This window comes from Promicromonospora sp. NPDC057488, assembly GCF_042802395.1.
GTDB lineage: Bacteria > Actinomycetota > Actinomycetes > Actinomycetales > Cellulomonadaceae > Promicromonospora.
In genome coordinates this window covers 1-44965 of record NZ_JBHVEG010000034.1, presented here as the reverse complement: position 1 = coordinate 44965, position 44965 = coordinate 1, and the positions used below count along the sequence as shown (strand labels likewise).

General features: G+C 73.5%; 36 protein-coding genes. 13 read left to right on the top strand and 23 right to left on the bottom strand.

All coding sequences use genetic code 11. From position 1 onward, the window contains the following. Positions 1–36: 36 nt before the first annotated feature. Genes ACFU5G_RS09835 through pdhA form a run of 3 tightly spaced genes read right to left on the bottom strand, consistent with a single transcriptional unit; the run spans position 37 to position 3704 of the window. Complete coding sequence (locus ACFU5G_RS09835; protein ID WP_377243142.1) at positions 37–1476, bottom strand: dihydrolipoamide acetyltransferase family protein; 1440 nt, start codon at positions 1474–1476, stop codon at positions 37–39. An 18-nt stretch (positions 1477–1494) separates the two neighbouring features. Continuing rightward, on the bottom strand, positions 1495–2529 hold the full coding sequence (locus ACFU5G_RS09830) for an alpha-ketoacid dehydrogenase subunit beta (protein ID WP_377243140.1): 1035 nt from the start codon (positions 2527–2529) through the stop codon (positions 1495–1497). Between the two features lie 5 nt (positions 2530–2534). Then, a complete protein-coding gene (gene pdhA / locus ACFU5G_RS09825; protein WP_377243138.1) occupies positions 2535–3704 on the bottom strand; it encodes a pyruvate dehydrogenase (acetyl-transferring) E1 component subunit alpha in 1170 nt (389 codons plus the stop codon). Between the two features lie 304 nt (positions 3705–4008). On the opposite strand from pdhA, the gene ACFU5G_RS09820 reads away from it, so the two are divergent. Further along, the gene (locus ACFU5G_RS09820) at positions 4009–5019 is read left to right on the top strand and encodes an acetylxylan esterase (protein ID WP_377243136.1); all 1011 of its coding nucleotides are present in this window, start codon (positions 4009–4011) and stop codon (positions 5017–5019) included. Positions 5020–5025: 6 nt separating this feature from the next. Here the strand turns inward: ACFU5G_RS09820 and ACFU5G_RS09815 are convergent, their stop codons facing one another. Continuing rightward, positions 5026–6564, bottom strand: a complete 1539-nt coding sequence (locus tag ACFU5G_RS09815) for an MFS transporter (RefSeq protein ID WP_377243134.1) — start codon at positions 6562–6564, stop codon at positions 5026–5028. Between the two features lie 102 nt (positions 6565–6666). Here ACFU5G_RS09815 and ACFU5G_RS09810 point away from each other — a divergent pair, with 102 nt between their 5' ends. Then, a complete protein-coding gene (locus ACFU5G_RS09810; RefSeq protein ID WP_377243132.1) occupies positions 6667–7566 on the top strand; it encodes a helix-turn-helix transcriptional regulator in 900 nt (299 codons plus the stop codon). A gap of 33 nt (positions 7567–7599) precedes the next feature. Here ACFU5G_RS09810 and hisC read toward each other — a convergent pair whose 3' ends face one another. Further along, positions 7600–8688, bottom strand: a complete 1089-nt coding sequence (gene hisC / locus ACFU5G_RS09805) for a histidinol-phosphate transaminase (RefSeq protein ID WP_377243130.1) — start codon at positions 8686–8688, stop codon at positions 7600–7602. A gap of 14 nt (positions 8689–8702) precedes the next feature. Here hisC and ACFU5G_RS09800 point away from each other — a divergent pair, with 14 nt between their 5' ends. Then, a complete protein-coding gene (locus ACFU5G_RS09800) occupies positions 8703–9110 on the top strand; it encodes a phage holin family protein (protein ID WP_036969726.1) in 408 nt (135 codons plus the stop codon). An 11-nt stretch (positions 9111–9121) separates the two neighbouring features. Here the strand turns inward: ACFU5G_RS09800 and ACFU5G_RS09795 are convergent, their stop codons facing one another. The 7 genes from ACFU5G_RS09795 to ACFU5G_RS09765 form a co-directional block, all read right to left on the bottom strand. Further along, complete coding sequence (locus ACFU5G_RS09795; protein ID WP_377243128.1) at positions 9122–10630, bottom strand: hypothetical protein; 1509 nt, start codon at positions 10628–10630, stop codon at positions 9122–9124. Then, positions 10627–10881, bottom strand: a complete 255-nt coding sequence (locus tag ACFU5G_RS09790; protein ID WP_377243126.1) for a hypothetical protein — start codon at positions 10879–10881, stop codon at positions 10627–10629. The genes ACFU5G_RS09795 and ACFU5G_RS09790 overlap by 4 nt, the downstream gene beginning before the upstream one ends. Positions 10882–11107: 226 nt before the next feature. Continuing rightward, on the bottom strand, positions 11108–11911 hold the full coding sequence (locus ACFU5G_RS09785) for an ABC transporter ATP-binding protein (RefSeq protein ID WP_377243124.1): 804 nt from the start codon (positions 11909–11911) through the stop codon (positions 11108–11110). 61 nt (positions 11912–11972) lie between these two features. Further along, entirely contained in the window at positions 11973–12800 is an 828-nt protein-coding gene (locus tag ACFU5G_RS09780) for an ABC transporter permease (RefSeq protein WP_377243122.1), read from the bottom strand. Next, entirely contained in the window at positions 12797–13768 is a 972-nt protein-coding gene (locus ACFU5G_RS09775) for an ABC transporter substrate-binding protein (RefSeq protein ID WP_377243120.1), read from the bottom strand. Before ACFU5G_RS09775 ends, ACFU5G_RS09780 begins: the two co-directional genes overlap by 4 nt. 32 nt (positions 13769–13800) lie before the next feature. Further along, positions 13801–15552 carry an allophanate hydrolase gene (gene atzF, locus ACFU5G_RS09770; protein ID WP_377243118.1) on the bottom strand — a complete coding sequence of 584 codons (1752 nt, stop codon included), beginning with the start codon at positions 15550–15552 and terminating at the stop codon, positions 13801–13803. Between the two features lie 58 nt (positions 15553–15610). Continuing rightward, entirely contained in the window at positions 15611–16333 is a 723-nt protein-coding gene (locus ACFU5G_RS09765; RefSeq protein ID WP_377243116.1) for a GntR family transcriptional regulator, read from the bottom strand. 150 nt (positions 16334–16483) lie between these two features. On the opposite strand from ACFU5G_RS09765, the gene purB reads away from it, so the two are divergent. Then, positions 16484–17965 (top strand): adenylosuccinate lyase, encoded by a 1482-nt coding sequence (gene purB / locus ACFU5G_RS09760; RefSeq protein WP_377243114.1) that lies wholly within the window; start codon positions 16484–16486, stop codon positions 17963–17965. Here the strand turns inward: purB and ACFU5G_RS09755 are convergent, their stop codons facing one another. Further along, on the bottom strand, positions 17966–19540 hold the full coding sequence (locus tag ACFU5G_RS09755; RefSeq protein ID WP_377243112.1) for an AbgT family transporter: 1575 nt from the start codon (positions 19538–19540) through the stop codon (positions 17966–17968). 88 nt (positions 19541–19628) lie between these two features. On the opposite strand from ACFU5G_RS09755, the gene ACFU5G_RS09750 reads away from it, so the two are divergent. The 3 genes from ACFU5G_RS09750 to ACFU5G_RS09740 all read left to right on the top strand — a co-directional run bounded on the left by ACFU5G_RS09750 (position 19629) and on the right by ACFU5G_RS09740 (position 23058). Beyond that, a complete protein-coding gene (locus ACFU5G_RS09750) occupies positions 19629–20984 on the top strand; it encodes a M20 family metallopeptidase (RefSeq protein WP_377243110.1) in 1356 nt (451 codons plus the stop codon). Positions 20985–21235: 251 nt separating this feature from the next. Then, the gene (locus ACFU5G_RS09745) at positions 21236–22612 is read left to right on the top strand and encodes an acetamidase/formamidase family protein (protein ID WP_377243108.1); all 1377 of its coding nucleotides are present in this window, start codon (positions 21236–21238) and stop codon (positions 22610–22612) included. Between the two features lie 71 nt (positions 22613–22683). After that, on the top strand, positions 22684–23058 hold the full coding sequence (locus tag ACFU5G_RS09740; RefSeq protein ID WP_377243106.1) for a hypothetical protein: 375 nt from the start codon (positions 22684–22686) through the stop codon (positions 23056–23058). Between the two features lie 80 nt (positions 23059–23138). Here the strand turns inward: ACFU5G_RS09740 and ACFU5G_RS09735 are convergent, their stop codons facing one another. Both ACFU5G_RS09735 and ACFU5G_RS09730 read right to left on the bottom strand, forming a co-directional pair. Next, entirely contained in the window at positions 23139–25463 is a 2325-nt protein-coding gene (locus ACFU5G_RS09735; protein ID WP_377243104.1) for a YhgE/Pip family protein, read from the bottom strand. Then, positions 25460–28288: an MMPL family transporter gene (locus ACFU5G_RS09730; protein WP_377243102.1), complete on the bottom strand. Its 2829-nt coding sequence runs from the start codon at positions 28286–28288 to the stop codon at positions 25460–25462. Before ACFU5G_RS09730 ends, ACFU5G_RS09735 begins: the two co-directional genes overlap by 4 nt. A 125-nt stretch (positions 28289–28413) precedes the next feature. Here ACFU5G_RS09730 and ACFU5G_RS09725 point away from each other — a divergent pair, with 125 nt between their 5' ends. Further along, a complete protein-coding gene (locus ACFU5G_RS09725; protein WP_377243100.1) occupies positions 28414–29109 on the top strand; it encodes a TetR/AcrR family transcriptional regulator in 696 nt (231 codons plus the stop codon). Between the two features lie 9 nt (positions 29110–29118). On the opposite strand, the gene ACFU5G_RS09720 is transcribed toward ACFU5G_RS09725, so the two are convergent. Together ACFU5G_RS09720 and pgm are read right to left on the bottom strand one after the other, a co-directional pair. Continuing rightward, a complete protein-coding gene (locus ACFU5G_RS09720; RefSeq protein ID WP_377243098.1) occupies positions 29119–30129 on the bottom strand; it encodes a glycoside hydrolase family 6 protein in 1011 nt (336 codons plus the stop codon). Positions 30130–30299: 170 nt separating this feature from the next. Further along, positions 30300–31985 carry a phosphoglucomutase (alpha-D-glucose-1,6-bisphosphate-dependent) gene (gene pgm / locus ACFU5G_RS09715; protein WP_377243096.1) on the bottom strand — a complete coding sequence of 562 codons (1686 nt, stop codon included), beginning with the start codon at positions 31983–31985 and terminating at the stop codon, positions 30300–30302. 87 nt (positions 31986–32072) lie between these two features. Here pgm and ACFU5G_RS09710 point away from each other — a divergent pair, with 87 nt between their 5' ends. Then, positions 32073–32408, top strand: a complete 336-nt coding sequence (locus tag ACFU5G_RS09710) for a rhodanese-like domain-containing protein (RefSeq protein WP_377243094.1) — start codon at positions 32073–32075, stop codon at positions 32406–32408. A 3-nt stretch (positions 32409–32411) separates the two neighbouring features. Here ACFU5G_RS09710 and ACFU5G_RS09705 read toward each other — a convergent pair whose 3' ends face one another. Together ACFU5G_RS09705 and ACFU5G_RS09700 are read right to left on the bottom strand one after the other, a co-directional pair. Next, on the bottom strand, positions 32412–34112 hold the full coding sequence (locus tag ACFU5G_RS09705; RefSeq protein ID WP_377243092.1) for a family 10 glycosylhydrolase: 1701 nt from the start codon (positions 34110–34112) through the stop codon (positions 32412–32414). 201 nt (positions 34113–34313) lie between these two features. Then, entirely contained in the window at positions 34314–34625 is a 312-nt protein-coding gene (locus ACFU5G_RS09700; RefSeq protein WP_377243090.1) for a GNAT family N-acetyltransferase, read from the bottom strand. Between the two features lie 119 nt (positions 34626–34744). Between ACFU5G_RS09700 and ACFU5G_RS09695 the strand changes: the two genes are divergently transcribed. The 3 genes from ACFU5G_RS09695 (at position 34745) to ACFU5G_RS09685 (ending at position 38113) form a co-directional block, all read left to right on the top strand. After that, the gene (locus tag ACFU5G_RS09695) at positions 34745–35962 is read left to right on the top strand and encodes an MFS transporter (RefSeq protein ID WP_377243088.1); all 1218 of its coding nucleotides are present in this window, start codon (positions 34745–34747) and stop codon (positions 35960–35962) included. 116 nt (positions 35963–36078) lie between these two features. Continuing rightward, a complete protein-coding gene (locus ACFU5G_RS09690) occupies positions 36079–36543 on the top strand; it encodes an NfeD family protein (protein WP_377243086.1) in 465 nt (154 codons plus the stop codon). A gap of 94 nt (positions 36544–36637) precedes the next feature. Beyond that, positions 36638–38113: a flotillin family protein gene (locus ACFU5G_RS09685; RefSeq protein WP_377243084.1), complete on the top strand. Its 1476-nt coding sequence runs from the start codon at positions 36638–36640 to the stop codon at positions 38111–38113. Between the two features lie 95 nt (positions 38114–38208). Here ACFU5G_RS09685 and ACFU5G_RS09680 read toward each other — a convergent pair whose 3' ends face one another. The 4 genes from ACFU5G_RS09680 to ACFU5G_RS09665 all read right to left on the bottom strand — a co-directional run bounded on the left by ACFU5G_RS09680 (position 38209) and on the right by ACFU5G_RS09665 (position 44091). Further along, positions 38209–39516 (bottom strand): MFS transporter, encoded by a 1308-nt coding sequence (locus tag ACFU5G_RS09680; protein WP_377243082.1) that lies wholly within the window; start codon positions 39514–39516, stop codon positions 38209–38211. 348 nt (positions 39517–39864) lie between these two features. Then, positions 39865–41121, bottom strand: a complete 1257-nt coding sequence (locus tag ACFU5G_RS09675) for a hypothetical protein (RefSeq protein ID WP_377243080.1) — start codon at positions 41119–41121, stop codon at positions 39865–39867. Positions 41122–41202: 81 nt separating this feature from the next. After that, entirely contained in the window at positions 41203–42720 is a 1518-nt protein-coding gene (locus tag ACFU5G_RS09670) for a hypothetical protein (RefSeq protein WP_377243078.1), read from the bottom strand. Between the two features lie 225 nt (positions 42721–42945). Further along, positions 42946–44091, bottom strand: coding sequence for a VIT1/CCC1 family protein (locus tag ACFU5G_RS09665; protein WP_377243144.1), 1146 nt, complete (start codon positions 44089–44091; stop codon positions 42946–42948). A gap of 205 nt (positions 44092–44296) precedes the next feature. Here ACFU5G_RS09665 and ACFU5G_RS09660 point away from each other — a divergent pair, with 205 nt between their 5' ends. Next, entirely contained in the window at positions 44297–44911 is a 615-nt protein-coding gene (locus ACFU5G_RS09660; protein WP_377243076.1) for a ribonuclease H, read from the top strand. Positions 44912–44965 lie beyond the last annotated feature (54 nt).

Sequence of the window (44965 nt, the reverse complement as noted above, 5' to 3'; positions counted from 1 at the left end):
GGGGGTCTGACACGTTCTACGGGGCCTTGCCCGGGATCAGCTCCAGACGAGGCCGCGCGCCGGCTCCTCGAGCACGCGCGCGACGTCGGACAGGAACCGCGCACCCAGCTCGCCGTCGGCCAGCCGGTGGTCGAAGCTGAAGCTCAGGGTGGTGACCCAGCGCGGCTTCACCTTGCCCTTGTGCACCCACGGCTGCTTGCGGATCGCGCCGAAGGCGAGGATGCCCGACTCCCCCGGGTTGAGGATCGGCGTACCCGTGTCGATCCCGAAGACACCCAGGTTGGTGATGGTGATGGTGCCGTCGGACATGTCGGTGACCGACGTGCGCCCGGCCCGCGCGGTCGCCGTCAGCCCCGCGAGCGCCTTGGCGATGCCGAGCAGGTCGAGCGTGTGCGCGTCCTTGATGTTCGGCACCACGAGCCCCCGCGGGGTGGCCGCGGCGATGCCCAGGTTCACGTAGTGCTTGTAGACGATCTCCTGGGCCGCGTCGTCCCACGAGGCGTTGATCTGCGGGTGCCGCTTCACGGCGAGCAGCACCGCCTTGGCCGCCACCAGCAGGGGCGTCACCTTGACGTCCGTGAAGTCGCGGTCCTCCCTGAGCGCGGCCACGAGCTTCATCGTCTTGGTGACGTCGACGGTGTGCAGCACCGTCACGTGCGGCGCGGTGAAGGCGCTGGCCACCATGGCCTCGGCCGTGCGCTTGCGCACGGACCGCACCGGCACGCGCGTCTGGCGCCCGTCCGGCGAGACGACGCCCTTGGCGAGCCACGGCTCGTCGTCCGGGTAGCTGGTCAGCTTCTGCACCGACGACCGCTCGGCGTGGGCCACCACGTCCTCGCGCGTCACGATGCCGCCGGGACCCGACGCGTGCACCCCGGCGAGGTCCACCCCCAGGTCCTTGGCGAGCTTGCGGACGGGCGGCTTGGCCAGCACGCGGGCGCGTGCTGCCGTCGTCGTCCCGGTGTCCGACGGCGGGGCCGCCACAGGGGCAGGCGCCGGTGCGAGCGGGGCCACCACCGGGGCGGGGGCCGGAGCCGGGGCGGGCGGGGCGGTCACGGCCGCGGCCGGGGCGGCCCCAGCCGCCTGGTGCCGGCGACGACGTCCGCTCGCCTTGGCCTCGGCGGTGCCGTAGCCGACGAGCACCGACCCGGAGGTCTCGTCCGCGGCGGCGGGTGCCTCCGGTGCGGCCGCGGTGCCGTTCGACGCCGGGGCGGGCGCACCGGCGCCGTCGGACACCGTGATCTCGATGATCGGGGTGCCGACGTCGACGGTGGTGCCCGACTCGACGAGGAGCGCGGAGACGGTCCCGTTCCAGGGCGACGGCAGGTCGACGAGCGACTTGGCCGTCTCGATCTCGACGATCGTCTGGTTGATCTCGACGGTGTCGCCGACGGCGACCTGCCACTCGACGATCTCGGCCTCGGTGAGGCCCTCACCGACGTCAGGGAGCGGGAACCGCTGGATGTTCGAACTCACTCTCGGTTCACTCCTGGGTCAGTGCGCGAAGGCACGGTCGACGGCGTCGAGCACACGGTCCACGCTCGGCAGGTACTCGTGCTCGTGCTTGGCCACGGGGTACGGGGTGTGGAAGCCGCCCACGCGGAGCACGGGTGCCTCCAGCGCGTAGAAGCACTCCTCCGTGACCCGCGCCGCGATCTCGGCGCCGGCGCCGAAGAACACGGGCGCCTCGTGGATGACCACGCAGCGGCCCGTCTTGCGGACGCTGGCGACCACGGCCGCGGTGTCGATCGGCGAGATGGCGCGCAGGTCGATCACCTCGGCGGACCGGCCCTCCTCCGCGAGGGCGTCGGCGGTCTTGAGCGCCGTCACCGTCGACGGGCCGTACGCGACGAGCGTGACGTCGGTGCCCTGGCGGACCACCTGGGCGGCGTTGAGCGTGTCGGTGCCGACGGGCGCGCCCAGGTCGACCGGCCCCTTGCCCCAGTAGCGGCTCTTCGGCTCGAAGTAGATCACGGGGTCCGGGGAGGCGATGGCCTCCTGGATCATCGTGTAGGCGTCCTGCGGGGTGCTCGGCGAGACCACGCGCAGACCCGCGGTGTGCGCGAACAGCGCCTCCGGGCTCTCGCCGTGGTGCTCGACGCCGCCGATGCCGCCGCCGTACGGGATCCGGATGACGACGGGCATCTGCACCGCACCGCGCGTGCGGTTGTGGATCTTGGAGAGCTGCGTGGTGATCTGGTTGAACGCCGGGAAGACGAACCCGTCGAACTGGATCTCGCAGACCGGCCGGTAGCCGCGCATGGCCAGGCCGATGGCGGTGCCGACGATGCCGGACTCCGCCAGGGGCGTGTCCACCACGCGCTGCTCGCCGAACTCGGCCTGCAGGCCGTCGGTCACGCGGAAGACGCCGCCCAGGGGGCCGATGTCCTCACCCATGAGCATGACCTTGTCGTCGCGCCGCATCGCGGCGCGCAGGCCCTCGTTGATCGCCTTGCCCAGCGACAGCGTCTGGATGCCCGACGGCGCCTCCGTGGCGCCACCTGATGTGGTCTGCGTTCGTTCCGCCATGGTTGTCATCGTGCGCCTCCCTGGGCCGACTCCGCGATCGCGTACTGGGGGGCCGGCGGGTCACCGGCGTCGTAGGCCTCGTACCAGGCCCGTTCTGCGGCGACGACGCCGTGCGGCGTGGCGTACACGTCGTCGAAGGTGCTGGAGACGGCCGGGCCGCCGTCGAGGGCGCGGACACCGGTGCGCAGCTTCGCGCCCAGCTCGTCCCCCGCGGCCTTGATCTCGGCCTCGAAGTCGTCGTCGAGCCCGCCCTCGGCGCGCAGCAGGGCGGCGAGGCGGTCGATCGGGTCGCGACGCCGCCACTCCTCCTCCTGGTCGCTGGTGCGGTAGCGCGTCGGGTCGTCCGACGTGGTGTGCGCGCCCATGCGGTAGGTGAACGCCTCGATGAAGCTCGGGCCCTCGCCGTTGCGGGCCCGCTCGAGCGCCTCCTGGGTGGCGGCGTACACCGCGAGCACGTCGTTGCCGTCGACCCGCAGGCTGGGCATGCCGAACGCCTCGCCGCGCCGGTACAGCGGCGTCTTCGTCTGCCGGGTGGTGGGCTCGGAGATGGCCCACTGGTTGTTCTGCAGGAAGAACACGACCGGGGCCTCGTTCACCGCCGCGTAGACCATGGCCTCGTTGACGTCGCCCTGCGAGGTGGCGCCGTCACCGAAGTAGGTGATCACGGCGGTGCCGTCGTGCTTGTCGTGCGGGGTGGCGTCCCGCTGGACGCCCATGGCGTAGCCGACGGCGTGCAGCGCGTGGGCGCCGATCACGATCGTGTAGACGGCCGTGTTGTGCTCGGTCGGGTTCCAGCCACCGTGGTCCGAACCGCGGAAGAACCGCAGCCGGTCGACAGGGTCCAGCCCGCGGACGTGCAGCACGCCGTGCTCCCGGTAGGACGGGAAGACGTAGTCCTGCGTCCGCAGCGCGTAGGCGCTGCCGACCTGCGCGGCCTCCTGGCCACGAGCAGGCGCGAACAGGGCGAGCTCGCCCTGCCGCTGGAGCGAGGTCGCCTCGTCGTCGAAACGACGAGTCAGGACCATGTCGCGGTACATGCCACGGAGGTCTTCCGTGGTCAGGGCGGCGGCGCGGTCGCGATAGCCCTTGGTGCCGCGTGTCGTGACGCGGCGCCCTTGGGGATCGAGTAGCTGCAACGTCGGGATCGCCTCGTTGGAGCCGTTGGTGGTAGTCACACTTTCCTCCTTCACCTGCGGGCGGCGAGCGCCCGCTGATGCGGAGACGCCCGGCCCGTTCCGGGGACCTTTCCATCCTGGCACGGGTCCAGCCGGAAATTTGGCCGATCCGCAACCTACGCTCTCGTAGCCTACGCAAGCGTAGGCTACGGCTCCGTAGGTTGGTCTGCCGCGATGTCCCCCAATCTCTCCGGGGAGCGTTTGTCGAAACCCACCAAGGGTGCGACCGGGTCTCGGGGACGGGGCCAGCACACCCTCCGCGCGGCGTCCGCGTCTCGCCGGGCACCGACCCGATACTGGTCCGATGCCCCTGCCCGAGCCCTACGCCGGCTGGTTTCCCGACGCCCCGATCGACGGCACCTACGGGTACGACCGGGAGTCCCTGCTCGCCGTGCCACCGGTCCCGGCCCCCGCCGGCTTCGCCGAGCTGTGGACCGGCTGGTTCGCGGCATCCCGCGCGGTACGCACCGAGCCGCGGCTGACGTCGCTCGGCCGCGACGGCGCGCACGACCTCTACGAGGTGGAGCACGCGGGCGCGGGCGGGCTGCGGCTGCGCGGCTGGCTGGCCCTGCCGTCGGACGGCGCCGCCCGGGTCGGCGTCGTGCACAGCCACGGGTACGGCGGCCGGGACGCGCCGGACTTCGCCCGGGTGCCCGACGACGCCGCCGTCGTCTTCCCCGTGGCACGCGGTCTCGGCGCGCTCAACGTCGGTGTGGGCGCCCCGGACAACGCGGCCGAGCACGTGGTGCACGGCATCGAGTCGGTGCAGACCTACTCCCTGGGCCGCTGCGCCGTCGACCTGTGGCACGCGGCCGACGCCCTCGTCGAGATCGCCGGGGACCTGCCGCTCTACTACGTGGGCGCGAGCTTCGGCGGGATCGGGGCGCTGGCCGTGCCCTGGGACCGCCGGTTCGTGGGTGCGACCTTCGTGGTGCCGAGCTTCGGGCAGTACGACGTGCGGCTCGGCCTGGAGTGCACCGGCAGCGGGGAGGCCGTGCGCCGGTACGTCGCCGAGCACCCGGAGGCGCGGGACGTGCTGCGCTACTTCGACACGTCGACGGCGGCCGGGTACCTGCGCGTCCCCGTGCGCTGCGAGTGCGCCCTGTGGGACGCGGCGGTGCCGCCGCCCGGGCAGTTCGCCGTGGCGAATGCCGTGGCGGCGGCCGCCGCGGCCCGGGCGGGCGGTTCCGCGTGCCCCGCGCTGGAGCTGGAGACCCTGCCGGCGGGGCACGCCGACTATCCCGGCGACCAGGACGTCGACGCCCGGGCCGCCGCGGCGACCCGGGCCCACATCGCGCGCTGCCTGGCGGGCTGACCCGGGTCAGCCCGCGGCGCTGTGGTGCGCGACGCGGTGCGCCAGCAGGGCGAACACTACGGCGCAGCCGGCCTGGACGGTCAGGGCGGCGACGAGGCCGACGGTCAGGCCCGACCCCGTCCCGGTGGCGTCCGCCGCGGCCGTCCCGCCGGCGGCTCCGCCCGCCAGGCCGGCCACGGCGTGGAAGAGGCCGCCCAGCAGCGCGACGCCCAGCCCGATCCCGAGCTGCTGCAGCGTGGTCAGCAGCCCGCCCGCGACGCCGGCCGCCCAGACCGGGGTGCGCGAGAGCACCGTCTGCAGCGCCGGCCCGTACATGAACGCCTGCGCGGCACCGAGCCCGACGAGCAGCGGCTGCAGCGCCAGCGGCGCGCTCCCGCCGTCGTCGAGCCCGATGACGAGGGCGATGGCGAGCAGTGCCGCTCCCTGCACGGAGGCGGCGTAGACCATGATCCGCGGCCCCACCCGGCGCAGGACTCCCGGCAGCAGCAGCGCGGCGATGAAGAACCCGCCGCCGAAGCCGAGCGTCAGCATCGCGACGTCCCAGCCGTCGGCGCCCCAGGCGGTCTGCGAGTACTCCGAGACCTCGTAGAGGAACGCGCCGTAGGAGACGAAGAACAGCAGGGTCATGGTCAGGCCGATCCGCACCACCGGGACCCGCAGCACGCTCGGCGGCGCCACGGGCAGCCCGCCCCGTCGCTCCGTGGCGCGCTGCGCGAGGCCGAAGGCCGTGAGGGTGACCGCGGCGACGGCCAGGAGGACGAGCGACCAGGCCGGCCACCCCGCCGTCGGGCCGAGGGTCAGGGGTACGACCAGGGCCACCAGCCCGCCCCCGAGCAGGGCCGCGCCCCGCAGGTCGAGCCCGAGCGGCGCCGGCGAGCGGGACTCCGGGACGGCGCGCAGGCCGGGCAGCGCCAGCAGGGCGATGAGACCGGTGATCACCTGGACCGCGCGCCAGGCCAGGTGCCCCGGCAGCACGACGGTCGTCGCGCCCGCCACGACCTGGCCGGCGATCGAGGCGATCGCGCCGGCCGCCGTGAACAGGATGATCCCGCGGGTGCGGAGCCGGTCGGGCGCCGTGGCCTGGATGCTCGTGAGCACCTGGGGCGTGAACAGCCCGGCGGCCAGGCCCAGGGCCGCGCGCAGGGCCACGAGGGAGACCACGTCCTGGGCCAGCCCGGTCAGGACGGCCAGCGCCCCGAAGGCGATCAGCCCGGTCCGGAGCAGCCGCCGGCGGCCGTAGCGGTCACCCAGCCGTCCGGAGACCACCAGACCGGCGGCGAAGGTGGTGGTGTAGGCGGACAGCACGAGCGCCCCACCGGACGGGCCGGCACCCAGGTCCGCCACGATCGCGGGGACCAGCAGGTTCACCGCGCCGAACGTGAAGTTCACGGGCAGGAAGGCGAGCAGCAGGACGGCGAGGCCGCCCGCGGTCAGGGCCGACGCCGGTGCCGGTGCCGGTGCCGCGGCGGGGAGCGGGCGGGCCGGGACTCCCGGGTGAGCCGGCAGCGCGGCGGGTTCGACCGCCGTGCGGAGGGATGTCGTCATACCCCCGACCGTGCGCCGTTCGACATCCTGGTACCAGGAGCCTGTTCATACGGGTACTGACACCACCTGGTTGCCCGCGGCCCGCGGGGTGACACTGGTTCGGTGACGAGTACCGCACCGGACCACAAGGCGCTCGGGGCCTTCCTGCGGGAGCGCCGCGGCCGCGTGACCCCGGCCGACGTCGGGCTGCCGCAGGCCGGCCGGCGCCGGACCCCTGGGCTGCGCCGCGAGGAGGTGGCGCAGCTCGCCGGGGTGGGCGTCACCTGGTACACGTGGCTCGAGCAGGGGCGGGCGCCCAACCCGTCGGACCAGGTGCTCGACGCCGTCGCGCGGACGCTCCGCCTGCGTCCCGAGGAGCGGCGACACCTCATGATCCTGGCCGGCCGGGCGGCAGACACCGGGGCCGACGCGCCGAACCCGCTCATGGAGGTACGCCCGGAGCACATCGCGCTGCTGGAGCGGCTGCTGCCCTTTCCCGCCGCCATCCAGACCGCGACGTACGACCTCGTCGCGGCCAACCGCACCTACCGGTTCCTGTTCGGCGACCTCGACTCGGTCGATCCCGCCGACCGGAACTGCGCCTGGCTCCTGTTCATGAACGACGAGTGGCGCGACAGCCTGGTGGAACCCGAGGTGGTGCTCCGCGATCTCGCCGGACGGCTGCGCGCCCGGGAGGCCGAGTTCCGGCAGCACCCGAGGTGGAGCGGGCTGCTGGGCGGCCTGCGCGAGCACTCGCCCGAGTTTGTGCGGTACTGGGACGAGCACGAGGTGCGGGGCGACCGGGCCGGACAGCTGCGCCGCTACCTGTCCTCCCGGGTGGGCAGGGTCGACACGGTCTTCCAGAGCCTGTGGCTGGACCGCGACCGGGGCGAGCGCATCGTCGCGCTCACCCCGGCCGACGCCGACTCGGCCCGCCGGCTGGAGCGGCTCGACTCCCTGGTGGGCGCCGCGCCCGCCTGGACCGCCCGGGACCGCGTGCTGGCGGACGCGCTGATCGGCTGAGCCGGGTCAGCGCCGTCCGTCAGGGTCCGTCCGTCAGCGCCAGGTCGCCGCGATCCGGAGGAACGCGTCGTTCGCCTCGGTCTCGCCGATGCTCACGCGGAGCCCGTCGCCCGCGAAGGGCCGCACCAGGACGCCGGCGGCGCTCGCCTCGGCGGCCCGCTGCGCCGTCGGCTCGCCCAGCCCGAACCAGACGAAGTTCGCCTGCGTGTCCGGGAGGTCCCAGCCCTGCTCCCGCAGGGACCCGGTGACGCGCGTGCGCTCGGTGACCAGCGCGTCGACGCGCTCCAGCAGCTCGCTCTGCGCGGCGGGCGCGAGCGAGGCCAGCGCGGCGACCTGCGCCAGGTGCGAGACGCCGAACGGCGTGGAGACCGCGCGGATGCCCGCGGCGAGCCGGGGCTCGGCGACGGCGTAGCCCACCCGGAGGCCCGCCAGCCCGTAGGCCTTGGACAGGGTGCGCAGCAGCACCACGTTCGGGTGCCGGCGCAGCAGGTCGACGCCGTCGGGCACCTCGGGGTCGCGCACGAACTCCAGGTAGGCCTCGTCCACGACGACCAGCACGTCCCGGGGCACGGCCGCGAGGAACGTCTCCAGCTCGGCGGCGTGCACCGCGGGGCCGGTCGGGTTGTTCGGCGTGCAGACCAGCACCACGCGGGTCGCGGGCGTGACGGCCGCCGCCATCGCGGGCAGGTCGAGCCGGCCCGTGCCCTCCGCGACCGGGACCATGACGGCCTTGCCGCCCGCGACCGCCACGGCGATCGGGTACGCCTCGAAGGAGCGCCACGGGAACACGACCTCGTCCCCGTGCTCCACGACGGCCTGCAGCACGTGCGCGAGCACGGCGACCGAGCCGTTGCCGACCACGACGTTCTCCGGGGCCACTCCGGTGTGGGCCGCGAGCGCCTCGACGAGCTCGCCGGCGTACATGTCGGGGTAGCGGTTCACCTCGGTCGCGCCGCGCGCGATCGCGTCCAGCACGGACGGCAGCGGCGGATACGGGTTCTCGTTGGACGAGAGCTTCCAGGCCCGGGCACCGGCGGCGACGCGGGCGCCGGGAACGTAGGCGGGGAGGGCCGACACGGCCGCGCGGAGCGGTACGAATGCTTCTTCCACGAGGGTCAGCATGCCACGATGACCGGATGAAGCTCGTGGCCAGCATCCTCATCACCGCACTCGCGATCGGGCTGTCGGCCCTGATCCTCGGCTCCCACATGGACGTCGTGAGCGACGGCACCACGCTCGGCACGATTCTCGCCGTGATCGTGGTCGCCGTCGTCTACGGCCTGGTCCACATGATCGTGAAGCCGATCGTCCAGCTCATCTCGCTCCCGCTCTACATCCTGACCCTCGGCCTGGTGTCGGTGCTGATCAACGCGCTGATGCTGTGGATCACCACGCTCATCACGAACCAGTCGTGGTTCTCGGACACCCCCAACTGGGGCCTGGAGGTGAACGGCGGCTTCTGGTGGTACGTGCTGGCGGCGATCGTGATCTCCGTGGTGCAGACCATCCTGCTGGCGCTGCTGCCCAAGCGGATCTCGGACTGATCCGTCCCGGGTCACGACCCGGTCCGTTCCGCGCGGTAGAACACGGTGCTCGCGGCCGGCCCGTCCAGACGTGCGCCGATCCGGTCGGCCGTGCCGGTCACCCGTGGGTCGCCGGACGCGACGGCGAGGTCCAGGGTCCGGACATGCGTTGAGACAGCGTGCGCCTGCGGCAGGCTGCCCGACGCCGCCCGGTCGACCGCGGCTGCCGAGTCCCGCAGCGACCGCACGACCGTGACGCGGTCCCGTGTGCGGGGGTTCTCCGCGGCGGTCCGGCCGTCGGTCTGCGAGACCAGCTCCTCCGGGGTCTCCAGGTGCAGCACCGGGACGCCGGGCGGGGTGGTCAGCAGCCCGGTCGGCGCACCGGCGGTGACCAGCCCGCCCACCCGGTAGCGCTCGGCGAAGGCCGCCCGCGACACCAGTGCGGTGGCCGCGATGCCGCCGAGGCTGTGGCCCACGAGGGTGACGGGCTCGTCGGGCCCGACGCCGGAGTCGGCGAGCGCCCGCTCGATCGCCACGGTGGCGCCGTCGGCCTCGCCCGCCATCAGCTCGAGGTCGGTGCGCCCGTCCCAGGGGTGGTCGGCGGGCAGGGCCGACTGCGTGCCGGGGACCAGCACCGTCCAGGACACCGCGCCGTCCGGCCCCGTCACCCGCTGGACCGCGATCGTGGCCTCGGGGGCTCCGCCGGCGCCCGGGTAGAGGTCGTCGATCCGTGCCAGCGCCTCCTGCACCGACGCCGCCCCGCGGCCGGACCACGCCGGCAGCGCGCCAGCCGCGAAGTCCTCGGGACCGAGCCGCGTGAGCCGGATCCCGGCGTCAGCGTTGCCGAGCGCGGGGACCTCGCGGGCCACGTGCGCGAGCGCACCGGCCCCGCCGGCCACGCCCTGGCGGCCCTGGACCAGCCCGGGTCGGGTCAGCGCGACGCCGCCGCCCAGTCCGGCGAACACCTCGTCCGAGTACGGCGCCAGGCCGCGCGTCGCCTCGGCCCCGGCCCACCGGGCCACGGGTGCGGGAAGGCCACCGGCGAACGCTCCCCCGGCCAGCCGGCCCGCGACCTCCCCGCCACCGACGAGACCGAGGCCCGCGAGGCCCGCCCAGCCCAGGACACCGGCCGCCGCCCCGATGCCGAACGTCCCCGCCGTGACCAGCCCGCCGAGCAGGCGTCGTGCGGTGGACTCCGCCTCCTCGTAGAGGCCGGCCGCGCGCAGCAGCCGCCAGCCGAGCAGGTCGCACAGGTCGGCCCGCTCGCCGAGGCCGCGCGCCGCGGCTCGCGCCGCCTCGTCCAGCGCGAGCGCCGCGGGAGCGAGCGTCCCGGAGGTAGGTCCCGCCACCCAGCTCCCGGCCGGCACGCCCACGAGGTCCCGGTTCGCTCCCAGGCAGTGCAGAGCCGCCGCCCGCAGGTCGTCCGCGGCGCGGGCCAGCACCGTGGCAACCCGCCGCACGGAGTCCGACTCGACCGCAGAGGTGCCGCGCCCGCCGAACACCGTGACGGTGTCCAGGGGCCACCGCATCTCCCCGGTCATCGCGGCCATCCGCCGCGGGCCAGCAGCAGGGCCTCGTCGAGCAGGGCCCGGTCGTGCGCCAGGGCGCGCCCCACGTCGTCGAGCGCCATCCGGTACAGCTCTGCCGCTCGCGCGGACCACTCGACCTCGGCGGCGGCCCGCACCCCGGCGGACGCGCGGTCCACCAGGTCCGCGGCCCGGGCGAGCCCTGGCAGCGCGCTCTCCAGGGCCGGCCCGCCGCCCGGCGCGCACGACGGATCCCTGCCGCTCACGGCCGAACCCCGCTCAGACGTGCCCCGTTCAGACGCTCTCTCTCCATCGGCGCTCGCACTCCCTCGGCCTCCCGGTCATGTCCTCCGGAGACGTTAGGCCGGGCAGCCGGTCCGGCGTCGGGCAACCAGACCCGCCTGTGCACGAACACCCGAAACGGCCTCGTGTGGTCGCGCTCGCGCCCCCGGGACGCCGTCGGGAGGGTCGGTCCACCCGCCGGGCGAGCCCTTACGAACGCACGGCGTGTCCCGCGTGGACCAGCCCGTCCACGTGCCGCTCGATCGCGTTGAACTCGGGCGACGAGGCGTCCCGGTCCGGCGGCAGGTCGACGTCCACGATCTCGCGCACGTGGCCCGGCATGCCGTGCGCCGTCCCGCCCGCCATGACCATCACGCGGTCGCCCAGGTAGACGGCCTCCTCGATGCTGTGCGTCACGAACAGCACCGTGATGCCGGCCGCCCGCTGGATGCGCTGCAGCTCGTGCTGCATCTCCACGCGGGTGAGCGCGTCGAGGGCGCCGAACGGCTCGTCCATCAGCAGCACCGAGGGCTTGTTCGCGAGCACCCGGGCGATCGCCACGCGCTGCTGCATGCCGCCGGAGAGCTGGTGCGGGAAGGAGCCCGACACCCTCGTGAGGCCCACGGCCTCCAGCGCCTGTTCGGTGCGCTCCGCGACGACCGGGCGCTGCAGCCGGGCCTGGCGGGGGCCGTAGGCGATGTTCTCGGCGACCGTGAGCCAGGGGAACAGGCCGTAGTCCTGGAACACGACGCCGCGGTCGGGACCTGGGCCGGAGACCGGCTCCGTCGCGACCGACAGCGTGCCGGAGGTGACCTCCTCGAATCCCGCCACCATGCGCAGGACGGTCGACTTGCCGCAGCCCGACGCGCCCACGATGCACAGCACCTCCCCCGCGGCGACCGTGACGTCCACCCCCTCCACGGCGGCGGTGGCGGTGCCCGGGTACTGCTTGCCGAGGCCCTTCATGACGATGTCCGCCGGGAGGTTCTCCCGGATGCGGCCGATCTTCACCATGCTCGTCCCTCCGTCGGTCCGGTCGTCAGTTCAGTGGTTGCGCGAGCCATGGTCCGGACCGTCATCTCAGGATCGGACGGCGGCCGAAGAGCACGCGGAAGAGCAGCCCGAGCAGGCGGTCCGCGGCGAAGCCGGCCAGGCCGATCACGATCATCCCGACGATGATCAGGTCGGTGCGCGACTGCTCCCGGGCCTGCGTGATCATGGCGCCGAGGCCGGTGTCGATGCCCACGGTCTCGCCGACGACGAGGATCACCCAGGCCAGGCCCATGGCGATCCGCATGCCCCCGACGATGCTCGGCGTCGCCGCGGGGATGACCACCTTGTACAGCGCCTGCGCGGGCGGCGTGCCGAGCATCGAGGCCGCCTCCAGGAGCCGCCCCGAGACCTGCCGGACGCCGCTGATCGTGTTGAGCAGGATCGGGAACACCGCGGCCAGGAACACCAGGAAGACGGTCGAGCGGTCCCCGAACCCGATGATCAGCAGGGTGAGCGGCGCCCACGCCGTGACCGGGATCGGCCGCACGAGGTTGACCGTCGGGTCGAGCATCCGGAAGACCAGCCGGGACCGGCCCATCAGCACGCCCAGCGGCACCGCCACGACGACGGCCAGCAGGAATCCCTGCAGCACCCGCGCCGCCGACGCGCCCAGGTGCGTCCACAGCGTGCCGCTGAACGAGTCGTCGTAGACGCCGCCGACGGCGAGGTCCACGAGCCGCAGGCCGACGTCCGCCGGCTCGGGCAGGAACGTCATCTGGATGCCGAACGGCAGCACCCACGCCCCCTGGACGCCCGCGTGCCACAGCAGCAGGCCGAGCACGGGCACCGGCAGCGCGAGCAGCCAGGAGCCCCACGCGACGCGGACGCAGGGCCGCGCCGGGGCGCTCACGGCACGTCCACGGCGTCGACGAACGTGGTGTCGGTCAGCGCCCCGGCGTCCGCGGCGTCCGACACCTGGTCGAAGGCGACCATCTCGTCGTTCATGGCCTGCAGCGTCGCCTCGTAGTCGGCGTCGATCTCCCAGCGCGGCCAGGTGTTCTCGATCGCCGTCTCGACGACGGGGCGGTCGACGGCGAACTCCTCGACCATGCGGTCCGCCCACTCGTCGGTGTGCTCCGCCAGGTACTCCGTGGCCTGCGCGTGGGTGTCGACCACCTCCTGCACCAGGTCGGGGTCCTCCTCGGCCAGGGAGGCCTTGGTGGCCAGCACGATGTTGGTGCGTCCGATGCCGGTCTCGTAGGGCGAGGTCAGCTCGTGCGCGTCCTCCTGCATCGCGATCGAGGGCCCCACCTCGGCCGAGATGAACGCGTCGATCTGGCCCGACCCGTAGGCGCCCGCCATCTCGGCGAACGGGAGGTTGACCAGCTCGACGTCCTCCGCCGGGTCGATCCCCAGGGACTCCAGGGTCTCCTTGAGCAGGATCTCCTGGGTGGCGCCCATGGGGTACCCGACCTTGGCGCCCACCAGGTCGTCGGGGGTCTCGATCTCGGGCGAGGCGACGATCCGGGTGCCGCCGTCGGCGGACGACGCGACGATTGTCACGTCCTGCTGCTGGGAGACGCCGGTGATGACCGACGCGGCGCCGGTGACACCGAAGTCGACCGAGCCGGAGACGATCGCGTTCTTGATGTCCGACGAGGTGTCGAACAGGACGATCTCGAACTCGACGCCCTCGGGGGCGAAGTCCTCGTAGAAGTAGGGCGTGAACAGGTGCGGCTGCCCGCGCAGCGTCCCGATCGTCACCGTGCCGTCCGCCGCGCCGTCGGCGGCGGCCGTGGAGCAGGCGGTCAGGCCGAGGGCCAGGGCGGCGGCTCCGACGGCGGCGAGGACGGGCTTGGTCAGGGTCGTCAGGGTCATCAGGGTCTCCTCGTGGGGTTGGTCGCGTGGGGTCAGGCAGGGGTGACGGCGCGGGTCCGGTAGGCGCGCCACCCGCCCAGGTGGGTGATGTCGGGTTCGGTGCCGCCCGGCGCCCCGGTGAAGCCGACGACGGTCGAGCCGTCGGACAGTTCGACCGGGCCGAGGGCCAGCGGTGCGGCGATCGAGGTCAGCAGCCGCGAGAGGGCGGCCGGCGAGAGCCGCCACAGCTCGCCCGGGACAGCGGCGCCCGGCTCACCGCGGACGACGGCGGGGCGGTCGACGGCGCCCTCGACCAGCAGCATGCGGAAGTCCGGGGCCGTGGCGACGTCCCGCAGGTACCGGGCGCCGAGCGCGTCGAGCTGCGCGTTCAGCGGCTCCCCGCGCAGGTGCGCGCCGAACACCGCGACGTCGACCCCCGGGGCGCCCAGCAGCGGCGCCGCCTCGCCCTCGCCCACGAAGCGCGCGGCGAGGTCGGCGGCCACCTGGTCGTGGAAGGCCGGCACCACGAACGAGACGCCGAACAGCCCCTCGCCCTCGACCCGGCCCGCGGGGACGGCAACGGCGGCCAGGTCCATGAGGTTCACGAAGTTGGTGAAGGTGCCGACCGTCGAGTTCACGCCGATCGGGTCGGCGGCGACCTCGACGAAGGTCGGGTGGATCGGGGCCGTCGGGACGAGGAGGGCGTCGGTGCCGCGCAGGAGCCGGCGGCCCTCGCGGGTGAGCCCGGCGAGCCGCTGCTGGTCGGCGACCACCCGCGTGCCGGCGACGTCGAGCGCCGCGGCGGCGATGGCCGCGACCGACGGGTCGGCGCTGTCCGGGTGGGCGGCGAGGAACTCCCCGTAGGACCAGGCGCGCTCCGCGACCAGTCCGCCGTCGTAGAGCAGGCGGCCCGCGGCCAGGAACGGGGTGAGGTCGACGCGCCGCACCGTGGCGCCGTCGCGCTCCACCCGCTCGACGGCGGCATCGAAGGCGGCCCTCACGGCCGGCGAGAGCGTGGTCAGGTCCTCGTCGCGCGGGACCGCCACGACCGGGTGCGCCGGTGCGCCCTGCGGCGCGTCGGCGGGCCAGGGGCGCGCGTCCGGGGTGTCAGACGCACAGATCCCTCCGGTGACCTGTGCGTCTGACACGTGATCGGTGGGTGGGGTGGCGCAGACGGCGAGGACGCGGGCCGCGAGGGCGACGTCGGCGGCGAAGACGGACACGGTGTCGTAGGACGGGCACGCCGGGACCACGCCGTCGGAGGGCAGGAGCCCGACCGTGGGCTTCAGCCCGACGACGCCGTTGAACGCCGCCGGGACGCGCCCCGACCCCGCCGTGTCGGTGCCGAGCGCGAAGTCGACCAGGCCGAGGCCGACCGCGGCGCCCGAACCGGAGCTCGACCCGCCCGCGACGCGGTCCGGCTCGACGGCGCTCGCGACCGGCCCGTAGGGGCTGCGCGTGCCGACCAGGCCGGTGGCGAACTGGTCCAGGTTGGTCTTGCCGACCACCACCGCACCCGCGGCCCGCAGGCGCTCGACCACCGGAGCACTCGCCGCCGGTACGAACGCGAACTCCGGGTGCGCCGCCGTGGTCGGCAGGCCCGCCACGTCGATGTTGTCCTTCACCGCGAACACGAGACCCGCGAGCGGGAGGTCCGCGCCGGCCGCCGTGCGGGCGGCGACGTCGCCGGCGTCGGCCAGGGCGTCGTCCTCGGCACGCAGGTGGATCCAGACGTGGCCGGGCTCGGCGGACCGGATCCGGGCGTAGGCGGCCTGGACCGCGTCCAGCGGGCTCGTTCGGGGCATGCGGGGTCTCCTCCGGGTCGGGAGCGGGATGGGGGTGCGGCGGGGTGACGGGACGACGTCAGGGGGCGAGCTGCATGAGGTGCATGGCCCGGGCCGCCCGCGCGCGGACGATCGACTGGGACTGCCCCACGTGCGTGCGCAGCGCGTCGCGGGCCTGCCGCAGGCTGCCGGACAGGACCAGCTCGCCGATCGCGATGTGCTCGCTGATCGTGGCGTTGACCCGGTCCTGGGTGAGGTAGTCGTGCATGCGCACCGGCCGGATCCGGCGGTTGACCCGCTGCAGCGCCCCGACCAGCTCGGCGTTGCCCGCGGCGCCCAGCAGCACGGTGTGGAACTGCTCGTCGGCGGTGACGAACCCGGCGTCGGGCAGGATCCCGGCGTCGGACCGCTCCTGCCACACGACGAGCTCGGCCTCGATCGCGCCCGTGTCGTGGCGGATCGTCGGGTCGTCGATGGCCCGGTCCAGCCCGCACGTCTCCAGCAGCACGCGCAGCTCGTAGAGGTCGGTGAACTCGGTGACGGTGGGGGTGTAGCGGAAGAGCCCGCCGTCCCGCTTCACCAGGAGCCCGTCGGCCTCCAGCCGCGCCAGCGCGTCCCGCACCGGGGTGCGGGACACCCCGAACCGCTCGGCGACGTTCTCCTCGGTGTAGCGGGTGAACGGCGACACCGCCGTGGAGAGCAGCTCTCCACGCAGCGCCTCGTACACCCGAACGCGCGCCGTCAGGCGGCGACCGCCCTGCGTCCCGGGCTCCTGCAGCACCGGATCCTGCGTTGTATCCATGGTTGGACATCGTTCTGGATCCCCTGTGACAGCCGTGTTGCGTGGACGGCCTGGCTGTTTCCGGAGGATCACCCCCGGTGAAATGTGCGTGTCGTCCGCCTTTCAGGGCCTGTGGACAACCAACCCGGAGCGGGACGTGCCCGTGGGAGAATGGAGCACGTGCCTGAGACCACCACGCCCAGCCCAGCCGCCCGCGTCACGCTCGCGGAGGTGAGCCCCGCCATCGCGCTCGGCCCCCTGGACGGCCGGTACCGCAAGGCCGTCGCACCGCTCGTGGACCACCTGAGCGAGGCCGCGCTGAACCGCGAGCGCATCCACGTCGAGGTGGAGTGGCTGATCACGCTGTGCAACGGCGCGGAGGGCGTCGCCGCGCCCGTCGTCCCCGGTGCGCCCACCCTGACGCAGGGCGAGATCGAGTACCTGCGCGCGATCCCCGCGACGTTCGGCGCGGTCGAGATCGCCGAGCTGGCCGAGATCGAGCGCGAGACCGTGCACGACGTGAAGGCGGTCGAGTACTTCATCAAGCGCCGCATCGCGGCCGCCCCGGAGGCGCTCGGCGAGACCAGCCTCCCCGCCGCGAGCGAGCTGGTGCACTTCGCCTGCACCAGCGAGGACATCAACAACCTGTCGTACGCCCTGATGGTGCGGGGCGCGGTGCGTGAGGTCTGGCTGCCGGCCGCGACCGCCGTCGTCGACCAGCTCGCGGACATGGCGCGCGAGCACGCCGCGGCGCCGCTGCTGTCGCGGACGCACGGCCAGCCCGCGACGCCGTCCACGCTGGGCAAGGAGCTCGCCGTGCTGGCGCACCGCCTGCGCCGTCAGCTCCGCCGCGTCGACGGCGCCGAGTTCCTGGGCAAGCTGAACGGCGCCACAGGCACCTACGGCGCGCACACGGTCGCCGTCCCGTCGGCCGACTGGCCCGCCGTCTCGAAGGCGTTCGTCGAGGGTCTCGGGCTGGACTGGAACCCGCTGACCACGCAGATCGAGTCGCACGACTGGCAGGCCGAGGTCTACGCCGACGTCGCCCGGTTCAACCGGATCCTGCACAACCTCGCGACGGACGTGTGGACGTACATCTCGCTCGGGTTCTTCACGCAGATCCCGGTTGAGGGTGCCACGGGCTCGTCCACGATGCCGCACAAGGTGAACCCGATCCGGTTCGAGAACGCCGAGGCCAATCTCGAGATCTCCTGCTCGCTGCTGGACACGCTCTCGGCCACGCTCGTGACGAGCCGCCTGCAGCGCGACCTCACCGACTCCACGACGCAGCGCAACATCGGCCCGGCGTTCGGGCACAGCCTGCTCGCGATCGACAACGTGGCGCGCGGCCTGGACCGCCTGGCCGTGAACGAGACCCTCCTGCGCGAGGACCTCGACGCCAACTGGGAGGTGCTGGGCGAGCCCGTCCAGTCCGCCATGCGCGCGGCCTCGGTCGCGGGCGTGCCCGGCATGGAGAACCCGTACGAGCGCCTCAAGGACCTCACGCGTGGCCAGCGGGTCGACGGCGCGCGCATGCGCGAGTTCGTGGCGGGCCTGGGCCTGCCCGACGATGTCGCCGCACGCCTCGCCGCCCTGACCCCCGCGACGTACACGGGCCTGGCGGAGCAGCTGGTGAAGGACTACCTGGACTAGTCAGTCCAGGAAGATCCCGTTGCCCGGCCCGATCGGCAGGTCGAGGAAGAAGAACACGGACAGGATCGCCGCCCACACCAGCCAGAAGGCCACGGTGAACGGCAGCAGCCGCGCGATCACGGTGCCCAGGCCGGCCTTCGGCTCCCAGCGCCGCAGGAACGTGAGCAGCACGATCATGTACGGGTTCAGGGGCGTGATGATCTGCGTCGCGGAGTCGCCCACCCGGAACGCGGCCTGCACGAAACCGGGCTCGTAGCCGATGAGCGCGAACATCGGCACGAACACGGCCGCCATGATGGTCCAGAGCGACGAGCCCGAGATGATGAACAGGTTCAGCACGGAGGCGAGCGCCAGGAAGCCGATGATCGCGCCGTAGCCGGTCAGGCCGCTCGACTCCAGGCCCTCGGCGCCCGCCACGGCGATCCACTGGCCCACGCCGGACCAGTTGAACAGCGCGATGAACTGGCCCAGCACGAACGCGAGGACCAGGAATCCTGCCATGTCCTTGACGGACTGCTCCAGCAGCCGCGGCACGTCCTTCATCGAGGTCACCGACCGGGTCACGACGCCGTAGACCACGCCGGGCACCATGAACAGCACGAAGATGACGAAGGTGATCGAGCCGAGCAGCGGTGACTCGGGCAGGAACCCGCCGTCCTCGTTGCGCCAGGGGGAACCGGGCAGCACGAACGCGGCGGTGAGCACCGCGGCGACCAGCAGCAGGGAGCCGGTCGCGAACGCCAGACCACGCCGCTCGGTCGCCGTCAGGTCGGCGGTGACGGCCGGTTCGTCGTCGGGCACCACCGTGCCGGCGAGGCCCGCCTCCTCGACGGGGACGCCCTGGCGGACCAGGCGCGGCTCGAGGACCCGGTCGATGAGGAACCCGGCGAGCACGGAGAGCACGACCGCCGCGACCACGTTGAAGTACCAGTTGGACAGCGGGTTCACGGGGTCGCCGGGGTTCGGCAGGATCTCGGTGACCGCCGTGGTGATGCCGGCGAACAGCGCGTCCAGGCTGGTCACGGCGATGTTCGTGGAGTAGCCGGCGCCGGCCGCCGCGAACCCGCCGAGCAGACCCGCCACGGGATGGCGGCCCGCCGCCCGGAACACGAGAGCGGCGAGCGGCGGGATGACGATGAACGCGCTGTCGGACATGACGGAACCCATCACGCCCACGAACCCCACGGCGTACGGCAGCGCCCAGCGGGGCGCCGAGCCGAAGACGGCGCGGACGCCCGCGGCGAGCAGGCCCGTCTTCTCCGCCACGCCGACGGCGAGCCAGATGGTCAGCACCGTGAGCAGGGGCGGGAAGCCGATGTAGTTGGCGCCGATGTTCTGGGTGAACCACGTCATGCCCTCGGGCGTGAACAGGCCCTGGATCTCCGTGACCTCCTCGGCGCCCGGTACCTGCACGGTCACGCCGGCGAGCGCCATGAACGTGGAGACGAGCGCGATCACCAGGAACAGGATCAGGAAGAGCGTGAACGGTTCGGGCAGCCGGTTGCCGAGCCGTTCGACGGCACCCAGGAACCTGTCCGTGCGGGACGGTCGGACGGGCGAAGCAGCGTTGCTCACAGCGGTCTCCCTCGGGTCTGCGGTGGTCAGGCAGCCTAGGGCCGTAATGTAAAGGGTGATTTTTCGGTCGTGTAACGCTTTCCATACGATGGACCGCATGAGCCGCCCCACCCCGCCCAGCACCGCCTATCTGGACCACCTGGTCGCCGAGACCGCGGGACGGCGGGCCGCCCTGGCGGGTGCCGCACCCGCCAGGCCGGAGGCCGACCGCGGTGCGCCCGCCGAGCTGGCCGCTGTCGTCGAACGGGTGGCGGAAGAGCTCGAGCCGGACCTCGCGGAGATCGTCCGGCGGCTGCACGAGCACCCCGAGCCGGCGTTCGAGGAGCACCGCAGCGCCGCGACCCTGGTGGAGGTGCTGGCGCGGCACGGCGTCGAGGCGGAGCTGGGCGCGCACGGGGTGCCGACGGCGTTCCGGGCCGAGGTCGGCGACGCCGGCGGCCCCACGATCGCGATCTGCGCGGAGTACGACGCGCTGCCCGGCATCGGCCACGCCTGCGGCCACAACGTCATCGCGGCGTCCGGCGTCGGCGCGTTTCTCGCGCTGCACCACGTGCTGACCTCGGGCGATGCCGCCGTCCCGGCCGGGCGCGTCGTGCTGCTCGGCACGCCCGCCGAGGAGGGGCACTCCGGCAAGGAGGTGCTGGCGCGCAACGGCGCGCTGGAGGGGATCGACGCCGCGATCATGGTGCACCCGTACGGGCTCGACGTCGCCGACCAGGTCTGGCTCGGCCGGCGCCTGCTGACCTGGACGTTCACGGGGCGCCCCGCGCACGCCTCGGCCCAGCCGTACATGGGCCGGAACGCGCTCGACGCCGCCACGCTCGCATACCAGGGCATCGGCCTGCTGCGGCAGCAGATGCCGCCGGTGGACCGGGTGCACGCGACGATCGCCGAGGGTGGCACCCGGCCGAGCATCATCACCGAGCGGGCGGTGGTGCACCTGTACGCGCGGTCCAAGTACCCGGACACCCTGCGCGACCTCTCGCGCCGCCTCGACGACATCGCCCGCGGCGCGGCCCTGATGACCGGCACCGAGGTCGAGATCACCTGGGACGACGGCGCCCACCCGAGCCTCCCGGTGCGCACGAACGAGGCGCTGACCGGCCGCTGGGTCGCGGCCCAGCGGCGCCGCGGACGCGACCCGCTGCCGGCAGGCGTGCTCTCGGAGACGCTCGCGGCGTCCACCGACTTCGGCAACGTCTCGTTCCGCATCCCCGGCATCCACCCGCTCGTACAGGTCTCCGCGCCCGACGTCGCGCTGCATACTGCCGAGTTCGCGGCCGCCGCGGCGACGCCCGCGGCGGTCTCGGCCGCCGTGGACAGCGCCGCCGGCCTCGCGGCGACGGCCCTGGACTACCTGTCCGACGCCGGGCTGCGCGCCGCCGTGCACGAGGAGTTCGCCGCGCAGGGCGGCCCGGTCGACGTGGTGCGCTACTTCGACTGACGCTCGGTCTCCGGCGCGCGGCCGGGGTGCTCTGTCGCGGCCGGGTCCAGCCTGGCCGCGCCGGCCACCGATCTGCCGACCATGCAGTTGCTGCCAGTCTCGGACTCTCGCTGGCAGCAGCTGCATGGTCGATCGCCGGGCGCAGCGCGTAGCGCCTCGTAACGACCGGCACATCCGGGCGAAATCTCCGCTTCCTACCGTCGGGACCGCGCGGTGCCCGACCGCGCCCCAGACCGAAGGAGCGTGGACCCGTGACACTTCGCGGACACCGAGACGGACGAACCGCAGCCGAGACCCTGGTCGCGGCGCTGGGCCGACGGCGGTTCCTGCAGGCAGCGCTGGGCGTGGGGGCGGGTTCGGCGCTGGCCGCCGGATCGGCGGTGCCGGCCGCAGGCGCGACGCTGTCGACGGGCCGGGGCGCGGGCGCCGGTCAGGGCTCGGGGCGGTACTCCGGGGTCCTGCAGCCCGGCCGGGGCCGCATCCGCGGCGACGTCTACCTGGGCTCGGACGTCGACGACGTCCTGTGGGGCTACGTCCCGTCGGTGCACGCCGACGCCGTGACCCGGATGCGCTCCGGGCAGACCGTCACCATCGACGCCGTGTCCCACGAGGGCATCCTCGAGGACCAGGGTCGCGACCCGGTCGCGTACTTCGCCGAGCACGGCGTCCACCGCCGCGAGGTGCTGGAGGACGCCGCCGCGATCGCCGCCGGGTACTCCCGGGCGCCGCGCAACTTCGACGTCGACGGGCCGCACATCGTGACCGGACCGGTCTTCGTCGAGGGGGCCGAGCCGGGCGACGTGCTGAAGATCGAGACGCTGGAGGCGACGCCGCGCGTGCCGTACGGCGTGGTCTCGTCGCGGCACGGCAAGGGGGCGCTCGCCCGGACGGCCGCGGGTGCCCCGGCGGGGATCACGCTCGACGAGGTGATGCCGCCCGTAGCGACCGACGGCCGCGGCTCCGGCATCCCGACCGAGTACGGGAACGTGTCCGTGTTCGCCCAGGTGCGCGGCGACCAGGCCACCATGGGTTCGGGCCGCGGACGGGTGCGGTTCCCGCTCAAGACCTTCTTCGGGATGATGGGCGTCGCCTACGCCGAGACGACGGGACTGACCGCGCCCGAGGCCAACTCGATCCCCCCGACGCTCGGCGGCGGCAACATCGACATCAGCCACCTGGGTGCCGGCTCCACGTTCTACCTGCCGGTCAGCGCGGAGGGCGCGCTCTTCTACGTCGGCGACCCGCACATGGCGATGGGCGACGGCGAGGTGGCACTCACCGCGATGGAGGGCTCACTGCGCGGCACGTTCCGGCTCACCGTCTGCAAGTCGGGCTCCGGCGACGCGCCCTCGGTCGCGTACTCCTACCCGTTCGCCGAGACGCGGGACGCGTGGATCCCGATCGGGCTGTCCGACCCGGACGGCGCGGTTGACGGCCAGCTCAGCGACCTCGACGTCGCGATGCGCCGGGCCGTCGTGAACGCGCTCGACTTCCTGGAGCACGACCACGGCCTGGACCGGGCGGTCGCCTACGCCTACCTCTCGGCGGCGGCCGACTTCGCGGTCTCGCAGGTCGTCGACCGGACGGTCGGCGTGCACGGGCTGATCCGGAAGTCCGACCTGGGCTGAGGTCGCCGCCGCGGCCGCCGGGCCAGGAAAACAGCGGGCGCCGGCTCGGCGCCCGACCCTAGGGTCGGGCCATGACGATGCCGGAGACAGCCCCCGTCGACACCTGGCTCGCGGTCACGCGGGAGGACGGCGAGACCGTCGGTTACCTCGAGCCGGTGACCGACGACTACGCCGAGGTGATCCCGCGCAACCGCCTCGGCCACGCCGTCGGGGACGCGCAGGACTACCACTCGGCCGAGGAGCTGGTGCTCGATCGGGGCCTGCGCGAGCTCGCGGAGCACTGGCTGCTCGACGGCGCGGAGGTCGAGCTGGCGATCAGCGAGCTCTCGCCCGCCGGCATCGTGCTGCGCGACGCGTTCCTGGCCAAGGCCCTGGTCCCGCTGGAGCCGACGCACGTGCCCTGGCCGGACACGGCCGGCCGGCTGCGCAGGGTCGAGAACGACTGAGTGCGGGACGTGCGCCCTTCCAGATGGCTGGAAGGGCGCACATCCCGCACTCGGCGGAGGGGTCAGGCGCGGCGGAGGCGTCAGGCGGTGCGGAGGAGGTCCGCCGCCCGGACGGTGCGCTCGCGCGCCACCATCAGCGCCGTGATCGTGATCCCGGCGACGGCCCACAGGACCACCGCGGCGGTCGCCATCGCGACACCGCCCGTGCCGGGCTCGACGAGCCGCACGAGGCCGGCCAGGCTCGGGCCGACCGGCAGGAACCCAGCCAGGCCCTCCAGCACGCTCGGCGCAGTGGACACCACGCCCGTGGCGATGACGAGCACCGCGACCAGCAGGCTGATGCCCCGCCCGACGTGCCCGAGCGCCGCCGCGAGCGCCTGGTTGACCGCGACGAACGCGACCGAGACGAGCGCGCCGAAGCCCATGGTGGCGAGCCACCCGCCGACGTCCAGGCCCTCGATGCCGGCCAGGATCGCGCCGGTCGCGAGGCCCGTGCCCAGGCCGATCGCGGCCGGGACCGCGAACGTACCGAGCGTGAGGCGCAGCGCGCCGCGGGTCGAGCCGCGGGCGCGCAGCGGCACCGGCGGGAACACGATCATCAGCGCGAGCGCGCCGAGCCAGAGCGCCAGCACGGCGAACATCGGGCCGGTGGCGCCGGTGTTGAGGTCGGTGACCTCACCGTCGGTCGCGACCGGGTCGGCCACGACGGAGGCCAGGGACTTGCGCTCCTGCTCCGTGTACGAGGGGATCTCCTCGGTCGCCTGGCCCAGTCCGTCGGACAGGTCCTGCGCACCGCCGGCCAGCTCGCCGACGCCGTCGGCCAGGCCGCCCACGCCGGTCGCGAGCTGGCTCGTGCCCGAACCGAGCTCGGTGACGCCGCCGGCCAGGCCGTCCACGCCCGTGGCGAGCTGGCTGGAGCCCGCGGCGAGCTGGTTGGCACCGGTCGCGAGCTGGTTGGCGCCGGACGAGATGCCGCCGGCGCCGGTCGAGAGCTCACGCGCACCGGCGGACAGCTGGCTCACGCCACCGGCCGCCTGGTCGGCGCCGGTCGAGAGCTCGTCCAGGCCACCGGCGAGCTGGTGCGTGCCGTCGGCCAGGGCCGAGGCTCCGCCCGAGAGCTGCCCGGCGCCGGACGCGAGCTCCGCGCCGCCGTCGGCCAGGCCGGAGATACCCGCGGACAGCTCGTAGAGGCCGGTCGGCTTCTGGCTCTTGCTACCGGGAGTACCGGCGAGGCCTGCCATGCCGGCGGCGAGCTGGTCGAGGCTCTCCTGGTCCGCGCAGATCGCGAGGAACCCGGGGTTGACAGTGCCCAGCTCGCACGACTGCTTGATGCCGTCGACCAGCTGCTGCACGCCACCGGAGAGCTCGGTCGCGCCCACCGGGAGCGACTCCGTCTTCTGGGCCGTCTCCGCGAGGCCGCCCGCGAGGCCCTCTGCCCCGGTGGCGACACCCTTTGCACCGGTCGCGAGGTCGTCCGCGCCCGACGCCAGATCGGACGCGCCGGCCGCCGACTGGCCGGCACCGGCCGCGAGCTGGTTCACACCCGCCGCGGCCTGGTCCGCACCGGCCGCCCACTGGTCCGCACCCGAGGCCCACTGACCGGCACCGCCGGCCAGGCTGGACACCCCGGCGCCGACCCCGGACACACCGTCCGACGTCTGGTGGGCGCCCTCGGCGAGCTGCTGCGCGCCCTTGCCCGCCTCGGTCGCGCCGTCGGCCAGCTCACCGGCACCGTCGGCCAGCTGCTCCGCGCCCTTGCCGGCCTCGGTCGCACCGTCGGCGAGCTGAGAGGCGCCGTCAGCGGCCTTGCCCAGCTCCTCCGAGAGGGTGGAGAAGCCCACGAGCACGTTGTCCACGTAGGTCTCGGTCAGGGTGCTGCCGAGCACGCCGGTGGCGGTCTGCGCCACCACCTGCGCGAGGGCGTCGTCCAGCACGCGGCCGTCGGGGGCGGTGGCGACGTCGATGGTCGCCTGCTCCGCCTTGTCCGGGTCGTCGCCGCTGAACGAGGTCGCGGCCGCCGAGAAGTCCTCGGGGATGGTGATGACCGCGGCGTAGGTGCCGTCGGCCAGGCCGGCGGCTGCGGTCTCCTCGTCGGAGATCTCCCAGTCGTAGCTCGCGTCGGAGGCCGGGATCGCCGCCGCCTCACCGGCCGCGGCGTCGGCGGTCTCGCCACCGCTCACGAGGCCGGCGGCGAGCTGGCGGCCGAGCGGCACGGTCTGGCCCTGGACCTCGACCGGTTCGTCGAGGTTCACGATCGCGGCCTTGACCGTGTCGAGCCGGTCCTGCGGGTTCCACAGGGCCGAGATGAGCAGGCCCAGGATCATCAGGGGAAGGAGCGCCACGGCCACGGCACGCCACGGGTTCCGGAAGGGCTCGGGCCGGAGCCACCTCGTCGCGGTCGTCATGCCCGCACCTCCTGCTCGGTCACGTCTGTGTTCTGGTCAAGGTGGGCACCGGCCGGAGCCCTGTCGCCGGGGCTCACGTCGAGCTCCGGCGTGCCCGCCTGGGCGAGGTCGGTCGCGGCGAAGCCGGTCGAGCCGAGCAGCACGGCGACCCCCGCGGCCTGGGCGTGGGCGACGGCCTGTGCCAGCTCCGCACGCGCGGCCAGGTCGCCGACGGTCTCCGTGGCGTCCACGACGAGCACCTTCGGCTTGTCACCCAGCGCCCGGCGGACCGCCGCGGCGGGGTGCCCGCCCTCGGCCGCCGAGTCGACCACGGCGACCCGGTGCCGCACGGACGAGGCCCGCTCGGGCAGCACGAGGCCGGCGGTCTTGGCCACGCCGCCGGTCACCTTGATCCGGCCGGCGACGGCCAGGAGGAAGGCGCTGACCGGAGCGGTCGCGTCGCCGCGGACGAGCAGCGTGCCACCGGCAGGCACCCGGACGTTCACCGGGCCGACGATCGTGCCGGCCGGGCCGTGCACCTCCATGTCCCCGGCCGCGACCGCGTCCGTGGCGCCCGGCTCGGGCCAGTCGGCCAGCGACAGCTCGCGGGTCAGGCCCTCGCCCTCGACGTCGAACGAGGGCAGCACCTTGTCGAGCCACTTGGGCATGTACCAGGCCTTCTCGCCCAGCAGCGCGAGCACCGCCGGGACGAAGACCATGCGCACCACGAACGCGTCCACCGCCACGCCCACGGCGAGGCCGAGCGCGATGGGCTTGAGGTTCATGTCGCCGTGCGGCACGAACGCCACGAAGACCGCGATCATGATGATCGCCGCGGCCGTGACGACCTTGGCCGAGCCCTGGAACCCCGTGGTGATCGCGTGCTTGGCGCTGCCGCCGTGCACGTAGTCCTCGCGCATGCGGGACACGAGGAACACCTCGTAGTCCATCGCGAGGCCGAACAGGATGCCCATGAGCACGATCGGCATGAAGCTGATCACCGGCCCGGTCCGCGTCACGTTCAGCGCCTCGGCGAGGACGCCGTGCTCGAACACGAGCGAGACCACACCGAATGCCGCGCCGACCGAGAAGAGGTAGCCGATCGTCGCCTTGATCGGCACCGCGATGGAGCGGAACACCATCGTGAGCAGGATCAGGGAGAGCCCCACGACCACGAGGGCGAACGGCAGCAGCGCGTTGCCGAGCTTGTCCGACACGTCGATGCCGACGGCGGTGAAGCCGGTGACGGACAGGTCCACGCCGTACTCGTCGAGGAAGTGGCCGTGCAGCGAGCGGATCTCGCGCACCAGGGCCTCGGTCTCGGCCGAGGTCGGGCCGCCCTCGGGTACCACCTGGATGATGCCGGTGTCCGCGGTCTCGTTCGGCGTCGCGAGCGGCACGTCGGCGACGCCCGGCAGGTCGGCGATCTCGTCGCCGATCTGGTCCATGAGCGCCACGGGGTCGGTGCTGGTCACGATCGAGCCGGTGACGATGAGCGGGCCGTTGAAGCCGTCGCCGAAGTTCTCGGAGACCAGGTCGTACGTGACGCGCGCCGGATCCTCCTTGGCCATCACGCCGGCGTCCGGCAGGGCGAGGCGGAGGTCCAGGGCGGGGTAGCTCAGCGCCGCCATCGCGGCGATGACGAGCACGACGGTCAGCGCCGGGATCTTGGTGACCGCGCGCACCCAGCCGGTGAAGAACCGGTTGGGCTTCTGCTCGGGGAGTGCCACGGCCGCGGCGCGCGGGCGGGTCGCCTCGGGGTCGCCGTCCGCCTCGGCCGCAGCCGCAGCGGCGGCCATGGCGCGCCGCTCCTTGCGCGACGGCTTGGGCCGCAGCCGCTCCCCCGCGAAGCCGAGCAGCGCGGGCAGCAGGGTGAGCGAGACCAGCACGGTGACGCCCACCGTGACCGCCGCCGCGACGCCCATGATCGTGAGGAACGGGATGCCCGCCACCCCGAGGCCGACCAGGGCGATCATCACGGTGAGGCCCGCGAACACGACGGCGGAGCCCGCAGTGGCGGTCGCCCGCGCGATCGACTCGTGCACGCCGAGGCCCTTGCCGAGCTGCTCGCGGTGCCGGGAGACGATGAACAGGGCGTAGTCGATGCCGACCGCCAGGCCCAGCATCACCGCCAGCATGGGCGTGGTCGAGTTGATCGGGCCGAGCACGGTGGCGGCGAACAGCAGCCCCATCGAGGCGCCGACACCGAGCAGCGCGTTCAGCAGCGGGAGCCCCGCGGCCACGAGGGAGCCGAGGGTCAGGACGAGCACCACGAGCGCGACCAGCAGGCCGATGCCCTCGGTCAGCGTCATCTCGGGGAACTTGGAGGAGAAGAGCTGGCCGCCGAGGTGCGCCTCGGCGCCGGCCGGAAGGGCCTGCGCCAGCGCGTCCGTCTCGACGCCCAGCGCGTCCTTGGTCTCGTCGGTGATGGAACCCTGGTCGCCGTCGAGCTGGATCGTCAGGAGGGTGGCGCGCTCGTCGTCGGAGACCGAGGCGGGCATCAGGTCGTCGTAGGGCGAGGTGACGACCTCGACCTGCGAGACGTCCTCGAGGTCCGCGACGCCGTCCTCGATGGCCGTGCGCATCGCGTCGTCGTTGATGGTCCCGCCCTCGGGCGCGACCACGATCACCTGCGCCGAAGCGCCGCTGACCTGCGGGAATGTTGCTGCCAGGCGGTCAAGCGCCTCCTGGGACTCGGTGCCCGGGATGGACACCTGGTTGTCGAGACCTTGTTGCAGCAGGCCGGCCGCACCGCCCACGAGGACGAGTGCCACGACCCAGGCGGCTACGACGAGCCTGCGGGCGCGGACGGCCCAGCGGCCGAGCGAGTAGAGGACGGAGGACACGCACACTCCTGGACGAGGCGGGGACCGATGACGGGACGTTCGATGCACCACTGTATCCGATACACGAGTGCATCCGATACACCAATGTATTGATAGACTGGCCACCCGCCACCTGAGGAGTTGCTGTGAGTACCGAGCCCGCCAGTGACGTCGGCTCGGGGTCGTCCGTCGAGCGCGCGTTCGCCACGGCCCTGACCCCCCGACGTGAACGGACGCGCGAGCGTCTGCTCGACGCCGCCTTCACCGTCTTCGCGCAGCACGGCATCCACGGCGCGTCCATCGAGGCCGTGTGCGAGGCCGCCGGGTTCACCCGCGGCGCGTTCTACTCGAACTTCAGCAGCAAGGAGGAGCTGTTCCTCGCGCTCTCCGAGCGGGCGATGCGCCGCGAGCTCGTCGCGCTGGAGTCGGTCACCAAGAACATGGAGCCGGACGTCGTCCACTGCGGCGCCGTGAACCCCGACGCCATCGGCAGGATCCTCTCGGTGCTGGTCCCGGACGCCGGGGACGCCCGGCAGGGCACGCTGATGCGTGCCGAGCTGGAGCTGCTGGCCATGCGCGACCCCGCCGTCGGGCGGCCGTTCCTCGCGCAGGAAGAGACGCTGCGCACCGAGCTCGGTGCCGCGATCGCGCGGATCCTCGCGGACTTCGGCCTGCGGTTCACGGTGGACCAGCGCACCGCGGTCGACCTGCTGCTCAGCGCCTACGAGTCGTCGGCCCGCGCCGCCGCCGTGGCGAGCCACACGCAGCAGGACGACGACGCCGCGACCGGCGCCGCCGTCCTGAGCCAGCTCGTCAACCTCCTGGTCACGGCCGCCGACTGAGCCGCTGAGCTACCAGCTCGCGTTGGCCGCCAGCTCCAGCGCGATCTCCTGCCACCACGCGCCGGCTGCCGGGCCGCCGTTGCACGCACCGTCCGACTCGCCGGGGAGCTTGACCCACAGGAGCGCGTCGAGCGACGTCGCGTCGTCGACGAACCGGGGCTGCTCACCCAGCGCGCGGCCGCGCGGGTTGCACCACTCGCCGTTGGAACCGTTGCCGTTGCGCGACGTGTCGATCACGTAGGGGCGACCGCCCACCTGGGACGACACCTGCTCCGCATAGGCCTGGGTGGCCGCCGTGGTCTGGTAGTTCGACGTGTTGAGCGCGAACCCGACGGCGTCCGAGAAGCCGATCAGCTGCAGCCGCCGCGCGGCCTCCGCCGGGCTCAGCCAGCCCGAGTGGCCGGCGTCGACGTAGACCCGTGCGCCGGCGTCGGCCAGCGCCGCCGCCGCGTACCGCAGGTACCCGACCCGGTCACCCTGACCGTCGCAGTCGCCCAACTGGGCCAGGGCGTCCGGTTCGAGGACCACCACCGGGTTGCCCTCGATGCCGCTCGCCACCGTGCCCACCCACCGCGCGTACTCGCTCTCGGGCACCCCGCCGCCGGAGTGGTTGCCGCAGTCGCGGCCCGGGATGGCGTAGACGGTCAGGACCCCGGTCGATCCGGCAGCGGCGGCGCGGCCCGTGTAGTCCGCGACCTCGGCCCGGGAGTGGTCGGCGTCCGCCCAGTTGCCGACCCAGTAGGCCTGCGGCGTCAGGGCGATCTTCGCCAGCAGGTCCTTGTCGGTCCCGCTCGCGGCCTCCCAGGCGGCATACGCCTGCGTGGTCGGATCCACGTAGAGATCCTGCGCGGCCGGCGCCGCCTCCAGGCTCGTCACCCCCAGGCTCGTCACTCCCAAGCTGGTCACCCCCAGGCTGGTCACCCCGGCCGTGGCGCTCTGCGCCGCCAGTGTCCCGGTGGTCACGAGTGCGAGTGCTGCGGCCAGAGCCACCGTGCGGGTGCGGCGTCGTAGGCGAGACATGGCGCTCTCCGTTCGTCGGGTCCGCCCCGGCCGGACCGGCCGGGACGTGCCCGCGTGACGCTAGGAACACGCCGCCGGCCGGGGAACCACACGAATCGTTTAAGCCCCATCGGGGACCTGTCAGACGTACAGGTCACCGGGGCGACCTGTACGTCTGACACGTCAGGAGGTCAGGCCAGCGCCTCGCCGACCAGCGCCTTCGCGGCGTCCTGCACCTCGGTGAGGTGCTCCGCGGACACGAACGACTCCGCGTAGATCTTGTACACGTCCTCGGTGCCGCTGGGCCGCGCGGCGAACCACGCGTCCGCCGTCGTGACCTTGAGGCCGCCGACCTTCGCGCCGTTGCCGGGCGCCTCGGTGAGCTTGGCCGTGATGTCCTGCCCCGCGAGCGTGGTGGACGAGACGTCGGACGGCGACAGCGCGCCGAGCCGGGCCTTCTCCTCGCGCGACGCGGCGGCGTCGACGCGGGCGTACCAGCTCTGGCCGTAGCGCTCGACCAGGTCGGCGTGGTGCTCGGACGGCGACCGGCCCGTGGTCGCCAGGATCTCCGAGGCGAGCAGGGCGAGCAGCAGGCCGTCCTTGTCGGTGGACCAGACGCGCCCGTCCTTGCGCAGGAACGACGCGCCCGCCGACTCCTCGCCGCCGAAGCCGACCTCGCCGGAGAGCAGACCGGGGACGAACCACTTGAAGCCGACCGGCACCTCCACGAGGCGGCGGTTCAGGCCGCCCGCCACCCGGTCGATCAGCGCGGACGACACGAGCGTCTTGCCGATCGCGGCGTCGGCGGGCCAGCCCGGGCGCGCCCCGCCGTAGAGGTACTCGATCGCCACGGCGAGGAAGTGGTTGGGGTTCATGAGGCCGTCGGCCGTCACGATGCCGTGCCGGTCGGAGTCCGCGTCGTTGCCGGTCGCGACGTCGAAGGGCGCCGGGCCGTCGCCGCCGGTCATGCGCTGCACCAGGGACGCCATCGCGTACGGCGAGCTGCAGTCCATGCGGATCTTGCCGTCCCAGTCGAGCGTCATGAACGCCCAGCGGGGGTCGACCTGCGGGTTGACGACGGTGAGGTCGAGGTCGTACCGCTCGGCGATCGCGCCCCAGTACTCGACGGACGCGCCGCCCAGCGGGTCGGCCCCGATGCGCACCCCGGACGTGCGGATGGCCTCCAGGTCGAGCACGTTCGCGAGGTCGTCCACGTAGGTGGACAGGAAGTCGTGGCGGTGCGTGGTCTCGGCGGCGAGCGCCTGGTCGAGCTGCACCCGCTCCACCTGGCCGATGCCGGTGCGCAGGATCTCGTTGGCCCGGTCCGCGATCCAGCCGGTCGCGTCGGAGTCGGCAGGCCCGCCGTGCGGCGGGTTGTACTTGAAGCCGCCGTCGCGGGGCGGGTTGTGCGACGGCGTCACCACGATGCCGTCCGCGAGGCCGGAGCCGGGGGCGCCGACGCCGGGCGTGCCCGCGGCGAACCGCGTCTGGTTGTGCAGCAGGATCGACTGGCTGACGGCGGGCGTGGGCGTCCAGGAGTCGCGCGCGTCGACCATGACGTCGACGCCGGCGGCGGCGAGCACCTCGAGCGCCGTCTGCCAGGCCGGCTGGGACAGCGCGTGCGTGTCCCGGCCGATGAAGAGCGGGCCGTCGGTGCCCTGCCCGCGCCGGTACTCGACGATCGCGGCGGTGATCGCGACGATGTGCGCCTCGTTGAAGGCATGATCGAGGCTCGATCCCCGGTGGCCAGAAGTGCCGAAGACGACCTTCTGGCCAGGGTCTCCGGGGTCCGGGGTGAGGTCGTAGTAGGCCCCGACCACCCGGTCGACGTCGATCAGGTCGCTGGGCTGGGCGGGGGTTCCGGCACGCGCATCCATGCCTCCGATACTGCCAGGTAACGGGCGGGTCCGTCGCCGCCCGCGCCCGGGTCGGGCACCCGCGCGTCGCCGTCGTAGGCTGGCGGCATGTTCCCGCCGATGCAGCCCGAGGTCCCCTCGCTCCACCCCAGCGAGCTCGACCCGTCCGCCCCCGTGCCCGCCGGCTCCGTGCTGCTGGACGTGCGCGAGCAGGACGAGTGGGACGCCGGCCACGCGCCGGGCGCCGTCCACATCCCGCTGGGCGACCTGCCCGCGCGGTACGGAGAGCTCGACGCCGACACGCAGGTCCTGGTCATCTGCCACTCGGGCGGCCGCTCGGCGCGGGCCACGCAGTGGCTCAACGAGGCGGTCGGCTTCGAGGCGACCAACCTCGACGGCGGCATCGTCGCCTGGGCGGGCGCAGGCCTGCCCGTCGAGCGCTGACGCCTACTCGGTGACCCGCGGCTGGCTCGGGTCGGTCTCGTTCCAGACCCGGTCCAGCGCGGTGACGGCGTAGGTGTACGTCTTGCCGGGCCCCACGGTGGTGTCGAGCCACGACTGCACGCGGCCCGACCCGGCGCGGAACGTGCCCATGAGGTTGGCGGGATCGTTCGTGTCCACCGCGTCGACGGCGCCGTCCGTGCGGTAGACGGCGAACGACGTCGCCCGCGCGTCCTTGTTGCCGATGTCGGTGAGGTGGAGCCGGACGCCGTCGCGCACCCGGCGCGCCTTGGCGAGCACCGGCGTGACCACGGGGTCGGCCGGCAGGTGCGGCATCGGCGGCACGAGGGCCGGGTACTGGTAGTGGTCGGCGACCACCTTGCTCATCGCGCCCTGCGGGTCGGCGGGCACGTGCACCGCCGAGTAGTAGGCGTTGCCGTGGATCGGCCCGACGTCGCGGCTGACCTCCCGGCAGAGGTCGAGGTGGTTGGTGAGCTCCTCCGGGTCGGTGAAGACCCCGCTGGTCACCTTGTACAGGGCCTCGCCGATGTAGAGCTGGGTGCCGGACTGCGCGGCGACCTCGGCCCACCACGGCACGAGCTTCGCGTAGTCGGCGATCGTCAGCCCGATCTGCCAGTAGACCTGCGGGTTGACGTAGTCGAGCCAGCCCTCGAGCACCCACCTGCGGGTGTCGGCGTACAGGTCGTCGTACGACTGCTGCCCGCCGGTCTCGGACCCCAGCGGGTCGTTGTCGGCGTTACGCCAGATGCCGAACGGGCTGATCCCGAACTTCACCCAGGGCTTGGTCTCCTTGATCCGCACGCTCATCGACTCGACGAAGCTGTCGACGTTGTGCCGCCGCCAGTCCTCGATCGTGTCGAAGCCCGCGCCGTACAGCTCGTACGTGCCGACGTCGGGCAGCACGTGGCCGTCCACCGGGTACGGGTAGAAGTAGTCGTCGAAGTGCACGCCGTCGACGTCGTAGTTCTCCACCGCGTGCAGGATCGACTGCTTGATGTGCTCCTGCGCCGCGGGGACACCCGGGTCGAAGTAGAGCCGGCCGTGGTACTCCCAGACCCAGTCGGCGTGCTGCCGGGCGGGGTGCTCGGGGACGAGCTGCGACAGGTCGGTGTCGATCGAGACGCGGTACGGGTTGAACCAGGCGTGCAGCTCGATGTTGCGCTTGTGCGCCTCCTCGACCATGAACGCGAGCGGGTCGTAGCCCGGGTCCTGGCCCTGCGTGCCCGTCAGGTACTTGGACCACGGCTCGTACGGGCTGTCGTAGAACGCGTCGGCCGTGGGCCGGACCTGCACGAACACGGCGTTCAGCCGGTGCTCCTGCGCCACGTCGAGCCAGTGCAGGAACTCCGCCTTCTGGGTGTCCGCGTCGAGGCCGCTGGTGGACGGCCAGTCGATGTTGGCCACGCTGGCGATCCACATGGCGCGCAGCTCGCGCTTGAGCCCCGTGGCCGACGACGGCTCCGGCGTCGCGTTGCCGGTCATCGCCGTCGCGCCGAGCGCCGTCGCCGGGTCGAGGGCCGCGATGGTCACGCTGATCGCCGCGGCCGCGGTGCCGGCCGTCGCCATCGTGAGGAACTCACGGCGGCCGATCCCCGACATCACCCCCGCCCGGTGTGCCGTCCTGAGCGACGTGGTGCGCGCATAGGCGGGCAGTTCTGTCGCCTCGTGGCGGGCGGGGTGCCTCACGTGCTTGACCTCCGGTGCTGGCTGCTGGGGGTTGGTGCCGTGGTGCTCAGTGATGTGGTTGTACTCGGTGCGAAGTTGGCCGGCGTCGATCGGCAGATTGAGGTGACAAACAATGCCACCGGGCGACGCCGTGGGGAAACTCTCGCACATGTCGCGCCGGATGTGAAGTTTGCAGTGTGGAGCAGATCGTGAAACTTACTTTCACGCCTCCGAGACCGGCTGCAGCAGCAGGTCGTCGTACTCCGGCGAGTGTTTCTGCACGTAGGCGCGGATGTACGGGCACAGCGGAACGATCTTGTCGCCGGCTTCCCGCACCATGCCGAGCGCCGCCTTGGCGAGCTGACCCGCCAGTCCCTGACCCGCGTACTCGTCGAACACTTCGGTGTGTACGAAGTACACCGTGCCCGGATCCGTGTCGTAGACCGCGAAACCGGCGAGGGTGCCGTCGACGCGCACCTCGAACCGGGACTCGTCGGGATTGTCGACCACTGTCACCTGGGGTTCGTCAGTCATGGGGCCCATCGTGCGGCACCCGCCCGCCGGTTGCCAGCCCCGCCCGGCTAGCTCGCACGTGAGCCGGGTCACCGGATATCAGCAGGGTTCGTGTCAGTGGCGGGTGCGAGACTCGACCCGTGCCCGAGACCGCCGCTTCACCCCGCTCCAACCCCTACGCGGCAGTGCTCCGCACCCCCGGCGCGCTCCGGTTCTCGGCGGCGGGCGCGCTGGCCCGCCTCCCGATGTCCATGGTCGGGATCGGCGCCGTGCTCATGGTGCAGGGCCTGTACGACAGCTACGCCATGGCCGGCCGGGTCGCGGCCGTGCTGGGCCTGGCCCAGGCGTTCGTCGCGCCGCAGATCGCGCGCTGGGTGGACCGGCGCGGTCAGCGGACGGTGCTGCTGCCGGCGCTGCTCGTGTCCGTCACCGGGCTGGGCGGCCTCGTCACGGCCGCCGTGCTGGGTGCCCCCGAGTGGGTGCTCTGGCCGCTCGCCGCGGTCGCGGGCGCGAGCCAGGGCTCGTACGGCTCGATGGTGCGGGCGCGCTGGAACCACGCGCTCGACGACCCGCGCCGGCTGCACACCGCGTACTCGCTGGAGTCGTCGATCGACGAGCTGGTCTTCATCGTCGGGCCGGTGCTCGCCACGACGCTCGCGACCGCGGTGGCCGCGCCGTCCGCCCTGGTCGTCGCCGGGATCGCCGCGCTGGTGGGCGGGCTGCTGTTCGTGGTGCAGCGCGCCACCGAGCCGCCGGTCGTCGCGCCGGACACCGAGGTGCGGCACCGCCCCGTGATCCTCACCCCGGGCATGCCGGTGCTGGTGCTCGTCTTCGTGGCCATGGGCGTGATCTTCGGTTCCATGGAGGTCGTCACGGTCGCGTTCGCCGAGGAGCTCGGCAGCAAGGGCGCCTCCGGCCCCGTGCTGGCGGTGTTCGCGCTGGGCTCGATGGTCGCCGGGCTGGTCTACGGCGCCCGGAACTTCACCAGCCCCGCGGTCCGGCGGTTCGTGATCGGCATGGCGGCCCTCGGCCCCGGCGTCTCCCTGTTTCTCCTGGCGCACTCGCTCTGGACGCTGGCGGCGGCGATGTTCGTGGCCGGGCTCGCCATCGCGCCCACCGTCATCACGGGCAACGGCCTGGTGCAGGACATGGTGGGCAGGCACCAGCTCACCGAGGCCCTGACCTGGGTCGGCACGTCGATCGGCATCGGCGCCTCGCTGGGCGCGTCCGTCGCCGGGCTGCGCGTGGACGACGCCGGGGCGGACGCCGGGTTCCTGGTGCCCGTCGCCGCGGCCTGGTTCGCCGCGCTGCTGACGCTGGCCGCGAGCCGCACGCTGCGCCGGCAGTCCGCGGCGTAGCAACCGCCCGCGAAGGGCCCCACCTGGTGGAATTTCACCCGTTTAATCCAGAAATGACAAATGGGCTTCCTGATACGTTACTTCTGACTTCTCACATCTTCACGAACGGACCCGGGATGCTTGTCTTCATCGTCATCGGACTCCTCGGGCTCGGGCTCGCCGTCGCCTCCCTCCTGCTCGGCGACTTCCTCGACCTGCTGGACGGCGCCATCTCGGGCACCTCGCTCGGTGCCGGCGGGCTCCTGTTCGGTGCGACCGGGATGCTCGTGCTGTCCTCGGGGCTCGAGCCGTGGGTCGCCTACCCGGCCGGGATCGTCGTCGCCGTCCTGGTCGTCGTGCTCGTGAACGTGCTGATCAAGCGCCTCAAGGCCGGCGAGGACGGTGTGCCCGCCTCGCTGGTGGGCACGCAAGGATCCGTGACGTCCGACGTCGACCGCGGGCACGGCGAGGTGTCGCTCGACGCCGCCAGCGAGCTGGAGACCCGGCTCGCGTTCGCCGACGAGCCGATCGGCCAGGGCACGCGGATCGTCGTCGTGGAGCAGCACGGGGCGCGCGTGAAGGTCGAGCCGGTGCTGCACTGAGGCGCCCGCGCCCCCAGCCCCCACTCCCCCGAGACCACCTCAGGCCGGGACCGCTCGTCGGCCCGGTCTGCTCCAACACACCCCAGGAGCCGACATGGAACTGAACGGTCAGCTGGTCGGCGTCATCGCCGTCGTGGCGGGCGCCCTAGCGATCTTCCTCGTCCTCGCGTTCGTCGCGAGCCGGATCCGGCGCGTGCCGCCGAACGAGGCGCTGATCGTCGTGGGCCGTGGCGCGGGCAAGTCGGAGGCCCAGACCGCGAGCCAGCGCGTCGTCGTCGGCGGGCGTGCGTTCGTCTGGCCGGTGCTGCAGCAGGGCTTCGCGATCTCGCTGGAGCAGCGGCAGATCGGCATCACCGTCGAGGGCGTCGACAAGAACCGCATCAAGATCGCGATCAAGGCCTCGATCAACTTCAAGGTGCGGGGCGACGAGGAGGGCGTGCGGCGTGCCGCGCAGCGCTTCCTGTCCCAGCAGCACCTGCTGACGGAGATCATCAAGGAGTCCCTGGAGGGCTCGCTGCGGTCGATCGTCGGCGACATGACGATCGAGCAGATCATCTCGGACCGCAAGGGCCTGTCCGACCGCGTGGTGCAGTCCACCAAGACGGACCTCTCGGAGCAGGGCCTCCAGGTCGACCTGCTCAACATCTCCGACATCTCGACGCCTGGTTCGGACTACCTCGCGAACCTCGGCCGCGCCGAGGCCGCCAACGCCCGCCAGCTCGCCGAGGTGTCCGAGGCCGAGGCGAACCGCGCGTCCGAGTTCGCCGTGATCGAGGCCGCCGAGCAGATCGCCGAGCGACAGAAGGCGCTGGACCTGAAGAAGGCCGCCATCAAGGCGGAGACCGACAAGGCGAACGCCGAGGCGGAGGCCGCCGGCCAGCTCGCCCGCGCGGAGCAGGACCGGCTCGTGGCCCAGCAGGAGCGCGAGGCCATGGCCGAGAAGGCGCGCGTGGAGCAGGAGCGCCTCGACATCGAGGTCCGCAAGCCCGCGGAGGCCACGGCGTACGCCGAGGTCCAGAGCGCCAACGCGCGTCGTGACGCCAACAACGCGGCCACCGAGGCCGAGGCGTTCAAGCGCACCACGATCGCCCAGGCGAACAAGACGGCCGCGCTGCAGGACGCCGAGGCGTCCGCCGAGGCCGTCCGCCGCGCGGGCGAGGCCGAGCGCGACAAGCAGGTGGCCCTCGCCGCCGGTATCGAGGCCGAGGGCCGCGCCCGGGCCGCCGCCGTCGAGGCCGAGGGCCTCGCCGAGGCCAAGGCCACCGACGCCAAGGCGGAGGCGCTGCGCAAGTACGGCGAGGCCGCACTGGTGCAGGAGCTCATCGAGCGCCTGCCCGAGATCGTGCGCGCCGCGGCCGAGCCGATCGCCTCGATCCAGGGCATGACCGTGGTCTCGACCGACGGGGCCTCCGCGATCACCAAGAACGTGGCCTCGGTGCTCGGCGAGGGCCAGGGCGTGATCAAGCAGCTCACCGGCGTGGACATCAACTCGCTGATCTCGGGTCTGGCCGGTCCCACGCACGGCAACGGTGCGGGCACCGCGGGCGGGGACGTCGCCGACAAGAACTGACCCACCCCGCACGAGCTGTCAGACCCCCCAGGTCCCCCGAGGGACCTGGGGGTCTGACACGTCAGGAGTGATGCGGGAGCGCAGGAGCGCCCGGGTCAGGGCTCCGGGTGCCGCGCGTCGTAGCGCCAGAACCGCGGCGTCAGCCGGACGATCACCCAGAGCAGCACCACGCAGGTGAGCCCGCCGGCCACGGCCGCCCAGCCCTCGCCGAACCAGGTCGCCTCGGCGCCGAGCACCATCTCCCCGAGGCGCGGGCCGCCGGCCACCACCACGATGAACACGCCCTGCAGCCGCCCGCGCATGTGGTCCGGGGTCGCGGTCTGCAGGATGCTCTGCCGGAACACGGACGAGATGCTGTCCGAGCCGCCCGCGAACGCCAGCGCGATGCCGGCCGCCACGACGGCCCACATGATCGCGCCGTCCGGCGAGCCGCGGCCCACCAGCACCAGCACCAGGCCGAACGCGGCGATCGACAGGCCCCACGCCGTGATCGCCCAGACGATGATCTGCCCCTGCCTGCGCATCCGCGTGAGCCCGCCGGAGAACACGCTCGCAACGATGCCGCCGACGGCGAAGGCCGCCGCGAGCACACCCGTCGTCGTCTCGCCGCCGCCGAGGTAGATGACGCCGGCGGCCGGCCACAGCACCCGCGGGAACGACAGGACCATGGCACAGATGTCGACGAGGAACGTGGTGCGCACGTTGGGCTGGGTAGCGAGGTAGCGCAGGCCGTCCAGCACGGACCGCAGCCCGACGGCGCCGCCCACACGGCTGCGGCCGTTCCCGGCTCCGCCGTCGACGCCCTCGGGCAGCACGGGCGGCAGCCGGAACACGGCCCACAGGGCGGCCAGGAACAGCACCATGTCCAGCGTGTACGCCCAGGCGTAGCCGAGCTGGGCCACGAGCAGCGCGCCGACCAGCGGCCCGCCGGTCAGCGCGACGTTCATCGAGAGCGACGACAGCGCGTTGGCCGCGGGCATCAGCTCCTTGGGCAGCAGCCGCGGGATGATCGCCGAACGGGCGGGGTTGTTGATCGCGAACGCCGCGCTCTGCACCGCGACCAGGCCGTACAGCAGCTCCACGGACTCGACGTCGAGCCAGGCCTGCGCGGCGATGGCGGCCACGACCAGCCACAGCACCGCCGAGGAGATGAGCGAGACCTTGCGCCGGTCGTAGTGGTCCACCAGCGCGCCGCCGTACAGGCCGAGCGCGACCAGCGGGACCAGCGAGAACAGGCCCAGGACGCCGACGGCGAGCGTGGACCCGGTCAGGGCGTAGACCTGCAGGCCCACCGCGACGATGGTCACCTGCGTGCCGATGTTCGAGATCGACAGGCCGAACCAGAGACGCCGGTAGTCCGCCGACACCTTCAGCGGGGTGGTGTCGGCGAGCAGGTTGCGCATGGTGCTCCGATCGTATGCCCGGGCAACGCAGCCGGGCGGCGTCGTCCCATATGACGTTCACCGCACCGGTCGCGCCCGGACATGACAGGTGCCCGGACATGACAGAGCGGGCGCCCAGGTCACCCCCCGATGCCCTGAGCTCCCGCTCTGTCCAGTGCGGTCCGTGAGCCGGGGCGCCCCCCAGCGGCGCCCCGACCCCGAACTCCCGGTCCGCGGGCCGGGACGCCCCCCAGCGGCGTCCCGACCCTACGAACCTCCCGACCCGGACTGGTCGGTCCTCGTCACGAGCCCCTTGACAAGCTCGTCACCAGAACCGCGCCCGGGCCGTTGTCGCCCTTCGAACCGTGGTCAGACCACGATCCGACGGCGACGGCTGCGGAGCGCCACGAGTCCCAGCCCCAGGAGGAGCGAGACCAGCGCGAGCTGCCCCGTGATCATGGGGCCCGTCTGGGCGAGGGTCTCGCCCGGTGCGGACACCGGCGTCACCTGCCCGTCGAGCCCGGTGGGTGTGCCGTCGAGGAGGCCTTCGCTCAGACCGCCCGACAGGATCGTCCCGTCGTTGGCCGTCGGCACGACGACCGCCTTGTCACCCCAGCTGATGTCGACGCCACCGTCCGGGATGTCGTCGTCAGCCACCGGGCCGGACTCCGGTCCGGCGTCCGGCGCATCGTCCGCGCCGGGGGTGACGGCCTCGGCCGCGGACCCGGCGACAACGCCGACCGCGCCGAGCACACCGGCCGCGGCGCCAGGCCGCTCGCCGGGGTACGTGCTCCCGGGGGCGAGGCCCTCAGGAAGATGTGTTCCGCGCTCGGGCCGCGGCGTCGCGAGCCCGCCCCGCCCGGGGCGGGGTTCGGCGCCCGAGGCGCCGGTCGCGGGCCCGTGGGACCCGGGGGTGTCGTGTCCGGGGTTCTCGGACCCGGGGTCGTGGGACCCAGGGTTGTCGGAACCCGGCCCGTCGGTCCCGGGGTCGACGCCGGGCTCGCCGGCGTCGGGGTCGAGGTCGGGGTCGGGGTCGAGGATCGGATCGAGGATGCCCGGACCGTCGGTACCGGGTTCGGTGCCGGGCTCGTCGGTCCCGGGCTGACCCGGCTCACCGGAGTCAGGCCCGTCAGTGCCGGGTTCGGTACCCGGCTCGTCGGTCCCGGGCTGCTCGGCACCGGGCTCTTCGGTACCCGGCTCGTCGGTCCCGGGCTCGGCGCCCGGCTCCTCCGTGCCGGAGGGCAGGAGACCATCCAGGATCCCGTGGACCAGACCGTCCGCGCCGAGCGTCCCGTCGACGACGCCGGAGACGTCGCCGCGCACGAGCGCACCGGCGATCCCCTCGTCGTCGACGCCGGCCTCGGCGGCAGCGGCGCCGTCGGCGGTTACGTCGTCGGTGTTACCGCCTTCGACGACAGCCGCAGCACCGTCCGCAGCGACGTCGTCTGCCACCGCGACGTCAGCCGCGACGGACGCGTCACCGGTCGAGGCAGCACCCTCAGGGGCTCCCTGGGCGACCGCGTCGCGCGGGGCGTCGGCGGCGGCATAGGCCGCCGTGGCACCGACGACCACGAGGCCGCCTGCCACGAGTGCCGTGTACAGCGCACGTCGGAAGTTCTTGTCCATGGATCTCTCCTTGCCTGGCGTGGAGCCGACGGCACGTTCGCCGTCGGGTGGTACCGCGCACGAGTGCGCGGACCACCCAGGTCAGGCAGGAGAGACGGGGATGTCGGTGTAGCTGCTCGCGAGCTTCGCGCGCGACTCGTCGGCCGACACGGTCCAGGCGCGGGCTCGGAAGACCAGCAGGGCGGAGAGCATCGCGAGGAGCTCGCCACCGGGCACCTTGAGCTGCGGTGCGCCGCCGCCCAGGACGCCGCCGGCGCCCGACGCGGCCACCGCGGGGACGAGGCCGCCCGCGGTGAGCGGGAGGCCGCCGCCGAGCAGGCCGGGTGCGCCGGCCTCGACGACGCCCACGGCGCCCAGCGTCTGCGCGGTGTCGACGGCCGCCTCGACGGCGGGAGCCTGCACCAGGTCGAGCATCGCGTGCCGGACCCCGGCCGAGGTCCAGACCACGACACCCGCGGCGTCACCGGAGGCCTGCAGCTCCCCCGGGTACGTCGGCTCTGAGAGGTCCTCGACCCGCTGGGTCGGGACCACGGTCACCGGCTCGCCCGGCGTAGACGGCCCGGCGGGCACGACGCCCGTGACCGGGGCGAGCGGCTCCACGACCGGGCTCAGCGGCTCGACCACCGGGGCGAGCACCTCACCCACGGGGGCGAGCACCTCGCCGACCGGCGTCAGCACGGGCGACAGCGCGTCGGTGACCGGAGCGGTCACCGGCTTGAGCGCGCCCAGGACCGGGGCGGTCACGCCGCCGACCACGTCGGTCACCGGCGAGACGATGCCGACCACGGGGGTCAGCAGGCCGTCGGTCACCGGGGCCAGCGGCGCGGTCACCGCGCCCAGCACGGGCGCGAGCGGCGTGACGACCTGGCCGACCACGCCCGTCACCGGGGCGAGCACGTCGCCGAGCGGCTCGGTGACCGGCTTGACGGCCGCTCCGACCTGCTCCGTGACGGGCTTCAGGACCGGGTCCGCGACCTGCTCGACGACGTCGGCGACCTGCGCCACCGGCTTCTTCGTGATCTCCGTGACGGCCTCGCCCAGAGGCTCGGTCACCCCGGTCCGGACCGGCTCGGTCACCGGGTCGAGCAGGCCGCCGGTCGCGGTCGCGACCTCGTCGACGACCTTCGTGACGGGCTCCGTCACCTTCCCGGCCGACGACGGCGCGGGGCGGGCGGAGGCGGGCTTCGCAGCCGCGGCGTCCGCCGTCTTCCCGGTGCCGGCACCAGAGGCCGGCTCGGGCTGTTCCGCGGCGGCCTGGGCCGCCGGGGCGGGCGCGGGAGCCGACGGCTCCGGCGCGGGCGCGGGGGTCGCGGACCCCGGCGCGGTCGGCTTCGTCGCCGATCCGATGCCGTCCGTGCCGGCCTGGTCGGTCCTCGTGACCGATCCGAGCGCGCCGGTGGTCCGCACGACGGTCTGGACCGTCGCCTCCACCGTGTCGCCGAGCACCGAGCCGAGAGAAGGCCGGTCAGCGGCGTTCGAGGGCGCTGCGAGGCAGACGCCGAGCGCGAGGCTCGCGGCACCGAGCGTGAGGGTCCCGACGGCACGCACGACGAAGCGGCGGAGGTGGTCCCCCGTGCTCGTCAGCGCGTACTTCGACATCGGTCTCCAGCTCTCCGGCCCGCTACGGGCCGCTCAGCAGACATGCATACACATTTAATCTGCGGGGCGTTCCGAGGTTCGGCAACAACATGGCTGCGGTTTGCGGATCGAGAATATTGTGCTTGGGAACACGAGTATGTCGGAAGAGGCGCTATATCTCAGTCATTTCGGGGCATCCAGCGCTATCGGCGAGCCGTCCGGACCGGCCGGGTGAACTCTCCGGAATCACCCGACGGTGGCCCCGAACACGAGGCCGAGCAGGTAGGTCGCGGCCGCCGCGCCCAGGCCGATCGCGATCTGCCGCAGCGCCCGGGTGAGCGGCGAGGTCCCGGACAGCAGCCCGACGACGGCGCCCGTCACCAGCAGCGCGATCCCGACGAGCGCCGTCGCGACGATCACCGCCGCGAGCCCGTCCAGCCCGAGCAGGTAGGGCAGCACCGGGACGACCGCGCCCGACGCGAAGAAGAGGAACGACGACACGGCGGCGCCCCAGGCGGTGCCGTGCGTCTCCAGGTCGTCCACCTCGGCGGCGGGCTCGGCCCCGGCCTTCGGAGCGGCCCCGGCCACGCCGGCCGCCGAACCCGGGTCGGCCAGGAGCAGGCCGCGCGCCGCCGGCCCGACCGCGAGCCGGGCGAGCACGGCGTCGGCGCGGGCCGTCGCCTCCTCGGCGCCCATGCCACGCGCCCGGTACACCAGCGCCAGCTCGTTCGCGTCGACGTCGAGGTGCGGCAGGGCGTCGTCGGCCGAGGGGGACGGCGACGACGCCTCGAGCAGCTCGCGCTGCGAGCGCACGGACACGAACTCCCCCGCACCCATCGAGAGCGCACCCGCCAGGAGGCCGGCGAGGCCGGTGAGCAGCACGGTGCTCGTCGCGACGCCGGAGGCGCCGATGCCGAGCACGAGCGCGAGGTTGGACACCAGCCCGTCGTTGGCGCCGAAGACCGCGGCGCGGAACGTGCCCGACAGCCGGTTGCGCCCGCGCGTGGCCAGCGCGCGCACCACCTCCTCGTGGATCTGCTCGTCGGCCGCCATGGTCACGGTGGCGTCGGCGTCGTGCGCGTAGGAGGAGCGGGCCTCGGCCCGCTGGGCGAGCGCCAGCACGAACACGCCGCCGAAGCGGCGGGCGAGGAACCCGAGGGCGCGGGTCCGCAGGTCGCCGCGCACCGGCGCGCCGACGTCGGACCCCAGGAGCTCCAGCCAGTGCGACTCGTGCCGCTTCTCCGCGCGCGCCAGGGCGAGCAGGATCTCGCGCTCCTCGCCCGTGCGCCGGCCCGCCAGGTCGCGGTAGACGGCCGCCTCGGCCCGTTCGTCGGCCAGCAGGCGGCGCCAGCGCCGGATGTCGGCGCGGGTCCGCGGGCGGGACGGGTGCAGCTCCTGCGCGCGCTGCGCGGGCGTGGGTGTGCTGCCGGACGAGCGACGGTCGGGGTCGGACGGTACGTGTGGCACGCAGCCATCATGCCCATGGATCGCCGGTCATGGGTTTCGTAGCGCCTTGGGCTCGGTTTCGCCGCCCCGAACTCACGATCGGGCGCCAGGTCCGGCCCGGCGTCCGGATTCTCGGGCAGAAGGATGCACAATGGACGCCGTGATCATCGTCAGCACGCACGGGTCGGCCGCGCCGGGCGGCGCGATCGGATGGGCGTGGATCAACCACGCGGGCGGGCAGTTCGACTCGGGCGGCGCGGCCCAGGGCAACGATCAGGTCGCGGCACTCTCAGCTCTGCTCCGCGCTGTCGACGCGCACCCCGGCAGCGAGCCGCTGCTCGTGGAGTCCGGCTCGCAGTACGCCGTCCGGTCCGTGTCCGAGTGGTCGGAGGGGTGGAAGCGCAACGGCTGGCGCTCCCCCGCCGGCGAGCCCGTGCCGAACCTCGACCTGGTGCAGGGCATCGACCGCGCCGTCACGGAGCGCACCGGGCCCGTCCGGTTCCACTGGGTGCGCGGTCACGTGGGCAACCCCTACAACGAGCGGGTCGACCAGCTCGCCGGGTTCGCCGCCGAGGAGTGGGCCGCGGGACGTGGCGGCGTCGGCGAGATGCTGGTGCCCGACGGCGGGATGATCCCCGACGCCGAGCTGCAGGGCGCTGGCCTGACCGGTGGGCCCCGGGAGAGCGCGGCGCCCGCGACGCGGCCGACGCCGGTCGTGACCGGGGCCGGCGCCGGGCGCACGTGGGAGTCGGACACCCTCTTCTAGGGAACGCGAACGGCTGCCCGGCCGTCGCTCCCAGGAACCGGCAGGTTCCCGGGG

What these genes read in the sequence shown, in the direction of transcription:
- ACFU5G_RS09830 (WP_377243140.1), bottom strand. Translation starts at nt 2,529, where the DNA reads ATGGCGGAACGAACGCAGACCACATCAGGTGGCGCCACGGAGGCGCCG.
- ACFU5G_RS09820 (WP_377243136.1), top strand. Translation starts at nt 4,009, where the DNA reads ATGCCCCTGCCCGAGCCCTACGCCGGCTGGTTTCCCGACGCCCCGATC.
- ACFU5G_RS09815 (WP_377243134.1), bottom strand. Translation starts at nt 6,564, where the DNA reads ATGACGACATCCCTCCGCACGGCGGTCGAACCCGCCGCGCTGCCGGCT.
- hisC (WP_377243130.1), bottom strand. Translation starts at nt 8,688, where the DNA reads ATGCTGACCCTCGTGGAAGAAGCATTCGTACCGCTCCGCGCGGCCGTG.
- ACFU5G_RS09800 (WP_036969726.1), top strand. Translation starts at nt 8,703, where the DNA reads ATGAAGCTCGTGGCCAGCATCCTCATCACCGCACTCGCGATCGGGCTG.
- ACFU5G_RS09795 (WP_377243128.1), bottom strand. Translation starts at nt 10,630, where the DNA reads ATGACCGGGGAGATGCGGTGGCCCCTGGACACCGTCACGGTGTTCGGC.
- ACFU5G_RS09785 (WP_377243124.1), bottom strand. Translation starts at nt 11,911, where the DNA reads ATGGTGAAGATCGGCCGCATCCGGGAGAACCTCCCGGCGGACATCGTC.
- ACFU5G_RS09775 (WP_377243120.1), bottom strand. Translation starts at nt 13,768, where the DNA reads ATGACCCTGACGACCCTGACCAAGCCCGTCCTCGCCGCCGTCGGAGCC.
- atzF (WP_377243118.1), bottom strand. Translation starts at nt 15,552, where the DNA reads ATGCCCCGAACGAGCCCGCTGGACGCGGTCCAGGCCGCCTACGCCCGG.
- ACFU5G_RS09765 (WP_377243116.1), bottom strand. Translation starts at nt 16,333, where the DNA reads ATGGATACAACGCAGGATCCGGTGCTGCAGGAGCCCGGGACGCAGGGC.
- purB (WP_377243114.1), top strand. Translation starts at nt 16,484, where the DNA reads ATGGAGCACGTGCCTGAGACCACCACGCCCAGCCCAGCCGCCCGCGTC.
- ACFU5G_RS09750 (WP_377243110.1), top strand. Translation starts at nt 19,629, where the DNA reads ATGGACCGCATGAGCCGCCCCACCCCGCCCAGCACCGCCTATCTGGAC.
- ACFU5G_RS09740 (WP_377243106.1), top strand. Translation starts at nt 22,684, where the DNA reads ATGACGATGCCGGAGACAGCCCCCGTCGACACCTGGCTCGCGGTCACG.
- ACFU5G_RS09735 (WP_377243104.1), bottom strand. Translation starts at nt 25,463, where the DNA reads ATGACGACCGCGACGAGGTGGCTCCGGCCCGAGCCCTTCCGGAACCCG.
- ACFU5G_RS09720 (WP_377243098.1), bottom strand. Translation starts at nt 30,129, where the DNA reads ATGTCTCGCCTACGACGCCGCACCCGCACGGTGGCTCTGGCCGCAGCA.
- pgm (WP_377243096.1), bottom strand. Translation starts at nt 31,985, where the DNA reads ATGGATGCGCGTGCCGGAACCCCCGCCCAGCCCAGCGACCTGATCGAC.
- ACFU5G_RS09710 (WP_377243094.1), top strand. Translation starts at nt 32,073, where the DNA reads ATGTTCCCGCCGATGCAGCCCGAGGTCCCCTCGCTCCACCCCAGCGAG.
- ACFU5G_RS09700 (WP_377243090.1), bottom strand. Translation starts at nt 34,625, where the DNA reads ATGACTGACGAACCCCAGGTGACAGTGGTCGACAATCCCGACGAGTCC.
- ACFU5G_RS09690 (WP_377243086.1), top strand. Translation starts at nt 36,079, where the DNA reads ATGCTTGTCTTCATCGTCATCGGACTCCTCGGGCTCGGGCTCGCCGTC.
- ACFU5G_RS09685 (WP_377243084.1), top strand. Translation starts at nt 36,638, where the DNA reads ATGGAACTGAACGGTCAGCTGGTCGGCGTCATCGCCGTCGTGGCGGGC.
- ACFU5G_RS09680 (WP_377243082.1), bottom strand. Translation starts at nt 39,516, where the DNA reads ATGCGCAACCTGCTCGCCGACACCACCCCGCTGAAGGTGTCGGCGGAC.
- ACFU5G_RS09675 (WP_377243080.1), bottom strand. Translation starts at nt 41,121, where the DNA reads ATGGACAAGAACTTCCGACGTGCGCTGTACACGGCACTCGTGGCAGGC.
- ACFU5G_RS09670 (WP_377243078.1), bottom strand. Translation starts at nt 42,720, where the DNA reads ATGTCGAAGTACGCGCTGACGAGCACGGGGGACCACCTCCGCCGCTTC.
- ACFU5G_RS09660 (WP_377243076.1), top strand. Translation starts at nt 44,297, where the DNA reads ATGGACGCCGTGATCATCGTCAGCACGCACGGGTCGGCCGCGCCGGGC.